The sequence below is a fragment of the Enterobacter sp. MGH 37 genome, from assembly GCF_000534515.1.
GTDB lineage: Bacteria > Pseudomonadota > Gammaproteobacteria > Enterobacterales > Enterobacteriaceae > Enterobacter > Enterobacter kobei.
The window spans coordinates 1,923,004-1,980,674 of record NZ_KI973206.1; the positions used below are offsets into that span (position 1 = coordinate 1,923,004).

Here is a 57,671-nt window from a genome sequence, read left to right on the forward strand (position 1 = left end):
GCTGGCCTATCTTGAGCGTATTCGCCTGGCGATGAAAGCCGGCAACACGCGCCTGGTGACCGCGCTGGCGGGGCAGATGCCCTCCGATTATCAGACGATCTCTACGGCCGTTATCGCGCTGGCAAACGATCCGAACAGCGTCCTGACCTTTGCCCGCAGCACGGGCGCGACCGACTTTACCCGTCAGATGGCGGCAGTGGCTTTTGCCAGCGTGGCGCGCGACGATGTGGAAAACGCCCGGCTGATGATCCCGCAGCTGGTGCAGGCGCAGCAGCTGAATGACGATCAAACCCAGGAGCTGCGTGACATCGTGGCGTGGCGACTGATGGGCACGGATGTGACCGACGAACAGGCACGCTGGCGAGATGATGCCATTATGCGTTCGAACTCCACGTCGCTTGTGGAGCGCCGCGTGCGCATGGCGCTGGGCACCGGCGATCGCCGGGGGCTGAATACCTGGCTCGCACGTTTGCCGATGGACGCCAAAGAGAAAGATGAATGGCGCTACTGGCAGGCCGATCTGCTGATGGAGCGCGGTCGTGATGATGAAGCCAAAGAGATCCTCCACGGCCTGATGCAGCAGCGCGGCTTCTACCCGATGGTAGCCGCGCAGCGCCTGGGCGAAGAGTATACCTTCCGCATTGATAAAGCGCCCGCGAATGCGAACCCGGCGCTGACGCAGGGGCCAGAGATGGCGCGCGTGCGCGAGCTGATGTACTGGAATATGGACAATACCGCGCGCAGCGAGTGGGCGAATCTGGTAACCAGTCGCACCACCGACGAGAAAGCCCAGCTTGCCCGCTATGCGTTTGATAACCACTGGTGGGATCTGAGCGTGCAGGCGACGATCGCCGGTAAGCTTTGGGATCATCTTGAAGAGCGTTTCCCGCTGGCGTACAACGATCTTTTCGAACGCTACACCAGCGGCAAAGATATCCCGCAAAGTTACGCGATGGCGATTGCCCGTCAGGAGAGTGCCTGGAATCCGAAAGTCCGCTCCCCGGTGGGGGCCAGCGGTCTGATGCAAATTATGCCGGGAACGGCGACCCATACGGTGAAGATGTTTAACATTCCCGGGTACAGTAGCCCCTCACAGCTTCTCGATCCGGATACCAACATCAACATCGGTACCAGCTATCTGCAGTATGTTTATCAGCAGTTTGGCAATAACCGCATTTTCTCTTCGGCGGCGTATAACGCGGGGCCGGGGCGCGTGCGTACCTGGCTCGGCAACAGCGCCGGACGCATCGATGCCGTGGCGTTTGTGGAGAGCATTCCGTTCTCAGAAACGCGCGGTTATGTGAAGAACGTGCTGGCGTACGATGCTTACTATCGCTACTTCATGGGGCAGAAAGATACCCTGATGAGCGATGCCGAGTGGCAGAGACGTTACTGATCGGCGTGGGTTGTGTTATGCTGTACTCGCTAATGAGTACAAGAGGCAGCATAACATGACCCAGCATTCCCCGTATTCCTCGGCAATGGCCGAACAGCGTCACCAGGAGTGGCTTCGTTTTGTGGAGCTGCTTCGCCAGTCTTACGATCAGGATTTGCACTTACCTCTTATGCAGCTGATGCTGACCCCAGACGAGCGTGAAGCGCTGGGCACGCGCGTGCGGATCATTGAAGAGCTACTGCGCGGTGAGATGAGCCAGCGTGAGCTGAAAAATGAGCTGGGCGCGGGCATCGCGACGATCACCCGCGGCTCGAACAGCCTGAAGTCTGCGCCGGTCGAGCTGCGCCAGTGGCTGGAAGCGGTGTTGTTGAAAAATACCTAACGATAAATCGCGTTATGGAACGGGCTTAACGCCAAAATCACCGCCTGGTGGTAAACGCCTGAACGCGTGAGCGTGCCCGCAGTAAAGACGCCAATCGCCCCTTCTTTGCGCCCAATCTCATCAATGCCGGTGTACTGTGACATCACCGGCCCGAGCGCTTCGCCTTCGCGCACTTTGTTCAGAATGATCTCTGGCAGCGGCAGGGTGGCAGAACGCGCTTCACCGCGCTGCTCTCGGCTTTCTATCACCACCCAGCTAAAGGTGGCACCTTCGTCGATCCCGGCTTCAATGGCGACCCAGAAGTCCGCCTTTGGGGCCGCGGCTTTGGCATTTGCCACGCGATTTCGTGCGCCAGCACGCGTTTCCTCGCTGCCAAACGGCTGTTCAGGTACGCCACTCTCGACGCCGATGGCTTCGATATGGCAGGATCCTTCGCCGAAAATCTCTTCAAAAGCCTTTAGAATTGCCTGAATTTTGGCAGGATTGGTGGTAGCAGAGACAACATGGTGCATAATTAAGCTCGATTCAAAAAAAAACTCATCGCAGTATAACGGAAAAAAAGCATGTTACAGGTATACCTTGTTCGCCACGGTGAAACGCAGTGGAACGCCGAGCGACGTATTCAAGGCCAGTCAGACAGTCCTCTCACTGAGAAGGGGATCCAGCAAGCGTGGCAGGTGGCAGAGCGTGCCAGGACGCTGGGCATTACCCACGTGATCACCAGCGATTTAGGTCGCACGCAGCAGACAGCGCGCATCATCGCAGATGCCTGCGGCTGTGACGTGATGCTTGAGCCGCGTCTGCGCGAGCTGGATATGGGCGTGCTGGAAAAACGCCATATCGATACGCTGACCGAAACGGAAGAGGGCTGGCGTCGTACGCTGGTCAACGGTACCGAAGATGGCCGCATCCCTGAGGGGGAATCCATGCAGGAACTGAGCGTGCGTATGCATGCCGCACTGGCGGAATGTCTGAAGCTTCCGGCAGGTAGCCGTCCGCTGCTGGTGAGTCACGGTATTGCGCTGGGCTGCCTGGTGAGCACCATTCTGGGATTACCGGCTTATGCTGAACGTCGTCTGCGTCTGCGCAACTGCTCTATTTCCCGAATTGATTATCAGGAAAGTGCGTGGCTGGCGTCGGGTTGGGTCGTGGAGATGGCAGGGGACATTTCGCATCTCGATGCCCCTGCGCTTGATGAACTGCAGCGTTAACGACGTATCGGAATTAAGAATTCCATCCGCAGATTGATTGGGCCTTCTTCCGGTTTCGCATCCTGCGCCGGGTAGTAGCGCTCAATGTCCTGACCTTTACGGCGATTCAGATTCAGCATCGGCATGCAGGTTCCGTAAACGGTCAGGATGAACTCCTGAACGCCCGTTCCCAGTCCTTCATACGAGAACATCACGTATTCGCCGCCTTCCAGCACGACCGGTTTAGACCCCTGAATATAACCATTTGCCATCTCTGGCGTCAGCGCGGTGGTGTAGAACACCTCCTGCTCGTCGTCTTTTTCCTGGCTTGGGTGCGTTTCGTTGAGACCATAGAGGATCGGTGGGATCGCTGGCGCATGACTCAGGAAGTCGCGCCAGAACTGGACACGCATCTGATGACGGAACTCAGAAATCTGCTCAAGAGAACAGGAGTAACTCTGGGTCGTACCGATCAGATGGGTTTCCGGCAGCGCGACAATTTCGTATTTCGGCATGGCGAACTCGCCCAGACGCAGCGGCGGGCGCATACCAAACGAGCTCCAGTCTGGCGAGCGGCGATAGAGCGCTGGCGTCAACGAGAACTGTTTTTTAAACGCACGGGTGAAGGTCTGCTGCGAATCAAAACGATACTGCAAGGCAATATCCAGAATGGGCCGCGCGGTCAGGCGCAATGCCACCGCAGACTTGGACAAACGACGTGCGCGAATATAGGCCCCGATAGCATGACCGGTGACATCCTTGAACATCCTTTGCAGATGCCACTTGGAATAGCCTGCTTTAGCCGCCACATTATCCAGTGACAAAGGCTGGTCGAGATGACCTTCCAGCCAGGTGAGCAGGTCGCGAATAATTCCAGCCTGATCCATATACTATCCTCATCCTTAAAACAGCAGGTGCCTGATAACAGGTTAGCGGATAATAGCATTTTTTGATGTTTTAGCATTCAGTGTTTTTTTTGCGCATTAATGCCTTTTCTCCCCCTTTTTGGGCGAATATATTCTAATCCTGTGATCTTGCTACATTTTTGTCTAAAGTGTTGAATAATCGCTCAATGCAATTTTAAAGAATGGTAACAATATGAAATACAAGACTTTGCTTCTTACCGCTCTGTTGCTGGTTGTTGGCCGTGCGGCGCAAGCGGAACAGATTGGATCTGTCGATACCGTGTTCAAAATGTTTGGCCCGGACCACAAAATTGTGGTGGAGGCGTTTGACGATCCAGATGTGAAAAACGTCACCTGCTACGTCAGCCGTGCGAAGACGGGCGGTATTAAAGGCGGTCTGGGGCTGGCGGAAGATACCTCTGATGCGGCGATCTCCTGCCAGCAGGTGGGGCCGGTTGAGCTGAGCGATAAAATTAAAAACGGTAAAGCGCAGGGTGACGTGGTGTTCCAGAAACGGACGTCGCTGGTGTTCAAAAAGCTGCAGGTAGTGCGTTTCTATGATGCGAAGCGCAATACGCTGGCTTATCTTGCCTATTCCGACAAAGTGGTGGAAGGCTCGCCGAAAAACGCCATCAGCGCCGTGCCGATTATGCCATGGCATTAATTCAGGGATGAACCATGCAACAACCTGTGGTCTGGCTGGTTGAAGACGAAACCAGTATCGCCGATACGCTTATCTACATGCTTCAGCAGGAAGGCTTTGCGGTAAAGGCGTTTGAGCGCGGTTTACCGGTGCTGGAGGAGGCGCGGCGGCAGATCCCGGCGCTCGCCATTCTGGATGTTGGGCTGCCGGACATCAGCGGCTTTGAACTCTGCCGCCAGCTGCTGGCTCAGCATCCGTCACTTCCGGTGCTGTTTCTCACGGCACGCAGTGATGAAGTGGATAAACTCCTCGGGCTGGAAATGGGCGCCGACGACTACGTCGCCAAGCCTTTTTCTCCGCGAGAGGTTTGTGCCCGGGTAAGGACAATTTTACGGCGGATGCAAAAATCCGCCGCGCCAGCAGAAACGATGCGTATCGGGTAATTTGAGCTGAATGAACCTGCCGCCCGAATAAGCTGGTGCGGTGAAGTTTTACCCCTGACCCGCTACGAGTTCTTGCTGCTCAAAACCTTTTTACAGGCCCCCGGGCGGGTATTTTCTCGCCAGCAGCTGATGGACAAGGTATGGGGTGAAGACGGCGACAGCTTCGATCGCACCGTGGATACCCATATCAAAACCCTGCGCGCCAAGCTGCGGGCGGTGAACGATGAACAGTCTCCCATCAGTACCCATCGCGGTATGGGCTACAGTCTGGGCCTTTACTGATGCGCATTGGGATGCGGTTGTTGCTGGGATATTTCCTGATCGTGGGCATCGCCGCGTGGTTTGTGCTCTCGATTTTTGTTCAGGAAGTGAAGCCCGGCGTGCGCAGGGCCACCGAGGGGACGTTGATCGATACCGCGACCTTGCTTGCCGAAATCGGGCGCGACGATCTTCTTTCGGGGAATGCTCAGCAGGGCAAACTGGCGCAGGCCTTTTCACAGCTCCATCAGCGGCCTTTCCGCGCCAACCTCGGCGGCATCTATAAGGTGCGTAACGAGTATCACGTCTATATGACCGATGCGCAGGGCAGAGTGGTGTTTGATTCCGCCGGTCTGGCCGTGGGGCAAGATTACTCGCGCTGGAACGATGTCTGGCTGACGCTTCGCGGTAAATACGGCGCGCGCAGCACTCAGAGCAATCCAGACGATCCTGAGAGTACGGTAATGTATGTTGCCGCGCCGGTTGTGGAGCAGGGTAAGATTATCGGCGTGCTGTCGGTCGGGAAACCGAACAGCGCAATGGCTCCGGTTATCCACCGCAGCGAGCGGCGGATCCTCTGGGCGGGTGGCGCGTTGCTCGGCATTGCCTTGCTGATTGGTCTTCTTGTCGCCTGGTGGATCAATCGTTCTATCAGTACGTTATCGCGCTATGCCGATTCGGTGACCACCGACACGCCTCTCCCGCTACCTAATCCGGGCAGCAGCGAACTGCACAAGCTTGCCCAGGCGCTGGAGAATATGCGCATTCGTCTCGAAGGGAAAAATTACATTGAACGCTATGTCCATGCGCTCACCCACGAGCTGAAAAGCCCGATGGCGGCCATACGCGGCGCGGCGGAAATCCTTGCCGAGCAGCCGCCGCCGCAGGTGGCAGCACGCTTTATTGATAACATTCTGGTACAAAACGCACGCATGCAGTCGCTGGTTGAAAAACTGCTCGCGCAGGCGCGGCTTGAAAATCGGGTCGAGATTACGCCGGAGGTCATCCGGGTCAATTCACTGTTTACGCGGCTTGCTGACGCGCGCTCGGCCCTGCTATCGGCAAAAGCGATTGTGCTGACTATCCAGCCTGTTCCGTTTAATGTTGAAGGCGATCCCGATCTCCTCGAACAGGCGCTCGGCAATTTGCTGGATAACGCCATCGATTTTACGCCTCAGGGCGGAACCATTGAACTGGCGGCCCGGGAAGAGCAGGGGCAGATACAGCTTGTCGTCATCGACAGCGGAAGCGGGATCCCGGATTACGCGCTGGATCGTATTTTTGAACGCTTCTATTCCCTTCCGCGCGAGAACGGGCTTAAGAGCAGTGGGCTCGGGCTGGCCTTTGTGCAGGAGGTGGCGCGTCTGCATCAGGGAGAGATTACATTGCGCAATCGTGATGAGGGCGGCGTGATGGCCACGCTGACACTTCACCGTCCCTTCACATAACTTCAAACTGCCCCCACACAGCCTGGTTACGCTCTCTTCATCACAAAGGAGACGTAATGATGAAATCCCCCCTGTTCTGGAAAATAAGCACCCTGCTGGGGTGCATTCTGTTGCTGTTAGTCCCGTTGTTTATGGTAAGTAACCTCATTGAAGAGCGTGAAAGCTACCGTAATGATGTCGAAAATACGCTTCGCCAGAGCACCAGCGGACCGCAAAAACTGGTCGGCCCGCTGATTGCGATTCCGGTGACAGAGATCTTTTACAAGCTAGAGGATGAGAAGAAGGTCGAGTACAAGAAAAGCTATCTGCATTTTATCCTGCCGGAGTCGCTGCTTGTTGAGGGTAACCAGCGCGTTGAGTCCCGAAATATCGGCATCTATGACGGACAGATCTGGAACACCGATCTCAAAATAAAAGCGCAGTTCAGCACCGAAAAAATGACGCAGCTTAAAGGGGAGACGATGACCCTGGGGCAGCCGTTTATCGTTGTTGGAGTGGGCGATGCACGCGGTATTGGCACGGTGAAAGTCTCCAGTATCAACGGCGAGACGCTGAGCGTAGAGCCGGGTTCGGGCGTATCTGGCGCGCTTTCCGGTGTTCATATCCCGCTGACGGATAAAGCGCTGGAGTCAAAAACGTTTGCCATGGAGATGTCGCTGAATCTGGCGGGGACGGGGAGTTTTGCCGTGGTGCCCGTGGGACGTAACAGCGAAATGGCGCTGAACAGCAACTGGCCGCATCCGGGCTTCATGGGCAACTATCTGCCGGTGAAACACAAAATCGGTGATTCAGGTTTTCAGGCGAACTGGCAGAGCAGCTGGTTTGCGAACAACCTTGAGAGCTGGTTCAACGGGAGTGAATCTCCTGCGTGGGAGTCGATCCCGGCTTTTAGCGTCACGGTAGCCACACCTGCCGATCAGTATCAGCTGACTGACCGGGCAATCAAGTATGCTATTTTGCTGATTGCGCTGACGTTTATGGCCTTCTTTGTCTTCGAAACCTTAACCGGGCTGCGCCTGCACCCAATGCAGTATCTGCTGGTGGGGCTGTCGCTGGTGCTGTTCTATCTGGTGCTGCTGGCGCTGTCAGAACACGTCGGCTTTACGCCTGCCTGGGTTGTTGCAAGCCTGGTGGGTGCTGCGATGAACGGGATGTACCTGCAGGCGGTGCTAAAAAGCTGGAAGCGCAGCGGGTTGTTTGTGCTGGCCTTGCTGGGGCTGGACGTGGTGATGTGGTTCCTGCTGCGCTCGGAGGATAGTGCGCTGCTGCTGGGGTCAGCGGTGCTCGCACTGGCACTGTTCGCCGTGATGTACCTGACCCGGCATTTCGACTGGTATTCGCTTTCACAGCCGAAGCGCCCTGAGCCACCCGCAGAGCCCGATAACGACACGATGCGGATCTGGAAATAAAAAAAACGGCGCGAATGCGCCGTTTTTCTTTATTGCATTGACTGCGGGATTACTCCTGCAGGTCTCCGCAGAAACGGTACCCTTCGCCGTGGATTGTGGCGATGATTTCCGGCGTATCAGGCGTAGATTCGAAATGTTTACGAATACGACGGATGGTCACGTCTACGGTACGGTCGTGTGGCTTCAGCTCACGGCCGGTCATTTTCTTCAGCAGTTCTGCACGGGACTGAATTTTGCCCGGGTTTTCGCAGAAGTGCAGCATCGCGCGGAATTCGCTGCGCGGCAGTTTATACTGCTCACCGTTCGGGCTAATCAGCGAACGGCTATTGATATCAAGTTCCCAGCCGTTGAATTTGTAGCTATCGACGCTACGACGCTCTTCACTGACCGTGCCCAGGTTCATGGTGCGGGACAGCAGGTTGCGTGCACGAATGGTTAACTCGCGTGGGTTGAACGGCTTGGTGATGTAGTCATCCGCACCGATTTCCAGGCCAAGAATTTTATCAACTTCGTTGTCACGGCCTGTCAGGAACATTAACGCGACGTTCGCCTGCTCACGCAGTTCGCGCGCCAGAAGAAGCCCGTTTTTGCCCGGCAGGTTGATATCCATGATTACCAGGTTGATATCATTTTCAGAAAGGATCTGATGCATCTCTGCGCCATCGGTCGCTTCAAAGACATCGTAGCCTTCTGCTTCGAAAATGCTCTTTAACGTGTTGCGTGTTACCAACTCGTCTTCAACGATAAGAATGTGCGGGGTCTGCATGTTTGCTACCTAAATTGCCAACTAAATCGAAACAGGAAGTACAAAAGTCCCTGACCTGCCTGATGCATGTCGCAAATTAACATGATCGGCTTAACGTGACTAAAGTACGTAATTGCGTTCTTGATGCACTTTCCATCAACGTCAACAACATCATTAGCTTGGTCTTGGGTACTTTCCCTTTGGACCCGACAGTGTCAAAAACGGCTGTCATCCTAACCATTTTAACAGCAACATAACAGGCTAAGTGACACCAGACACCCAATAAAACTACGCTTCGTTGACATATATCAAGTTCAATTGTAGCACGTTAACAGTTTGATGAAATCATCGTAGCCGAATGCTAGCCTTTGTCACAATTTTTCAATAAACCAACTAGTTGCGGACATTGATATATAAACGAAGCGAATCCAATCAGAATAGGGTATTCATGATGCCATTATCATTATAAAACATAAGGATAATGGTCTTCTGTTAACATTCTAACTGATTGTTCAGACACAAAATAGTTTAGCGTTTTTAATTTGTTATGAAACGCTATTTCGGTGATTTGTGTTGCAAATTTGTAAATTTGCGCTGCGTAATATGTTGAAGTGCATCACATTTTTACCCGCTAACTGATTAAAAAGAGAGCATAAATGCATCTGTCGATTGTACTGGTCGCCCCAGCCAGAGCAGAAAATATAGGCGCTGCGGCGCGTGCCATGAAGACCATGGGTTTTACCGATTTACGTATTGTGGACAGCACTGCGCACCTGGAGCCTGCTGCCCGCTGGGTGGCGCATGGTTCGGGAGATATTCTCGATAATATAACGACTTACGCTACACTTGCCGACGCACTGCATGACATTTCGTTTACCGTTGCGACCACCGCCCGCAGCCGCGCGAAGTTCCATTACTACGTCACGCCTGCTGAGCTGGTGCCCATGCTGGAAGAGAAAAGCCAGTGGCTTGAGAAAGCGGCGCTGGTGTTTGGCCGCGAAGATTCCGGACTCACTAACGAAGAGCTGGCACTGGCGGACGTTCTGACTGGCGCGCCGATGGTCGCGGATTATCCGTCTCTGAATTTAGGCCAGGCGGTCATGGTCTATTGCTATCAATTAGCATCCTTAATACAAATCTCCCAGCCGCCCGATACAGGAACCGATGAAAACCAGCTGGCTGCACTTCGCGCTCGCGTGGAGAACTTGCTCTTGCGGCTGGATGTGGCGGACGATCAAAAAATGGCTGACTGGCTACACCAGCGTCTCGGACGACTTGAGCAGCGGGACACGGCAATGTTGCACCGTTTGCTGCACGATATTGAAAAAAAATTAGCCGAGTAAAATGCTGCCATAAGTTTTTACTATGGCGAAATTGTCTGTCATGGAGGGTTGCATTTGGGGGAATCGGATGAAAATAAATCGGCAAACAGCGGGGCGTGAGTCTCTGCGGAATTGTGATCAAATTAAAAATTCATTGACTTAAGGTGCCCGATCCTTTAACCCTAAAAGAATACAGCACAGACAGATAATAATGACAGAGTACACAACATCCATGAAACGCATCAGCATCACCACCATTACTACAACCATCATCATTACCACAGGTAACGATGCGGGCTGACGCGTACAGGAAAAACAAAAAAAAGCCCGCACCTGAACAGTGCGGGCTTTTTTTTCGGCTAAAGGAAACGAGGTAGAACCATGCGAGTGTTGAAGTTCGGCGGTACATCAGTGGCAAATGCAGAACGTTTTCTGCGTGTTGCCGATATCCTGGAGAGCAACGCCAGGCAGGGGCAGGTTGCGACCGTGCTCTCTGCCCCGGCAAAAATCACGAACCATCTGGTGGCGATGATTGAAAAAACCATCGGTGGTCAGGATGCACTTCCGAACATCAGCGACGCCGAGCGTATCTTCGCTGAGCTGCTGCAGGGGCTGGCGGAGGCACAGCCCGGCTTCCCGCTCGCACAGCTGAAGTCTTTCGTTGAGCAGGAGTTTGCTCAGATCAAACATGTGCTGCACGGTATCAGCCTGCTGGGCCAGTGTCCGGACAGCATCAACGCGGCGCTGATCTGCCGCGGTGAGAAACTGTCAATCGCCATCATGGCTGGCCTGCTGGAAGCGCGTGGCCACGGCGTGACCGTCATCAATCCGGTTGAAAAACTGCTTGCGGTGGGCCACTACCTCGAATCTACCGTTGATATTGCCGAATCAACCCGCCGTATCGCCGCGAGCAAAATCCCGTCTGACCACATGATCCTGATGGCGGGCTTTACCGCCGGAAATGAGAAGGGTGAGCTGGTGGTGCTGGGCCGTAACGGCTCCGACTACTCTGCCGCCGTGCTGGCTGCCTGTTTACGCGCAGACTGTTGTGAGATCTGGACTGACGTCGACGGCGTGTATACCTGCGACCCGCGCCAGGTACCGGACGCCAGGTTGCTGAAGTCGATGTCTTACCAGGAAGCGATGGAGCTTTCCTACTTCGGCGCCAAAGTGCTTCACCCACGTACCATCTCCCCGATTGCCCAGTTCCAGATCCCTTGCCTGATTAAAAACACCGGTAACCCGCAAGCGCCAGGCACGCTGATTGGTGCCAGCTCCGATGAAGATGGCCTGCCGGTGAAAGGCATCTCCAACCTCAATAACATGGCGATGTTCAGCGTCTCCGGTCCGGGGATGAAGGGCATGGTCGGCATGGCGGCGCGCGTATTTGCCGCAATGTCACGCAATGGTATCTCGGTGGTGCTGATCACGCAGTCCTCTTCCGAGTACAGCATCAGCTTCTGCGTGCCGCAGGCCGACTGCCTGCGCGCGCGCCGTGCGCTGGAAGAAGAGTTTTATCTGGAGCTGAAAGAGGAGTTGCTGGAGCCGCTCTCCATTCAGGAGCGTCTGGCCGTCATCTCCGTCGTGGGCGACGGGATGCGCACCCTGCGCGGTATCTCCGCGAAGTTCTTTGCCGCGCTGGCCCGCGCCAACATCAATATCGTGGCGATTGCCCAGGGCTCGTCTGAGCGTTCTATCTCCGTCGTGGTGGATAACGACGATGCCACCACCGGCGTGCGCGTGGTGCATCAGATGCTGTTCAATACCGATCAGGTCATTGAGCTGTTCCTGATTGGCGTGGGCGGTGTCGGCGGCGCGCTGCTCGAGCAGGTGAAGCGTCAGCAGGCGTGGCTCAAGAAGAAACATATCGATCTGCGCGTCTGCGGTATTGCCAATTCCAGAGCGCTACTGACCAATGTGCATGGTCTGAATCTTGAAAACTGGCAGGCCGGGCTGGAAGAGGCGAAAGAGCCGTTTAATCTGGGTCGCCTTATCCGTCTGGTAAAAGAGTACCATCTGCTTAACCCGGTGATTGTCGACTGTACGTCAAACCAGGCCGTTGCCGACCAGTATGCGGATTTCCTGCGCGAAGGCTTCCACGTGGTGACGCCGAACAAAAAGGCCAACACCTCGTCGATGGATTACTATCACCAGCTGCGTCTGGCGGCGAGCAAGTCGCGCCGTAAGTTCCTGTACGACACCAACGTGGGCGCAGGCCTGCCGGTTATCGAAAATCTGCAAAATCTGCTGAATGCGGGCGACGAACTGCAGCGTTTCTCCGGCATTCTCTCCGGCTCCCTGTCGTTTATCTTTGGCAAGCTGGACGAGGGCATGAGCCTCTCGGAAGCCACCCGCGCCGCGCGCGAGCTGGGCTATACCGAGCCGGATCCACGTGACGATCTCTCCGGCATGGACGTGGCGCGTAAGCTGCTGATCCTCGTGCGCGAAACCGGTCGCGAGCTGGAGCTTTCGGACATTGTGATTGAACCCGTGTTGCCAGCCGAGTTTGACAGCAGCGGTGATGTCAGCACCTTTATGGCGAATTTACCCCAGCTTGACGATGCTTTTGCCGCGCGCGTGGCGAAAGCCCGTGATGAAGGTAAGGTATTGCGCTATGTTGGCAACATTGAAGAAGATGGCGTGTGCCGGGTGAAGATTGCCGAAGTGGATGGCAACGATCCGCTGTACAAAGTCAAAAACGGCGAAAACGCCCTCGCGTTTTACAGCCACTATTATCAGCCATTACCGCTGGTGCTTCGCGGCTATGGCGCAGGGAACGATGTTACAGCGGCGGGTGTGTTTGCCGATCTGTTGCGTACCCTGTCATGGAAGTTAGGAGTTTAACATGGTCAAAGTTTATGCCCCGGCTTCCAGCGCCAATATGAGCGTCGGATTCGATGTGCTGGGTGCGGCGGTCACGCCGGTGGACGGTTCGCTGTTGGGCGATACGGTTACGGTTGAGGCGGCGGCGAGTTTCAGCCTCAATAACGTGGGCCGATTCGCCAGCAAACTGCCGTCCGACCCGCGCGAGAATATCGTCTATCAGTGCTGGGAACGCTTCTGTCAGGAGATCGGCAAAAACGTGCCGGTCGCCATGACGCTGGAAAAAAGTATGCCGATTGGTTCGGGGCTGGGCTCCAGCGCCTGTTCCGTGGTTGCCGCGCTGGTGGCGATGAACGAGCACTGTGGCAAGCCGTTGAATAACAGCCGCCTGCTGGGGTTAATGGGCGAGCTGGAAGGGCGTATCTCCGGCAGTATCCACTACGACAATGTGGCACCGTGCTTCCTTGGCGGTATGCAGCTGATGATTGAAGAAAATGGCATCATCAGCCAGCAGGTGCCAGGGTTTGATGAGTGGCTGTGGGTGCTGGCGTATCCGGGGATTAAGGTCTCTACCGCGGAAGCGCGTGCGATCCTGCCTGCGCAATATCGTCGTCAGGACTGTATTGCTCACGGACGTCATCTGGCGGGCTTTATCCACGCCTGCTATACCCGTCAGCCGCAGCTGGCGGCGAAGCTGATGAAAGATGTCATTGCCGAGCCGTACCGCACGAAGCTGCTGCCTGGCTTTAACGAGGCGCGACAGGCCGCCATGGATATCGGCGCGCAGGCGTGCGGCATCTCCGGCTCCGGCCCGACGCTGTTCGCCCTGTGCGATAAGCCAGACACCGCGCAGCGCGTGGCGGACTGGCTCTCTAAACACTACCTGCAAAATCAGGAAGGCTTTGTTCATATTTGCCGTCTGGACACGGCTGGCGCACGAGTACTGGGATAACGAATGAAACTCTATAACCTTAAAGATCATAACGAGCAGGTCAGCTTCGCGCAGGCAGTGACTCAGGGGCTGGGCAAAAATCAGGGGCTGTTCTTCCCGCATGACCTGCCGGAATTTCAGTTGACCGAGATTGATGAACTGCTGAAGCAGGACTTTGTCACCCGCAGCACCAAAATTCTGTCTGCGTTTATCGGCGACGAAATCCCTCAGGAGCTGCTGGAAGAGCGCGTGCGTGCGGCGTTTGCCTTCCCGGCTCCGGTGCAGCAGGTGGAGCCTGACGTCGGTTGTCTGGAGCTGTTCCACGGCCCGACCCTGGCGTTTAAAGACTTTGGCGGCCGCTTTATGGCGCAGATGCTGACCCACATCAGCGGCGACAAGCCGGTGACCATTCTGACAGCCACCTCTGGCGATACCGGTGCCGCGGTCGCGCATGCGTTCTACGGCCTGAAAAACGTCCGCGTGGTGATCCTCTATCCAAAAGGCAAAATCAGCCCGCTGCAGGAAAAACTGTTCTGTACGCTCGGCGGCAACATTGAGACCGTGGCGATCGACGGTGACTTTGATGCCTGTCAGGCGCTGGTCAAGCAGGCGTTCGATGATGAAGAGCTGAAGGCCGCGCTGGGGCTGAATTCCGCCAACTCCATCAACATCAGCCGTCTGCTGGCGCAGATTTGCTACTACTTCGAAGCGGTAGCGCAGCTGCCGCAGGAAGCGCGCAATCAGCTGGTGGTGTCCGTACCAAGCGGTAACTTCGGTGACCTGACGGCGGGATTGCTGGCGAAATCGCTCGGTCTGCCGGTGAAGCGCTTTATCGCCGCTACCAACGCCAACGACACCGTGCCGCGCTTCCTGAAAGACGGGAAATGGGCACCGAACGCGACGCAGGCGACGCTCTCCAATGCCATGGATGTGTCACAGCCAAACAACTGGCCGCGCGTGGAGGAGCTGTTCCGCCGCAAGGTATGGCGTCTGGTGGACCTGGGCTACGCGGCGGTGACGGATGAGACCACTAAAGCGACCATGCGCGAGCTGAAAGCGGTGGGATATACCTCTGAGCCGCACGCGGCAATTGCGTATCGCGCACTGCGCGACCAGCTCAACCCGGGGGAATATGGTCTGTTCCTCGGTACCGCCCATCCCGCCAAGTTCAAAGAGAGCGTGGAAGCGATCCTGGGCGAAACGCTGCCGCTGCCAAAAGAGCTGGCCGAGCGTGCCGACCTGCCGCTGCTGTCACACGAGCTGCCTGCGGATTTTGCCGCGCTGCGTAAGCTGATGATGACTCGCGCGTAATTGTGTTGCCCGGTGGCGGCTACGCCTTACCGGACCTACGGGGTTTGTAGGCCGGATAAGCGCAGCGCCACCCGGCAAAAGCAGCACCGATCTTTAGGCCGGGAAAGGCGAAGCCGCCACCCGGCTTTTTTGTGAAGAAAATAAGGAGGAATAAAGCAGGAAAAAAGCAGAAATTCCCAATAAATGCGGTCACTTAGCGTTTAGGATTGCAGAGAATAACATCCCCCGCTCCCCTCGCGTACTCTCCTTACATCGGCCCACGTTGGGCAAGAAGAATAAGGAGTCACAGATGTCTACACTGAAACCTGCACTCATCGCGCTTTCACTGGTGCTGGTCGCTCCCATGGCGGCACAGGCATCCGAAATCACCCTCGTACCGGCGGTTAAACTGCAGATTGGCGACCGGGACAACAGCGGGCATTACTGGGACGGCGGCCGCTGGCGCGACCACGACTGGTGGAAGGCGCATTATGACTGGCGTGATAACCACTGGCGCCCGCATGACGAACATCGCGATCGTGACGATCGACACGACCATCATCATGACGATCGCCATCCAGGGCCGGACTGGAAGCACCATTAATGCAACACCCCGCCAGCAGGCGGGGTGTTGTTTTATTGTTCGTGGCGTTTAAAGACCAGTTCGCCTTTCCCCGACGCGTCTTCGTCAAAGAAATAGCCTTCGCTGTTAAAACCGGTCAGCTGCTCCGGCTTGGTCAGGCGGTTCTGAATGATATAGCGGCTCATGAGGCCCCGCGCCTTTTTGGCATAGAAGCTGATGACCTTGAACTTGCCGTTTTTCTCATCCAGGAAGACCGGCTTGATGATCTCCGCATCCAGCTTTTTCGGTTTCACCGACTTGTAGTATTCATCGGATGCCAGGTTAATCACCACGTTATCGCCCTGAGCGCGTAGCGCCGCGTTCAGCTTATCGGTGATGATTTCGCCCCAGAAATGGTACAAGTCTTTGCCTTTGGCGTTTTCCAGACGAATGCCCATCTCCAGACGGTACGGCTGCATCAGATCCAGCGGACGCAGTACGCCATACAGACCCGACAGCATACGCAGATGCTGCTGGGCAAAATCGAAGTCGGCTTCACTGAAGTCTTCCGCCTGCAGACCGGTATAGACATCACCTTTAAATGCCAGAATCGCCTGACGCGCGTTAGCAGGGGTGAAATCCGGATGCCATTCATGGAATCGCGTCGCGTTCAGGTCTGCCAGCTTGTCGCTGATGCCCATCAGCGAGGCGATTTGCGGCGCAGAGAGCTTGCGCGCTTCACGGATCAGCTGCTGTGAATAATCCAGCAGTTCTGGCTGGGTATAGCGCTCAGTGGCGAGCGGGCTCTGGTAGTCGAGCGTTTTTGCAGGTGAAATCAGAATCAGCATATCCAGTCCTTGCAGGAAATTTAGAGCGACTTTAACAAAAAATCGCCCTGAATTGATCGATAGCTGTTATCGCCGGGGCAAATCATCCCAGGTGCCAGGGGCAAGTTGTGACGCAATTTCGGGGTAACGTGACGCATCAAATACCGGGGCAACCCCCAGCTTGCGCTGGCGAAGATAATCTTTGGCAATAAGCGTCACAACGGGGGAGAGCAGCAGGATCGCCGTCAGGTTAGTGATTGCCATTAGCGCCATAATGACATCCGCCAGCTGCCAGATCATAGGCATCGTCAGAAGGGCGCCCGCGAACACCATCAGTATCACCCCCAGGCGAAGCAGGAGGATAGCAGGGCGAGCGTTGAATCTCAGGAAAATGAGGTTGTTTTCAGCGTACAGATAGTTGACCACAATTGAGCTGAAGGAGAACAACATCAGTATGAGCGAGACAAAGCCAGCCCCCCAGCCGCCGGTCAGGTTCACCAGCGCCTGCTGGAGATATTGTATCCCGACGGCATCCGAGGTATGGGGTACCGGGCCGGCCAGCAGGAGGATCATTGCACTGGCGGAACAGATGATCACCGTATCCATAAAGACGCCGATCATCTGCACAATACCCTGCGCAGCCGGGTGTGGCGGCCATGAAGAGGCGGCCGCTGCGACGTTGGGCGTGGAACCCATTCCGGCTTCATTGGAGAACATGCCCCGTTGAAAACCCGCCATCAATGCCTGGCTCAGGGTATAGCCCAGCGCGCCTGATGCGACTTCCCGCCAGCCAAAAGCGCTTTTAAAGATGGACGCAATGACCCCCGGAACCTGTTCGAAATGCAGTGCTGCAACGACCAGACTCGCGGTAACCCAGAGCAGGGCCATAATGGGCACCAGCCACTGCATCAGGCGGGCGACGCCCCTAAGGCCGGCAGAAATGGCGAGCAAAACAAAGAGGGCTAACACGCTGCCCGTGAGCCACTCCGGACAGGAGAAGGTATAGCGCAGAGCATGGGCAACCGAGTTTGACTGGACGGTATTAAAAATGAGGCCGTATGCGAACAGTAAAAAAAGCGAGAACAGCACGCCCATCCAGCGCATCCCTAAGCCACGCGCCATATACCATGACGGGCCGCCACGAAACTGTCCGCTTTTATCCTTCTCTTTGTAGAGTTGCGCCAGCGAACTTTCGGCGAAAGAGGTGGCCATTCCCAGAAGTGCCGTGACCCACATCCAGAACACTGCGCCAGGCCCTCCTGCGCTGATGGCCAGCGCAACGCCTGCCAGATTGCCGCTGCCAAGGCGTGCCGCAAGGCTAGTACACAGCGCCTGAAACGAGGTGAGTCCGCCCGGATGGGGCGTGACGCTGTTTTTCAGACTTCTGCCAAACTTGCGAATATAGCGAAACTGGATAAACCCACTGCGTAGCGTAAACCAGATACCTGCTCCCAGGAGCAGGTAAATCATTATCGAACCCCAGAGGACTTCGTTAATAAAGAAAAAGAAATCAGGCATTAACGTCCCTCTTGTTGATGCCAATGTGAATATGTAAGCGCTACCACTGATTGGGCATGCTGTTGCTTAGCAGCCTGTTAATATTCTTAGTTTATCATACTCTGCCTAAGCGCACTGTCTGCGGTTGCGCTACCCCTCCGTCGTGTTATCATCAGGGCAGACCGGTTACATCCCCCTAACAAGTAAACCTGTCATTTTTCCGCTGCAGGCATGCTGTCGGTAGCGTGAATTATCCAGGGCACGTTAAAAGAGAAACACTATCATGACGGATAAATTGACCTCCCTTCGTCAGTTCACCACTGTCGTAGCTGACACCGGAGATATCGCGGCAATGAAGCTGTACCAGCCGCAGGATGCCACAACTAACCCTTCTCTGATCCTTAACGCCGCACAGATCCCTGAGTATCGCAAACTGATTGACGAGGCCGTGACCTGGGCGAAAGCACAGAGCAATGACCGCGCGCAGCAGGTTGTGGATGCCACTGATAAACTGGCCGTGAACATCGGTCTGGAAATTCTGAAACTGGTCCCGGGCCGTATCTCCACCGAAGTGGATGCACGTCTGTCCTACGACACCGAAGCGTCAATTGCTAAAGCAAAACGTCTGATCAAACTGTACAACGATGCGGGCATCAGCAACGACCGTATCCTGATCAAACTGGCGTCTACCTGGCAGGGCATCCGCGCGGCGGAGCAGCTGGAAAAAGAAGGCATCAACTGTAACCTGACCCTGCTGTTCTCCTTCGCGCAGGCGCGTGCTTGTGCTGAAGCTGGCGTATACCTGATTTCTCCGTTCGTAGGCCGTATTCTGGACTGGTACAAAGCCAACACCGACAAGAAAGAGTACGCGGCGTCTGAAGATCCAGGCGTGGTTTCCGTGACTGAAATCTACGAATACTACAAACAGCATGGTTATGAGACCGTGGTGATGGGCGCAAGCTTCCGTAACGTCGGTGAAATCATCGAACTGGCTGGCTGTGACCGCCTGACCATCGCCCCTGCGCTGCTGAAAGAGCTGGCAGAAAGCGAAGGTACCATCGAGCGTAAACTGTCCTACACCGGTGAAGTGAAAGCACGCCCAGAGCGCATCACTGAATCCGAGTTCCTTTGGCAGCACAACCAGGATCCAATGGCGGTAGACAAACTGGCGGACGGTATCCGTAAGTTTGCTATTGACCAGGAAAAACTGGAAAAAATGATCGGCGACCTGCTGTAATCATTCTGCGTGACCGGGTCCCCGGTCACGCTACTTCTTTCGTACTCTGTCTGAATTTCCCCTCTGCGTGTATCATTCCCTTTAATCAGTACTTTTTGAATGGAATGGATATGAATACCTTACGCATCGGCTTAGTGTCGATTTCCGACCGCGCCTCCAGCGGCGTTTACCAGGATAAAGGCATCCCTGCTCTGGAAGAGTGGCTGGCAAGCGCGTTGACCACCCCGTTTGAGATCCAGACCCGCCTGATCCCGGACGAACAGCCAATCATCGAGCAGACCCTGTGTGAGCTGGTGGATGAAATGAGCTGTCACCTTGTGCTGACGACGGGCGGAACCGGCCCTGCGCGCCGCGATGTTACCCCGGACGCGACGCTGGCGATTGCGGATCGTGAAATGCCAGGCTTCGGTGAACAGATGCGTCAGATCAGTCTACACTTTGTCCCGACGGCCATTTTGTCTCGCCAGGTGGGGGTGATCCGCAAACAGGCGCTGATTCTGAACCTGCCGGGCCAGCCGAAGTCCATCAAAGAGACGCTGGAAGGACTGAAAGCGGAGGATGGCAGCGTCATCGTCCACGGCATCTTTGCAAGTGTACCGTATTGTATACAGCTGCTGGACGGGCCGTACGTCGAGACGGACGAAAAAGTGGTAGCAGCATTTCGTCCTAAAAGCGCCCGCCGCGAGACAATCTCCTGAAATTAATTAAAATGTGACATTAGCGTCAGCCGCAGTGGCGTGTAAATGGATTTACGATATAGTAATTTTTTCTTTACGATTGCTGTAAAAAATAATCCACAATACATGCACAATGGTTCGCTATGTCACATAACACCCGACCTCTGAATCGACAGGATTACAAAACCCTCACGCTCGCCGCTCTGGGCGGCGCGCTGGAGTTTTACGACTTCATCATCTTTGTTTTCTTCGCCGCTGTGGTAGGGGAGTTGTTCTTCCCGGCGGATATCCCGGAATGGCTGCGACAGGTGCAAACCTTCGGCATTTTTGCTGCCGGATATCTGGCACGTCCGCTGGGCGGCATTGTGATGGCGCACTTTGGCGATCTGGTCGGGCGCAAGAAAATGTTTACCCTGAGTATCCTGCTGATGGCCGTGCCGACGCTGGCGATTGGCCTGCTGCCAACCTATGCCTCAATGGGTATTGTTGCCCCGTTATTGCTGCTACTGATGCGTATTCTTCAGGGGGCGGCGATCGGTGGTGAGGTACCGGGGGCGTGGGTGTTTGTTGCGGAACATGTTCCGGCGCGCCGCATTGGTATCGCCTGCGGCACCTTAACCGCGGGGTTAACGGTGGGGATTTTGCTTGGTTCCGTCGTTGCGACCATTGTAAACACCAGCATGACGCAGCAGGCTGTGCACGACTGGGGCTGGCGCTTACCGTTCCTGCTGGGCGGAGCGTTTGGCCTGGTGGCGATGTACCTGCGTCGCTGGTTGCAGGAGACGCCGATTTTCCTTGAGATGCAGCAGCGCAAAGCGCTGGCTCAGGAGTTGCCGGTCAAAGCCGTGGTGGTGCGCCATAAAAAAGCGGTCGTGGTGTCGATGCTGCTCACCTGGCTTCTCTCGGCGGGCATCGTAGTGGTGATTTTGATGTCGCCGGTCTGGCTGCAAAAACAGTACGGGTTCGCCCCGGCAGTGACGTTACAGGCGAACAGTATCGCGACCATTATGCTTTGCTTTGGCTGTCTGGCCGCCGGGCTGGCTGTCGATCGCTTCGGTGCCAGCGTGACCTTTATCGTCGGCAGCCTGTTACTGGCCGTATCAAGCTGGGCGTTTTACCATTTGGCAGGCAGCCACCCTGAACAGCTGTTCCTGCTGTACGGTGTGGTAGGCCTGTGCGTAGGCGTTGTCGGGGCGGTACCGTATGTGATGGTACGCGCGTTTCCGCCTGAGGTGCGCTTCACCGGCATCTCATTTTCTTACAACGTCTCGTATGCCATCTTTGGCGGACTGACGCCGATTGCGGTGACGGTATTAATGGGGGTGTCTCCCCTGGCGCCGGCCTGGTACGTGCTGGCGTTGTCGTTAATGGGGCTGGTATTGGGGATTTGGCTTCGGCAGTCAGGGGAAAATCGTGCCCGCGAGGCGGGCACGACAGACGAATCAGTGTTTTTCACCAATCGGTAGAATAGTGCGGCCGAACTGCTCGTTCAGCACTTCACCCATGGCCAGGTAGATAGCGCTTGCGCCGCATACCAGGCCAATCCAGCCTGCAACGTGTACGATGCCTTCGTTATCCACCAGGTGGCCGATGGCCAGCAGGGCGAACAGTACGGTCAGGCTCAGGAAGACGAACTGCAGCGCGCGGTTCCCCTTCAGCGTGCCGAAGAACATGAACAGGGTGAAGACGCCCCACAGGCCCAGATACACGCCCAGGAAGTGGGCATTCGCTGCGTCTGCCAGACCCATTTTAGGCATCAGCAGGATAGCGACCAGCGTCAGCCAGAACGAGCCGTAAGAGGTGAAGGCGGTTAAGCCGAAGGTGTTGCCTTTCTTATATTCCAGCAGACCCGCGAAGATTTGTGCGATGCCGCCGTAAAAAATGCCCATCGCCAGGATAATGCCATCCATCGGGAACATCCCGATGTTGTGCAGGTTCAGCAGGATAGTGGTCATGCCAAAACCCATCAGGCCCAGCGGAGCCGGATTAGCCAACTTAGTGTTGCCCATAAGTCCTCAAAAAAAATCATCATTAATATGGTGAAATGGTTAAACCCGCGTCATTACTCCCTGACGGGGCGCGGCATCATAATGGGCGCAATCGATGCCGTCTATGATCTCATCAGGGTGAAATTAAAAATTTTTTTACGCTTGCCCCTTGATGGATGCCGTAGCGACCCCATCTTGTAGTCAACCGCAGTGTGTGGACCTGAAAAAAATCAAATCTGGGCAGTTGAAAAAGCACGTTCTGCCCTTATTACAGGTACACAACCACATGTTGACTGAATTTTTAGTGGAGACGTTTAGATGGGTAAAATTATTGGTATCGACCTGGGTACGACCAACTCTTGTGTAGCGATTATGGACGGCACTACTGCACGCGTGCTGGAGAACGCCGAGGGCGATCGCACCACGCCTTCTATCATTGCTTATACCCAGGATGGTGAAACTCTGGTTGGTCAGCCGGCTAAACGTCAGGCAGTGACAAACCCGCAAAATACCCTGTTTGCGATTAAACGCCTGATCGGCCGCCGCTTCCAGGACGAAGAAGTTCAGCGTGACGTTTCTATCATGCCTTACAAAATCATCGCAGCAGATAACGGCGATGCATGGCTTGATGTGAAAGGCACCAAAACTGCACCACCGCAGATCTCTGCTGAAGTGCTGAAAAAAATGAAGAAGACTGCTGAAGATTACCTGGGTGAGCCAGTAACTGAAGCCGTTATCACCGTACCTGCCTACTTTAACGATGCTCAGCGTCAGGCTACCAAAGATGCTGGCCGTATTGCAGGTCTGGAAGTAAAACGTATCATCAACGAACCTACCGCAGCGGCTCTGGCTTACGGTCTGGATAAAGAAGTGGGCAACCGCACTATCGCGGTTTACGACCTGGGTGGTGGTACCTTCGATATCTCTATTATCGAAATCGACGAAGTTGACGGCGAAAAAACCTTCGAAGTTCTGGCAACCAACGGTGATACCCACCTGGGTGGTGAAGACTTCGATACCCGTCTGATCAACTACCTCGTAGACGAGTTCAAGAAAGATCAGGGCATCGACCTGCGTAACGACCCGCTGGCCATGCAGCGCCTGAAAGAAGCCGCTGAGAAAGCGAAGATCGAGCTGTCTTCCGCTCAGCAGACCGACGTTAACCTGCCGTACATTACTGCAGATGCGACCGGTCCTAAACACATGAACATCAAAGTGACCCGTGCAAAACTGGAAAGCCTGGTCGAAGACCTGGTGAACCGTTCTATCGAGCCACTGAAAGTTGCTCTGCAGGATGCTGGCCTGTCCGTGTCTGATATCAATGACGTTATCCTCGTTGGTGGTCAGACCCGTATGCCAATGGTCCAGAAGAAAGTGGCTGAGTTCTTCGGTAAAGAGCCACGTAAAGATGTTAACCCGGACGAAGCCGTTGCTATCGGTGCTGCCGTTCAGGGTGGTGTATTGACCGGTGAAGTGAAAGACGTTCTGCTGCTGGACGTTACCCCGCTGTCTCTGGGTATCGAAACCATGGGCGGCGTAATGACTGCGCTGATCACTAAAAACACCACTATCCCGACCAAGCACAGCCAGGTGTTCTCTACCGCTGAAGACAACCAGTCTGCGGTAACCATCCATGTGCTGCAGGGTGAGCGTAAACGTGCGTCTGATAACAAATCTCTGGGTCAGTTCAACCTGGATGGTATCAACCCGGCACCACGCGGCATGCCGCAGATCGAAGTGACCTTCGATATCGATGCTGACGGTATCCTGCACGTTTCCGCGAAAGACAAAAACAGCGGTAAAGAGCAGAAGATCACCATTAAGGCTTCTTCCGGTCTGAACGAAGAAGAGATCCAGAAAATGGTTCGTGAAGCAGAAGCGAACGCGGAATCTGACCGTAAGTTCGAAGAGCTGGTTCAGACCCGTAACCAGGGTGACCATCTGCTGCACAGCACCCGTAAGCAGGTTGAAGAAGCGGGCGACAAACTGCCAGCGGAAGACAAAACGTCTATCGAAGCTGCACTGACTGCGCTGGAAACGTCTCTGAAAGGCGAAGACAAAGCGGATATCGAAGCGAAGATGCAGGAGCTGGCACAGGCTTCCCAGAAGCTGATGGAAATTGCTCAGCAGCAGCACGCGCAGCAGCAAGCGGGCGCTGACGCTTCCGCGAACAACGCGAAAGACGACGACGTTGTCGACGCTGAGTTCGAAGAAGTTAAAGACAAAAAATAATCGCCCTGATGCAGGGTAATTAATCGGCACGGGCGTAGGAGAACTCTCCACGCCCGTGCTCGCATGTTAAGGGGCTTAAAAAAACCAATGGCAAAGCAAGACTATTACGAGATTTTAGGCGTTCCGAAAACTGCGGAAGAGCGTGAAATCAAAAAGGCGTATAAGCGCCTGGCCATGAAATTCCACCCGGACCGCAACCAGGGGGATAAAGAGGCTGAAGCAAAATTTAAAGAGATCAAAGAAGCCTACGAAGTCCTGACCGATGCACAAAAACGTGCGGCCTATGACCAGTACGGCCACGCAGCCTTTGAACAGGGCGGCATGGGCGGCGGCGGATTCGGTGGCGGCGGCTTTGGCGGCGGTGCTGATTTCAGCGACATCTTCGGCGACGTGTTCGGCGATATCTTTGGCGGCGGTCGTGGTCGTCAGCGCGCAGCGCGCGGCGCAGACCTGCGCTACAACATGGAGCTGACGCTGGAAGAGGCCGTTCGCGGTGTCACCAAAGAGATCCGTATCCCGACGCTGGAAGAGTGTGACGTGTGCCACGGCAGCGGCGCGAAAGCGGGTACCCAGCCGCAGACCTGTCCAACCTGTCACGGTTCCGGTCAGGTGCAGATGCGTCAGGGCTTCTTCGCAGTACAGCAGGCCTGTCCTCACTGTCATGGCCGCGGTACGCTGATTAAAGATCCGTGCACTAAATGCCACGGTCATGGTCGCGTTGAGAAAACCAAGACCCTGTCCGTCAAAATCCCGGCAGGCGTGGATACGGGCGACCGCATCCGTCTGGCAGGTGAAGGTGAAGCCGGTGAGCACGGCGCACCGGCAGGCGATCTGTACGTTCAGGTTCAGGTGAAGCAGCATGCCATCTTCGAGCGTGAAGGTAACAACCTGTACTGTGAAGTGCCGATCAACTTCGCCATGGCGGCGCTCGGTGGTGAAATTGAAGTGCCTACCCTGGATGGTCGCGTCAATCTGAAGATCCCGGGCGAAACCCAGACCGGTAAGCTGTTCCGCATGCGCGGTAAAGGCGTGAAGTCCGTTCGCGGCGGTGCTCAGGGCGACCTGCTGTGCCGTGTGGTTGTAGAAACCCCAGTGGGGCTGAACGACAAGCAGAAACAGCTACTGAAAGAGCTGCAGGAGAGCTTTGGCGGCCCAACGGGCGAGAAAAACAGTCCGCGCTCCAAAAGCTTCTTTGATGGCGTCAAAAAATTCTTCGACGACTTGACCCGCTAATCTGTTAGCCGGTTTTCAACGATATAAAGCCCGGAAGCGATTCCGGGCTTTTTTATTTTGGGGGATAGATCGGTAAAACTGAGTCTACACTCAATATTAATCTGTTTTTGCCGAGCTATTTGGCTTGGTATTATGGTTTTATCGAGGTATTGTTGTAAAAGAGAGAACTTAAATGAAATTACTACACCGTTTCTTTAGCAGTGAGGCGTCCGGTGGTGTGATCCTGATTATTGCCGCGGCAGCCGCAATGGTGCTGGCGAACCTGGGCATGACGCGCGATCTCTATCACGCATTTTTGGAAACACCCGTTGAGCTGAAGGTCGGGGCGCTGGAAATTAACAAGAACATGCTGCTGTGGATCAACGATGCGCTAATGGCGGTGTTCTTCCTGCTGGTGGGACTTGAGGTCAAACGGGAGCTGGTGTTGGGCTCCCTCGCCAGCCGTCAGCGCGCCGCCTTTCCGGTGATCGCCGCTATCGGCGGGATGGTCGTTCCGGCACTGCTGTTCCTTGCGTTTACCTGGCAGGATCCTGTTGCGCGTGACGGGTGGGCTATCCCGGCGGCAACGGATATCGCGTTTGCGCTCGGTGTCTTAGCCTTGCTCGGCAGCCGCGTGCCGATGGCGTTGAAAATCTTCCTGATGGCGCTGGCGATCATTGATGATCTGGGCGCGATCGTGATTATCGCGCTGTTTTATACCAGCGATCTGTCGATTCTGTCGCTGAGCGTGGCGGCAGGCGCAATTGCGGTCCTGGCACTGCTGAACATTTTCAATGTCCGCCGCATCGGCATTTACATCCTCGTGGGGATGGTACTCTGGACAGCGGTATTGAAATCCGGCGTGCATGCCACGCTGGCCGGGGTGATTGTTGGCTTCTTTGTGCCGCTAAAACCGCAGGAGGGTAAATCCCCTGCTAAACAGCTTGAGCATGTCCTTCACCCGTGGGTCGCCTTTATGATCCTGCCACTGTTTGCCTTTGCTAACGCCGGCGTTTCCCTGCAGGGCGTGACGCTGGATGGGCTGACGTCTGTCCTGCCGCTGGGCATTATTGCCGGGCTGTTTATTGGTAAACCGCTGGGGATCAGCCTGTTCTGCTGGCTGGCGCTGAAGATGAAGCTGGCATCGCTGCCGAACGGCACCACCTTTGGTCAGATTATGGCTGTCGGCGTGCTGTGTGGTATTGGATTTACCATGTCGATCTTTATCTCGACGCTGGCGTTTGGCGCAAATGCCCCTGAACTCATCGTCTGGGCGAAGCTCGGCATTCTTATCGGGTCATTACTGGCCGCGGTAATCGGTTATACCTTGTTGAAGGTGAAATTGCCCGGACAGGCTGTCCAGGCATAACGGAAACCGGGAGAAGATGAGCCTTCTCCCGTTACATACTCAGGGAGTGAAGACGCTATGTCTCATTTGAATTACAACCATCTTTACTACTTCTGGCACGTCTACAAGCAGGGCTCGGTGGTGGGGGCGGCTGAGGCGCTCTATCTCACGCCGCAGACCATTACCGGCCAAATCAAGGCGCTGGAAGAGCGCCTGCAGGGCAAGCTGTTCAAGCGTAAAGGCCGCGGGATTGAGCCAAGCGAACTTGGGGAACTGGTCTTTCGCTATGCGGACAAGATGTTCACCCTGAGCCAGGAGATGCTGGATATCGTCAACTATCGCAAAGAGTCTAACCTGCTCTTTGACGTCGGCGTGGCGGATGCGCTGTCCAAACGGCTGGTGAGCGGCGTGCTGGATGCCGCGGTGGTGGAAGATGAACAAATCCATCTGCGCTGCTTTGAATCCACCCACGAGATGCTGCTGGAACAGCTGAGCCAGCATAAGCTGGATATGATTATCTCGGACTGCCCCATCGACTCCACGCAGCAGGAAGGGCTGTTCTCAGTGAAGATTGGCGAATGCGGTGTCAGCTTCTGGTGCATTAATCCACCGCCGGAAAAACCCTTCCCGGCCTGTCTGGAAGAGCGTCGCTTATTAGTGCCGGGAAGGCGGTCAATGCTCGGGCGTAAGCTGTTGAACTGGTTTAACTCGCAAGGGCTGAAGGTGGAGATCCTCGGTGAATTCGACGATGCGGCACTGATGAAAGCCTTTGGCGAAGCGCACAATGCCATCTTCGTTGCGCCAACGCTGTACGTGCTCGATCTCTATTCAGACAACAAGATTACGGAGATTGGCAGAGTGGATAACGTGATGGAGGAGTATCACGCCATATTTGCCGAAAGAATGATTCAGCACCCGGCGGTGCAGCGAATCTGCAACCGTGACTACTCGGCGCTGTTTACGCCACCGGCAATCTGAAGACATAAAAAAACCCGCGTTAAGCGGGTTCTTTAAACAAGCAACAACAAGTAGCGATTAAGCCAGTTTGTTGATCTGCGCGGTCAGGTTTGCTTTATGACGCGCTGCTTTGTTTTTGTGGATCAGACCTTTAGCAGCCTGACGATCCACGATTGGTTGCATTTCGTTAAATGCGTTCTGCGCTGCAGCTTTGTCGCCAGCTTCGATTGCTGCGTATACTTTCTTGATGAAAGTACGCATCATAGAGCGACGGCTTGCGTTGTGCTTACGAGCCTTTTCAGACTGAACGGCACGTTTCTTAGCTGATTTGATATTAGCCAAGTCCAACTCCCAAATATGATCTATGTGGACAATTCAAAGGCCGAGGAATATGCCCTCTTTGCCTTCTTTTGTCAATGGATTTGTGCAAATAAGCGCCGTTAAAAAGCGACGCTACGTTACGTAGTGATGGCGCAGGATTCTACCAGCTTGTCTTGCGTGAATACAGCCTTTCGGCATAAAAATCGCAGTTCACGCGCAGATTTTTTCGCTGTGAAAGGTCAGCCTGATGAAATCATTACGGCTTTCTGTTTTGCGCGAACAATCGCCGGTTAACCTTAACCGCGGTACAAGGTATACTTTGGCGATTTTCACTGTTTTGAGCCAGACATGAAGCTGATACGCGGCATACATAATCTCAGCAGCGCACCACACGGGTGCGTGCTGACTATTGGTAATTTCGACGGCGTGCATCGTGGTCATCAGGCGCTGTTGCAGGGATTGCGTAAAGAAGGGGAGGCCCGTGGCCTGCCCGTGGTGGTGATGATTTTCGAACCGCAACCGCTGGAGCTGTTTGCGGGGGATAAATCGCCCGCCCGTCTCACTCGCCTGCGTGAGAAGCTGCGCTACCTGGCAGAGTCCGGCGTCGACTACGTGCTGTGCGTGCGTTTCGATCGTCGCTTTGCCGCACTGACAGCACAAAATTTCGTCAGCGACCTGCTGGTTAAGCGTCTTGGCGTACAGTTTCTCGCCGTGGGGGATGATTTCCGCTTTGGCGCTGGTCGTCAGGGTGATTTCTTGCTATTACAGAAGGCGGGCCTGGAGTACGGTTTTGACGTCACCAGCGCGATGACCTTCTGTGAAGGCGGCGTGCGCGTCAGCAGCACGGCGGTGCGTCAGGCGCTGGCGAATGATGAACTGGATACGGCAGAAACGCTGCTGGGGCACCCGTTTACTATCTCAGGCCGCGTCGTGCATGGCGACGCCCTGGGGCGCACGATAGGTTTCCCGACGGCGAATATCCCGCTGCGTCGTCAGGTTTCCCCGGTTAAAGGGGTCTATGCGGTGGAAGTGGCAGGACTGGGCGATAAGCCGTTTTACGGCGTTGCCAACATTGGCACGCGTCCCACTGTCGCCGGTGTACGTCAACAGTTAGAAGTGCACCTGCTGGACGTTGTAATGGACCTTTATGGTCGCCATATAGATGTAATACTGCGTAAAAAAATACGCAATGAGCAGCGATTTGCTTCACTGGATGAACTAAAAGCGCAGATTGCGCGTGATGAATTGACGGCCCGCGAGTTTTTTGGGCTATGAACCCGGCTTAAATGCCTACGTGATAAATACGGAACCGAGAATCTGATGAGTGACTATAAATCAACCCTGAATTTGCCGGAAACAGGGTTCCCGATGCGCGGCGATCTCGCCAAGCGCGAACCGGGAATGCTGGCGCGTTGGACCGATGATGACCTGTACGGCATCATTCGTGCAGCCAAAAAAGGCAAAAAAACCTTCATTCTGCATGATGGCCCTCCCTATGCGAATGGCAGCATTCATATTGGTCACTCTGTAAACAAGATTCTGAAAGACATTATCGTGAAGTCCAAAGGCCTCACGGGATATGACTCGCCTTACGTTCCGGGCTGGGACTGCCACGGTCTGCCAATCGAGCTGAAAGTAGAGCAAGAGTTTGGCAAGCCAGGTGAGAAGTTCACCGCCGCTGAGTTCCGTGCAAAATGCCGCGAATACGCTGCCACGCAGGTTGACGGCCAGCGTGCGGACTTTATCCGTCTGGGTGTATTGGGCGACTGGTCGCACCCGTACCTGACTATGGACTTCAAAACTGAAGCCAACATCATCCGTGCGCTGGGCAAAATCATCGGTAACGGCCATCTGCACAAAGGCGCGAAGCCGGTGCACTGGTGCGTGGACTGCCGTTCTGCGCTGGCAGAAGCCGAAGTAGAGTATTACGACAAAACCTCGCCTTCTATCGACGTGGCGTTCGACGCTGTCGATCAGGATGCGGTGAAAGCCAAATTTGGCGTTTCCTCCGTTAACGGCCCGGTCTCGCTGGTGATCTGGACCACCACGCCGTGGACGCTGCCAGCCAACCGTGCAATCTCCCTGTCCGGTGAGTTTGACTACGCGCTGGTGCAGATTGAGGGGCGCGCGGTTATCCTGGCGAAAGATCTGGTGGAGAGCGTGCTGAAACGCGCGAACATCTCCGACTACACCGTGCTGGGCACCGTGAAAGGTGACGCGCTGGAGCTGATGCGCTTCAAGCACCCGTTCCTCGACTTCGATGTCCCGGCAATCCTGGGCGATCACGTCACGCTGGAAGCCGGTACCGGTGCGGTGCATACCGCCGGTGGCCATGGTCCTGACGACTACAACATCAGCCTGAAGTACGGTCTGGAAATCGCTAACCCGGTTGGCCCGGACGGCTCGTACCTGCCTGGTACTTATCCGGCTCTGGACGGTATCAACGTCTTTAAAGCCAACGACATCATCGTGGATATGCTGCGCACCAGCGGCGCGCTGCTGCACGTTGAGAAAATGCAGCACAGCTATCCATGCTGCTGGCGTCACAAGACGCCGATCATCTTCCGTGCAACCCCGCAGTGGTTCGTCAGCATGGATCAGAAAGGCCTGCGTGAGCAGTCTCTGAAAGAGATCAAAGGCGTGCAGTGGATCCCGGACTGGGGCCAGGCGCGTATCGAATCCATGGTCGCTAACCGTCCTGACTGGTGTATCTCTCGTCAGCGTACCTGGGGCGTGCCGATGTCTCTGTTCGTGCATAAAGAGACGCAGGAACTGCACCCGAATACCCTGGAACTGATGGAAGAAGTGGCGAAGCGCGTCGAAGTTGACGGCATTCAGGCGTGGTGGGATCTCGATGCCCGCGACATCCTGGGCGCGGACGCGGACAACTACGAGAAAGTGCCAGATACCCTGGACGTGTGGTTCGACTCTGGTTCGACCCACGCCTCGGTGGTTGACGTGCGTCCAGAGTTTGCCGGTCACGCTGCCGACATGTATCTGGAAGGGTCTGACCAACACCGCGGCTGGTTCATGTCATCCCTGATGATCTCCACCGCCATGAAAGGTAAAGCACCTTATCGCCAGGTACTGACTCACGGCTTCACCGTGGATGGTCAGGGTCGTAAGATGTCTAAATCCATCGGGAACACCGTTTCTCCGCAGGATGTGATGAACAAGCTGGGCGCAGACATCCTGCGTCTGTGGGTGGCTTCTACCGACTACACCGGCGAAATGGCGGTGTCTGACGAGATCCTGAAGCGTGCTGCCGACAGCTATCGTCGTATCCGTAACACCGCGCGCTTCCTGCTGGCGAACCTGAACGGTTTTGATCCAGTGAAGGACATGGTGAAACCGGAAGAGATGGTCGTGCTGGACCGCTGGGCGGTAGGCTGTGCGAAAGCGGCGCAGGACGATATCCTGAAAGCCTATGAGTCTTATGATTTCCACGAAGTGGTGCAGCGCCTGATGCGCTTCTGCTCCATCGAAATGGGCTCGTTCTATCTCGACATCATCAAAGACCGCCAGTACACCGCGAAAGCGGACAGCGTGGCGCGTCGTAGCTGCCAGACCGCCCTGTTCCACATCGCTGAAGCGCTGGTTCGCTGGATGGCGCCGATCATGTCCTTCACCGCAGATGAAATCTGGGGCTACCTGCCAGGCGACCGTGAGAAATATGTCTTCACGGGCGAGTGGTACGAAGGTCTGTTCGATCTCTCCAGCACCGAAGCGATGAACGATGCCTTCTGGGACGAGCTGCTGAAAGTGCGTGGCGAAGTGAACAAGGTTATCGAACAGGCGCGTGCGGACAAGAAAGTCGGCGGCTCTCTGGAAGCGGCAGTCACCCTGTACGCCGAACCTGAGCTGGCGGCAAAACTGACCGCGCTGGGTGATGAATTACGATTTGTCCTGTTGACCTCCGGTGCGAAAGTTGCGGATTATGCCGAGGCCTCTGCTGATGCTCAGCAGAGCGAGCTGCTCAAAGGACTGAAAGTCGCGCTGAGCAAAGCCGACGGTGAGAAATGCCCGCGTTGCTGGCATTACACCACGGATGTCGGCCAGGTGGCGGAACACGCAGACATCTGCGGACGCTGTGTAAGCAACGTCGCCGGTGACGGCGAAAAACGTAAGTTTGCCTGATGAGTAAAACTCTCTGTTCAACAGGACTGCGCTGGCTGTGGCTGGTTGTGGTAGTGCTGATTATCGATCTGGGCAGCAAGTTCCTGATCCTCCAGAACTTTGCTCTGGGGGAAACGGTCCCGCTGTTCCCGTCGCTTAACCTGCACTACGCACGCAACTACGGTGCGGCGTTTAGCTTCCTTGCTGACAGCGGTGGCTGGCAGCGCTGGTTCTTCGCGGGTATCGCTTTAGGTATTTGCGTCATACTGGCAGTGCTGATGTACCGTTCGAAGGCAACGCAAAAGCTGAATAACATCGCCTACGCGCTGATCATTGGCGGCGCACTGGGCAATCTGTTCGATCGCCTGTGGCACGGCTTTGTGGTCGATATGATCGACTTCTACGTCGGCGACTGGCACTTCGCGACCTTTAACCTCGCCGATAGCGCAATTTGCATCGGTGCGGCGTTAATCGTGCTGGAAGGTTTCTTGCCTAAACCGGCCGCGAAAGAGCAGGCGTAAGCATCAATGCCGGGTGGCGCTACGCTTACCCGGCCTACCGAATTTGTGGCCTCCCGTAGGCCCGGTAAGCGTAGCGCCGCCGGGCAACAGGTGACCCAAAACAAGCGAGCAATTTGCATGTCTAAATCCGTACAGAGCAACAGCGCGGTTCTCGTTCACTTCACGCTGAAGCTGGATGATGGCTCCACGGCTGAATCCACCCGCAATAACGGCAAACCGGCCCTGTTCCGTCTTGGCGATACCTCCCTGTCTGAAGGTCTTGAGCAGCAGCTTCTTGGCCTGAAAGAGGGCGAGAAAAAAGCCTTTTCGCTGGAGCCAGATGCTGCGTTTGGTGTGCCAAGCCCGGATCTGATCCAGTATTTCTCGCGTCGCGAATTTATGGACGCGGGTGAGCCGGAAATCGGGGCGATTATGCTCTTTACCGCTATGGACGGCAGCGAAATGCCTGGCGTGATCCGCGAAATCAACGGTGACTCCATTACCGTTGATTTCAACCATCCGCTTGCCGGGCGTACCGTTCATTTTGATGTTGAAGTGCTGGAGATTGACCCAGCACTGGAGGCCTGAAATGCAGATCCTGTTGGCTAACCCGCGCGGCTTCTGCGCCGGTGTAGACCGCGCTATCAGCATTGTTGAAAACGCGCTGGAAATTTACGGCGCGCCGATTTATGTGCGTCACGAAGTGGTGCACAACCGCTACGTGGTCGACAGCCTGCGCGAGCGTGGTGCTATTTTCATCGAGCAGATTAGCGAAGTGCCGGACGGCGCGATCCTGATCTTCTCCGCGCACGGCGTCTCTCAGGCCGTCCGTAACGAAGCGAAAAGCCGCGATCTGACGGTCTTTGATGCCACCTGTCCGCTGGTGACGAAAGTGCATATGGAAGTGGCGCGCGCCAGCCGTCGTGGTGAAGAGTCGATTCTGATTGGCCACGCGGGTCATCCGGAAGTCGAAGGCACGATGGGGCAGTACAGTAACCCGGAAGGGGGCATGTACCTGGTGGAGTCGCCGGAAGATGTCCTGACGCTGAACGTCAAAAACGAAGCCCGTCTGTCGTTTATGACCCAGACGACGCTCTCCGTTGACGATACCTCTGATGTGATTGACGCACTGCGCCAGCGCTTCCCGAAGATCGTCGGGCCGCGTAAAGACGATATCTGCTACGCCACCACCAACCGTCAGGAAGCGGTGCGCGCGCTGGCTGAACAGGCGGATGTGGTGCTGGTGGTCGGCTCGAAAAACTCCTCTAACTCTAACCGTCTGGCCGAACTGGCACAGCGTATGGGTAAAGCGGCATTTCTGATCGACGACGCGACGGATATTCAGGAAGCGTGGGTGAAAAATGCGGCCTGCGTCGGCGTGACCGCAGGCGCTTCCGCGCCGGATATTCTGGTGCAGAACGTCATTGTCCGCCTGCAGGAACTCGGCGGCGGCGAAGCGGTTCCGCTCGAAGGACGCGAAGAGAACATTGTTTTCGAGGTCCCGAAAGAACTGCGTATCGATGCTCGCGAAGTGGAATAACCCCTTATCTGATGAAAGGCTAGCATCTCATGTGCTGGCCTTTTTTTTGCCCCGTACTTTATCGTGACGACAAAATCATGTCTTTTACTGATATTTAAGTCTGTTTCACGTTAAATTCTAATTATCGGTGTTTTCAGTTGGCAGCCTTTGCGAAGGCTGGTTAATCTGAAAACGATTTACATCATTTTAACGTAAGAGAATAACTATGCATGATGCACAGATCCGTGTCGCCATTGCGGGCGCGGGTGGACGTATGGGCCGTCAGCTGATTCAGGCGGCACTTCAGATGGATGGCGTGGCACTGGGCGCGGCGCTGGAGCGTGAAGGGTCATCACTGTTAGGAGCCGATGCAGGTGAACTGGCGGGCGCAGGAAAGACCGGCGTCACCGTACATAGCAGCCTGGAGGCGGTTAAGGATGACTTCGATGTATTTATCGATTTTACCCGCCCGGAAGGGACGCTGACGCATCTGGCGTTTTGCCGTCAGCACGGTAAGGGGATGGTGATCGGCACCACCGGTTTTGACGACGCAGGTAAGCAGGCCATCCAGGATGCATCGAAAGAAATTGCGATTGTCTTCGCGGCAAACTTTAGCGTGGGCGTTAACGTCATGCTGAAGCTACTGGAGAAGGCGGCGAAGGTGATGGGTAACTACACCGACATTGAGATTGTTGAAGCGCACCACCGCTACAAAGTTGATGCGCCATCAGGCACGGCGCTGGCGATGGGCGAAGCGATTGCTCATGCACTTGATAAAGATTTGAAAGACTGCGCGGTCTATACCCGCGAAGGTCATACCGGCGAACGCGTACCGGGCACGATTGGTTTTGCTACCGTCCGTGCGGGTGACATCGTCGGCGAACATACGGCGATGTTCGCCGATATTGGCGAACGCGTCGAAATTACGCATAAAGCTTCCAGCAGAATGACGTTTGCCAATGGTGCAGTGCGTTCCGCTTTGTGGCTGAAAGGCAAGAAAAGCGGCCTTTTTGATATGCGAGATGTGCTTGATCTCAATAATCTGTAAGCATTATTACCCATCGTGATGTGGTTATTGCAGTCGTAATGTATTGATTGCATGGGGCAATATTTTATTGCCCTTTTATTTTACCTAATTCACTGCAACTCTTGCTCTAAAGCTTAAAAACAAGCGCTTTTGTCTCTTATTTTCGTTACTGTAATGTAAATTTTGACCATTTGGTCCACTTTTTGCTGCCTGGCTGAATAGTTTTTCATTAAACCATGCACGCAAGCGTTTTCTACAGTGATTTACCTAATCTTTTTGTCGCTTAAGTGGCTTTACTCTCGCCAGGCTTGCAAAAGGATAAACAAAATATCCGTTTTAAGTTGACTTTTAGCCTCCCAATCTCCAGAATGCCGCCGTTTGCCAAAAATCCGCTGGCAACACATTTGCATTGATTCATGACGTGGTTATGAATTAATATGCAAATAAAGTGAGTGAATATTCTCTGGAGGGTGTTTTGATTAAGTCAGCGCTATTGGTTCTGGAAGACGGAACCCAGTTTATCGGTCGGGCCATAGGGGCAACGGGTTCGGCGGTTGGGGAAGTCGTTTTCAATACTTCAATGACCGGTTATCAAGAAATCCTCACTGATCCTTCCTATTCTCGCCAAATCGTTACTCTTACTTATCCTCATATCGGCAATGTCGGCACCAATACGGCTGACGAAGAATCTTCTCAGGTACATGCGCAAGGCCTGGTCATCCGCGACCTGCCGCTGATTGCCAGCAACTTCCGCAGCACTGAAGATCTCTCGTCTTACCTGAAGCGCCATAACATCGTGGCGATTGCTGATATCGATACCCGTAAGTTAACGCGTCTGCTGCGCGAGAAGGGTGCACAGAACGGCTGCATCATCGCGGGTGATAACCTCGATGCCACGCTGGCGCTGGAAAAAGCGAAAGCCTTCCCGGGTCTGAACGGCATGGACCTGGCGAAAGAAGTGACTACCGCTGAAGCCTATAGCTGGACGCAGGGTAGCTGGACGCTGGAAGGCGACCTGCCGGAAGCGAAAAAAGAGAGCGAGCTGCCGTTCCACGTGGTGGCCTATGATTTCGGCGCCAAGCGCAACATCCTTCGCATGCTGGTTGACCGCGGCTGCCGTCTGACGGTGGTTCCGGCGAAAACCTCTGCCGAAGACGTACTGAAGATGAACCCGGATGGCATCTTCCTTTCTAACGGTCCTGGCGACCCGGCACCGTGCGACTACGCTATCGACGCCATCAAGTCCTTCCTGGAAACCGACATCCCGGTATTCGGCATCTGCCTCGGCCATCAGCTGCTGGCGCTGGCGAGCGGTGCGAACACCATCAAGATGAAGTTCGGCCACCACGGTGGTAACCACCCGGTGAAAGATATTGATAACAACACGGTGATGATCACCGCGCAGAACCACGGTTTTGCCGTCGATGAAGCGTCAATGCCGGCTAACCTGCGCGTGACGCATAAATCACTGTTCGATGGCACCCTGCAAGGGATTCATCGTACCGATAAGCCAGCGTTCAGCTTCCAGGGCCACCCGGAAGCCAGCCCGGGCCCGCACGACGCCGCGCCGCTGTTCGATCACTTCATCGAACTTATCGAGCAATACCGTAAGACCGCTAAATAATCAGGAGCCGAGAAGACCATGCCAAAACGTACAGACATAAAAAGCATCCTGATCCTTGGCGCTGGCCCGATTGTTATCGGCCAGGCCTGTGAATTTGACTACTCCGGTGCGCAGGCATGTAAAGCCCTGCGTGAAGAGGGTTACCGCGTTATCCTGGTCAACTCCAACCCGGCGACCATCATGACCGACCCGGAAATGGCGGATGCAACCTACATCGAGCCGATTCACTGGGAAGTGGTACGCAAAATCATTGAGAAAGAGCGTCCGGATGCTGTGCTGCCAACCATGGGTGGCCAGACGGCGCTAAACTGTGCGCTCGAGCTGGAGCGTCAGGGCGTGCTGGCCGAGTTCGGCGTGACCATGATTGGCGCGACCGCCGATGCAATTGATAAAGCAGAAGACCGTCGTCGCTTCGACGTGGCGATGAAAAAAATCGGCCTCGACACCGCGCGTTCCGGTATCGCGCACAATATGGAAGAGGCGCTGGCCGTTGCGGCTGAAGTGGGCTATCCGTGCATCATCCGTCCATCCTTCACCATGGGGGGGACCGGCGGCGGTATCGCCTACAACCGCGAAGAGTTCGAAGAGATTTGCGAACGCGGTCTGGATCTCTCGCCAACCAAAGAGCTGCTGATTGATGAATCGCTGATTGGCTGGAAAGAGTACGAGATGGAAGTGGTGCGTGATAAAAACGACAACTGCATCATCGTCTGCTCCATCGAAAACTTCGATGCGATGGGTATCCACACCGGCGACTCCATCACCGTTGCGCCAGCCCAGACGCTGACCGACAAAGAGTACCAAATCATGCGTAACGCCTCGATGGCGGTGCTGCGTGAAATCGGTGTGGAAACCGGCGGCTCAAACGTGCAGTTCTCGGTGAACCCGAAAACGGGGCGTCTGATTGTTATCGAAATGAACCCGCGCGTGTCCCGTTCCTCCGCGCTGGCCTCCAAAGCGACCGGCTTCCCGATTGCGAAAGTGGCGGCGAAACTGGCGGTGGGTTACACCCTCGATGAGCTGATGAACGATATCACCGGTGGCCGCACGCCAGCCTCCTTCGAACCGTCCATCGACTACGTTGTGACCAAAATTCCACGCTTCAACTTCGAGAAATTCGCCGGTGCGAACGACCGCCTGACCACCCAGATGAAATCTGTCGGTGAAGTGATGGCGATTGGCCGCACGCAGCAGGAATCCCTGCAGAAAGCGTTGCGCGGCCTGGAAGTGGGTGCAACCGGCTTTGACCCTAAAGTCAGCCTGGACGACCCGGAAGCACTGACCAAAATTCGCCGCGAACTGAAAGATGCGGGTGCAGAGCGTATCTGGTACATCGCCGATGCCTTCCGTGCTGGCCTGTCCGTCGACGGCGTATTCAACCTGACCAACATTGACCGCTGGTTCCTGGTGCAGATTGAAGAGCTGGTGCGTCTGGAAGAGAAAGTGGCAGAGCTGGGCATCAATGGCCTGGACGCAGACTTCCTGCGTATGCTGAAGCGTAAAGGTTTCGCCGATGCGCGTCTGGCCAAGCTGGCGGGCGTACGTGAAGCGGAAATCCGCAAGCTGCGTGACCAGTATGACCTGCACCCGGTTTACAAGCGCGTGGACACCTGTGCGGCGGAGTTCTCCACCGACACCGCGTACATGTACTCCACCTATGAAGACGAGTGTGAAGCGAACCCGTCCGTCGACCGCGACAAGATTATGGTGCTGGGCGGCGGTCCAAACCGTATCGGCCAGGGCATTGAGTTTGACTACTGCTGCGTACACGCCTCGCTGGCGCTGCGCGAAGACGGTTACGAGACCATCATGGTCAACTGTAACCCGGAAACGGTCTCAACCGACTACGACACCTCCGACCGCCTCTACTTCGAGCCGGTTACTCTGGAAGACGTGCTGGAAATCGTGCGCATTGAGAAGCCAAAAGGCGTTATCGTGCAGTACGGTGGCCAGACTCCGCTGAAGCTGGCACGTGCGCTGGAAGCCGCAGGCGTACCGGTTATCGGTACCAGCCCGGATGCCATTGACCGTGCGGAAGACCGCGAGCGTTTCCAGCAGGCGGTTGACCGTCTGAAGCTGAAACAGCCAGCCAACGCCACCGTCACCGCCATTGAGATGGCCGTTGAGAAGGCGAAAGAGATTGGCTATCCGCTGGTGGTGCGTCCTTCTTACGTCCTGGGCGGTCGCGCGATGGAAATCGTGTATGACGAAGCTGACCTGCGTCGTTACTTCCAGACGGCGGTGAGCGTTTCTAACGATGCGCCAGTGCTGCTCGACCGCTTCCTCGACGACGCGGTAGAGGTGGACGTTGACGCCATCTGCGACGGCGAAATGGTACTGATTGGCGGCATCATGGAGCATATCGAGCAGGCGGGCGTGCACTCAGGTGACTCAGCCTGTTCTCTGCCAGCCTACACCCTGAGCCAGGAAATTCAGGATGTGATGCGTCAGCAGGTGCAGAAGCTGGCCTTCGAGCTGCAGGTTCGCGGTCTGATGAACGTCCAGTTCGCGGTGAAAGACAACGAAGTCTACCTGATTGAAGTGAACCCGCGTGCGGCACGTACCGTCCCGTTCGTCTCCAAAGCCACCGGTATTCCGCTGGCGAAAGTGGCGGCGCGCGTGATGGCGGGCCAGACGCTAGCGCAGCAGGGCGTGACCAAAGAGATCATTCCGCCGTACTACTCGGTGAAAGAAGTGGTGCTGCCGTTCAACAAATTCCCGGGCGTTGACCCGCTGTTAGGGCCAGAAATGCGCTCTACCGGGGAAGTGATGGGCGTGGGCCGCACCTTCGCTGAAGCGTTCGCGAAAGCGCAGCTCGGCAGTAGCTCCACCATGAGAAAATCAGGCCGTGCGCTGCTCTCCGTTCGCGAAGGCGATAAAGAGCGTGTGGTTGACCTGGCGGCCAAGCTGCTGAAACAGGGCTTCGAGCTGGATGCAACTCACGGTACGGCGATTGTGCTGGGTGAAGCCGGTATCAACCCGCGCCTGGTGAACAAGGTGCATGAAGGTCGTCCGCACATTCAGGACCGTATCAAGAATGGCGAATACACCTACATCATCAACACCACCGCAGGTCGTCAGGCGATTGAAGACTCCAAGCTGATTCGCCGCAGCGCGCTGCAGTACAAAGTGCACTACGACACTACCCTGAACGGCGGTTTCGCAACAGCTATGGCGCTGAACGCGGATGCCACCGAGAAGGTGATTTCAGTGCAGGAAATGCACGCGCAGATTAACAAGTAAGAAAAATGCCCGGTGCCATTCGGTTGCCGGGCATTCTTCCCCTCTTCAGAACCTTCTGGTTTTCCATCCGCTTTCAGTCAGTTAGCCTAAAATGGTTAGGTCGATAACGAAATTCATCTGAGAGCAGGGGAAAACACCATGCAAAATAAATTACTGATCGCTTCCGTTCTGGCTGCCACTGCACTGTTTACCGTAGCAGGCTGTTCGTCTAACCAGGCAGTCAAAACCACCGATGGCAAAACCATCGTGACTGACGGTAAACCGCAGGTAGATGATGACACCGGACTGGTGTCGTACAAAAACGCCGAAACCGGTCAAACGGAGCAGATTAACCGTGACCAGGTAAAATCCATGGGCGAGCTGGATAACTAAAAAAAAGCCGTGGCAAATGCCACGGCTTTTCGCTTTTGCTGGACGATTACCAGCGGTGGTTCAGCAGGATATGGCCGCCATAGGCAGCATAGCTGTTCTCACCCCATTCGCCGCTGGCGCGCAGCGAAAGCGTCGTGGTTTCGTTCAGGTTGCCGGTGACGCCCAGTTCTAACTGACCACGATCTTCCGGCGTATCGTTGCTCACGGTTTCATCATTAAACGCCAGATCGTTTTGGCCTGCCCCTTTCAGCCAGTTCACCGCAACGTACGGCTGCCAGGCTTTCTCGTCCTTCTGCTCGAAGTAGCTGGACTTAACGCCCAGACGACCAAAGATGCTGTCGTTGTCCAGGATCGTTACGCGTACGCCGTCGCGATCGGTATGATTTTCCTGATCGAGATAGCTGTAGATCACCTGCGCCTGCGGCTCGATCTTCCAGGTACGCGCGTTTTCTGACGGGATAACCCACGCGTGGCCAACTTCGACAGACGCAGCGAAGCCTTCGCTGTCGTAGTCTTCATCATTGCGGTTGCTGGTCACTTTATTGTTGTACCAGCTATAAGCGGCCCAGGTATCAATGTAGCTGCCCAGACGTAATTTCTGATCTTCCTGCCAGGTGGCATACACCCCAACATTGAAACCGTCCACCTTGCCTTGAGCATCACGCACGTTGTGCTTCGCATCCGAATGCGTCTTCGCCTGGCCAGCACCGAACATGCCACCGGCACGCAGGATCCCATTGTCCATTGGCTTGCTCATGAAATCGCTGCCGACTTGCAGAACGGTCGTGGTGGTGTCGTAGCTGACTTTATCGCCGCCCGCGTCGTTCTCGTGATAACGCCCCTTAACGTACATCCAGGTGTTCAGATCGTCTTCATTGCGGAAGGTGATTTGATCGCGATCGTCACGCTTGTGCAGGAACATACCCTGGGCAGCAAGGTAGTTGCCTAAGTAAGCGCCAACTTCAGGGGCCATAACTTCAGGGGCTGAGTTGCCACCGTTATCGCTATTACCGCCGTTATCCGTGTTGCCACCGTTATCGCTATTACCGCCGTTATCCGTGTTGCCATCGGTATCGGTATTACCACCGTTGTCGGTATTGTCGCCGTTATCGGTATTGTCACCGTTATCGGTATTGTCACCGTCGGTGCTTCCGCCGTCATCATTATCGTCTGCCGGCTCATCTGATGGCGTCGCCTTCGATTCCAGATACCAGTTGCCGTCGCCGTGCTGATACAGATTGTATTCATACGCCCCGGCAACAATCGGTGCTGCCAGCGTCAGTTGGGCTTCAGAACTGCCACCGACGCTCACAATTTCCATACCGTTTACCGTTTGAGCGCCCTGACCGCCCATATTACTCACATTGACCTGGGACTGACCGAAGCTGCTGCCCGTAATGGTGAGGTGGTCGGTTGGTGCGTTATCTTCGCCCAGGCTACTGTTCATTACGATCTGGCTACCAGAAGAACCCGTGTAGTCGCCGTTTATGATGAAATTGTTGCCAACACTGTTATTGGCCGCGCCGAGTAACAGCGTGCCACCGTTGGTAACGTTGCCGTTGACCGTATCGATACCTGAAACGCTCAAGGTCGTGTTACCCTGAATCGCATTCCATGCCGCCAGCGTACCGCCGGTCAGGATATCAATGTTGTTATTCACTTCACCTGCCGTGGCAAACGCTGCACCATTTTCAACGGTGACGGTGGCGTTACTGCCTTTCACGCCGAGCGTTGCACCACTGGCGATCAGCGTCGTGCCGCTATGCAGAACAGTATTTCCCGTGTAGCTATTATTGCCGGAGAGCGTCAGGGTATTTGAATCTGCTTTTTCGACATTACCGCTGCCGGTAATGCCGGTGGCGAATGTGGAGGAACTACCCTGATTAAAAATAACGGTGCCGTTGTTGGTCAGGCCACCGCTCAGCGTGGCGGTGTTCTTGCCATCACCAAGCTGGAGAGAGGCATCTTTTGCAACGAGGGTATTACCGGCATTCGCGACGGCGCCTGACAGGACTAAATCACCGCTGTTGACCAGAAGGGAATCGCCGGAACCGATAATATCGATATTGCCTGAAAGCGCCCAGCTTTCGCCGTCCATTTCTAAAGAGGCGAAGCCATCGTCTTTAGATAAGCCAACAAAATTGCTATCTTCATTGCCGGTCCCTGCCAGCGTAATCGTATTTCCTGTTGAGATGCCAGAAACCACGTCACCCGTCAGTGAAGAGCCCGTATTAAGCACCAGCGTATTATTTTTGCTGCTGGCAAAGGTGATTGCTGTGCCACCACTCCCAATAGAGCCGCTGTTGGTAATATCGACTTTCGCAGTATCCGTTACATAGATGCCGTTTTGAGCGCCCTGCACGGTTCCGGTGTTGATAATTTTGGTGTTACCGTCGCTCAGGCGTATGCCATCATTTTCCGTGCCGATAAGGGTGCCTTCATTAGCTATGGCAATCCCGACATGGGCACTGATCGCTGTGTTACCTTTAATCGTCCCGGTGGCACCATTTGTAATATTTAAGGCTGAGGAGTCCTGGCTGACGTAAATACCATTTTCAAAACCGGATATAGTTCCGTTATTAACCAGATCCCCTTGCATGGACTGAATGTTAATCCCTGTAGAACCGGTCGAGGAAATTGTTGCACCTTCCTCATTGTTGACGGTGACGCGTTGTGCGGAGGTATTAATATTCAGGCCGTTACCAGAGGAAGCAGCAATATTTCCCTTATTGGTAATCGTTGTGACGTTGTATCCTGAAACAGAAACTGCATTCTCGCTTCCCGAGGACGACGAGATGGTGATATCTTGGTTAATAGCATATTCGGTATCGGTGGAGAATGTTTGTGGGACAGAAGTGGATTTATCAATCGTTGTAGCGAAGGCCACTACCGGTGTGAATATAAGTAAAGCAGGAAATATATTTCCCAGGGTTTTTGTGGTCTTGTTTAATTTGAATATTTTGTTGCGCATTTACACGTCCATTTGAAAAGAAGTGGCGCTAATTAATGACTTAAAATAGCGCTTCTGGGCTACTTAAAAGAATGATTCAACGATAAAAAGCGTAAAATTATTAATTTTTCAATGTGTTATGTATAGATCATTTTGCTAAAGAATAATTTTATATTTTCTTAATTGATCACTTGCTTATATGCTTTAGCGCTTAATTATTCATTTCAAGTATCATCTGATAACAGTTATTTTTGTTGGTTTGAGGTCTGCTATACCCGCCAGGAAGGAGGGTTGCCAATAGTTGCGTTTTACCTTTACGCGGCCTGTTGACCCTTTCACCGGGCGGGTTAACTGTCTACACTCACTGCTACAAGAAGAGAAGAAGACAGGTCATTTGATGATACTCATAATTTACGCGCACCCTTATCCGCAGCACTCGCATGCGAATAAGCGGATGCTTGAGCAGGTAAGGACGCTTGATAACGTAGAGATACGTTCCCTCTATCAACTTTATCCCGATTTTAATATCGATATCGCTGCTGAACAGGATGCGCTCTCCCGTGCCGATCTGATTATCTGGCAGCATCCAATGCAGTGGTACAGCACGCCTCCGCTCCTGAAACTGTGGATTGATAAAGTCTTCTCCCACGGTTGGGCGTATGGCCACAATGGCAATGCGCTAAAAGGGAAAAGCCTGATGTGGGCGGTGACCACTGGCGGAGGAGAAAGTCACTTTGATATTGGTTCTTTCCCGGGGTTTGACGTGTTGGCCCAGCCGCTACAGGCCACTGCACTCTATTGTGGTTTGAACTGGATCCCACCTTTTGCGATGCACTGCACGTTTGTTTGCGACGATGAAACGCTGCAGGCGCAGGCTCGCCATTACAAACAACGCTTACTTGAGTGGCAGGAGACGCACCATGGATAGCCATACGCTGATACAGGCGCTGATTTATCTCGGCGCGGCGGCGCTGATTGTGCCCGTGGCGGTACGCCTGGGGCTGGGCTCGGTTCTCGGCTACCTGATTGCGGGCTGCGTCATTGGGCCGTGGGGTTTTCGTCTGGTTACGGATGCAGAGGCGATTCTCCATTTCGCTGAAATCGGTGTTGTGCTGATGCTGTTTGTGATTGGTCTGGAGCTCGATCCGCAGCGCCTGTGGAAACTTCGCGCCTCGGTATTTGGCGGCGGGGCATTGCAGATGGTGGCCTGCGGCTTGCTGCTGGGCGGGTTCTGCATCCTGCTGGGAATGGACTGGAAAGTGGCTGAGCTCATCGGCATGACGCTGGCGCTCTCCTCGACGGCTATTGCCATGCAGGCGATGAACGAGCGAAACCTGACGGTCTCCCAGATGGGGCGCAGTGCATTCTCGGTGCTGCTGTTCCAGGATATAGCGGCGATTCCGCTGGTGGCGATGATCCCGTTGCTGGCGGCAAGCGGCTCCTCCACCACGCTGGGCGCGTTCGCGCTGTCGGCACTGAAGGTTGTAGGGGCGCTGGCACTGGTGGTCCTGCTGGGCCGCTACGTGACCCGTCCGCTGCTGCGTTTCGTCGCCCGCTCGGGTCTGCGCGAAGTATTCAGCGCCGTGGCACTGTTCCTGGTCTTTGGTTTTGGTTTGCTGCTGGAAGAAGCCGGGCTGTCGATGGCGATGGGGGCATTCCTTGCGGGCGTTCTGCTGGCAAGCTCTGAATACCGGCACGCGCTGGAAAGCGATATTGAGCCGTTCAAAGGGTTGCTGCTGGGACTGTTTTTCATCGGCGTGGGGATGTCCGTCGACTTTGGCACGCTGGTCACACACCCGCTGCGGATTATCATCCTGCTGGTCAGTTTCCTGGTCATTAAAATGGCAATGCTGTGGCTGATTGCGCGGCCATTAAATGTGCCGGGTAAACAGCGCAGCTGGTTTGCCGTACTGCTGGGGCAGGGGAGTGAATTTGCGTTCGTGGTCTTTGGCGCCGCGCAGATGGCAAACGTGCTGGATCCTGAGTGGGCAAAAGCGCTGACGCTGGCGGTCGCACTCTCGATGGCGGCAACGCCTGTTCTGCTGGTGGTGCTGACTCGCCTCGAAAAATCGGGTAGCGATCAGGAGCGCGAAGCCGATGAAATCGACGAGGAGCAGCCACGCGTGATCATCGCTGGTTTTGGTCGCTACGGACAGATCGTAGGGCGTTTGCTGCTGTCGAGTGGGGTGAAAATGGTCATCCTCGACCACGATCCCGACCATGTCGATACGCTGCGTAAATTTGATATGAAAGTGTTTTACGGTGATGCCACCCGTGTCGATCTGCTGGAATCCGCGGGGGCCGCAAAAGCGGAGGTGTTGATTAACGCCATTGACGATCCGGAGACCAGCATACAGATGGTGGAGCTGGTAAAAGAACATTTCCCGGCGCTGACGATCATTTCCCGCGCGCGCGATGTGGATCATTACATCCGGCTACGTCAGGCAGGCGTTGAGGCACCCGAGCGTGAAACATTCGAAGGTGCGCTGAAATCCGGGCGTATGGCGCTCGAGAATCTGGGGCTCGGGGCGTATGAAGCGCGCGAACGTGCGGATCTGTTCCGCCGCTTTAACACCGGGATGGTGGAAGAGATGGCGGCGATGGCAGGCAGCACGGCCACAGAGCGGGCGGCGGTGTTTAAACGCACCAGTGCGATGCTGACGGAAATCATCAATGAGGACCGTAATCATCTGTCGCTGATCCAGCGTCATGGCTGGCAGGGGACGGAAGAGGGCAAGCATACCGGCGATCCGGCTGACGAGCCCGAGAGTAAACCTTCAGTGTGAAGTGGCGTTGCCAGCAATATTAAAAAATTTCTGTATCTTTACTCTGCCGCCAGTCGACGAAAGATTAAGCTTTCCGTATAGTGGCGGCAATTTTTTGCATCCGGGAAATTTTCAATGATCAGTCTGATTGCAGCGCTGGCGGTAGACCGCGTTATCGGTATGGAAAATGCCATGCCGTGGAACCTGCCTGCCGATCTCGCATGGTTTAAACGTACGACGTTAAACAAGCCGGTAGTGATGGGCCGCCTGACCTGGGAGTCGATTGGTCGTCCATTGCCGGGCCGTAAGAATATCGTTATCAGTAGCCAGCCGGGTACTGACGATCGCGTCGAATGGGTTAAGTCCGTAGATGAAGCGATTGCTGCCTGCGGTGATGCCGAAGAGATCATGGTGATCGGCGGTGGTCGTGTGTATGAGCAGTTCCTGCCTAAAGCGCAGAAGCTGTATCTGACCCACATTGATGCGGAAGTGGAAGGGGATACCCATTTCCCGGATTACGATCCGGACGAGTGGGAATCCGTATTCAGTGAATTCCACGACGCCGATGCGCAGAACTCCCACAGCTACTGCTTCGAGATTCTGGAACGTCGTTAAGTTTTTCCCCCTCACCCTGGGTGAGGGGGATTCATCAGGAGGCGACGGCCTCACTCTCCCCTGAGTCCTGCTGTCGGTTGGATGGCTGCACGAAGTAAGCTTTATCTTCCCAGCGTAAGCAGGTTAACTCGCCTCCCCAGCAGCAGCCGGTATCCAGACCGTAGATACCCTCTGGCATGCCTTTGCCCTCCAGTGCCGCCCAGTGACCAAACGCTATGCTGTATTCGGTTGTAACCGGCCCCGGAATGGCAAACCACGGTTTGAGGGGGGCAGGCGCGCTTTCCGGCGTTTCCTTGGAATACATGTCCAGCTGCCCGTTCGGGAAGCAGAATCGCATGCGGGTGAACGCATTGGTGATAAAGCGCAGGCGGGCCAGACCGCTGAGCTCTTCGCTCCAGTGGTTCGGCATATCGCCGTACATGGCATCCAGGAAGAAGGGATACGAGTCGCTCGCCAGTACCGCTTCTACGTCACGCGCACAGGTTTTTGCCGTCTCAAGATCCCATTGCGGGGTGATCCCGGCATGGGCCATGACCAGTTTTTTATCCTCGTCGACCTGCAACAAGGGCTGACGGCGCAGCCAGTTAATCAGATCGTCCGCGTCTGGCGCTTCCAGCAGCGGAGTGAGGCGATCTTTAGGCTTGTTGCGGCTGATCCCGGCAAACACGGCCAGCAGATGGAGATCGTGATTGCCCAGCACCATGCGCACGCTATCGCCCAGCGATTTGACGAAACGTAAAACCTCAAGCGAGCCCGGGCCGCGCGCGACTAAATCGCCCGTCAGCCAGAGGGTGTCCTGCCCTGGCGTAAAGTCGACCTGTTTTAACAATGCGATCAGTTCATCGTAGCAACCGTGAACGTCGCCAATCAGATATGTAGACATTAGATTAATGAATGAGTGTGGTTACGGCGAGACGGAACACAGGAATAGCAACGCGGAACACATTGCCATCGACGTCGACCATTTCGTAATGGCCTTGCATGGTACCCAGCGGCGTTTCAATCACCGCACCGCTGGTGTACTGGTACTCTTCGCCAGGGGCGATGTGGGGCTGTTCGCCCACGACACCTTCACCCTGAACTTCAATTTCGCGGCCATTGCCGTTGGTGATAAGCCAGTAGCGCCCGCGCAGCTGCACGGGCATCCGCCCCAGATTGCGAATGGTCACGGTGTAAGCAAAGACAAAACGCTCTTCATCGGGTGAGGATTGCGATTCAACATAGACGCTTTGTACATGGACACATACGCGGGGCGAATCAATCATGGCTTAACTCTCCTTCGGCGGCGCATTTTCGCTGATGTAATTAGCCAGCTTGCAGTACTGCTCTACGGAAATGTTCTCCGCACGCATTGCCGGGTCGATCCCCAGCTCGGCTAACACCTCAACGGTAAATGAATTGCTCAGGCTGTTACGGATCGTTTTACGGCGCTGGTTAAAGGCTTCTGTGGTAATGCGGCTGAGGACACGCAGATCTTTAACCGGATAGGGTTTCGTTTTATGTGGCACAAGGCGCACAACCGCTGAATCCACTTTCGGTGGTGGTGTGAACGCTGACGGCGGCACTTCGAGTACCGGGATCACGTTACAGTAATATTGTGCCATCACGCTTAAACGACCATACGCTTTACTGTTCGGCCCTGCAACCAGACGGTTAACCACCTCTTTTTGCAACATGAAGTGCATATCGGCAATGGCATCAGTATAGCTAAACAGGTGGAACATGAGCGGCGTGGAGATGTTGTACGGCAGGTTGCCGAAGACGCGCAGCGGCTGACCCATTTTCTCCGACAGTTCGCCAAAGTTCATGGTCATGGCGTCCTGCTGGTAGATGGTCAGCTTCGGTCCGAGGAACGGGTGCGTTTGCAGGCGTGCGGCAAGATCGCGGTCCAGTTCGATGACGGTCAGCTCGTCGAGGCGTTCGCCTACCGGCTCGGTCAGTGCAGCAAGGCCCGGACCGATTTCGACCATAGCCTGACCTTTTTGCGGATTAATAGCCGAAACAATGCTTTCGATCACGAACTGATCGTTGAGGAAGTTTTGCCCGAAGCGTTTTCGGGCTAAGTGGCCCTGATGGACTCGATTAGTCATTGAGTATTAACAATCATTTTGATGGCGAGATTAAGCGCCGTAATAAAACTGCCGACATCCGCTTTCCCCTGTCCTGCCAGATCCAGCGCAGTACCGTGGTCAACGGACGTTCGAATAAAGGGTAAACCGAGAGTGATATTCACCCCGCGGCCAAAGCCCTGGTATTTTAGCACGGGCAGGCCCTGATCGTGGTACATCGCGAGGACGGCGTCGGCATTATCCAGGTATTTCGGCTGAAAAAGCGTGTCCGCAGGGAGCGGCCCGCTAAGATTCATCCCTTTAGCGCGCATTTCTTCAAGCACCGGAATAATGGTGTCGATCTCTTCGGTGCCCATGTGTCCACCTTCTCCCGCATGCGGATTCAGGCCGCAAACCAGAACGTGTGGCTGTTTGATGCCGAATTTGGTTTGCAGGTCATGATGCAGGATCCCGATGATCTCCCGCAGCAGTGCCGGGGTGATGGCATCAGGAATGGCCTTAACAGGCAGATGGGTGGTCACGAGCGCAACGCGCATTGCCTCCGTCGCCAGCATCATCACTACTTTCGGGCTGTGCGAGCGCTCTTCAAAGAATTCCGTGTGCCCGGTAAAGGGGATACCCGCTTCGTTGATGACGCCCTTGTGCACGGGGCCGGTGATCAGGGCAGCAAATTCACCCTTCAGGCAACCGTCGCAGGCGCGCGCGAGGGTTTCCACGACGTAGTGGCCGTTTTCCGTGCTGAGCTGGCCTGGAATTACCGGTGTACGAAGAGGGACAGAAAGAACCGTGAGCGTACCGGCTTGCTGTGGTGCTGGCTGTCTGCCTTCAACGTAAGGAATAAGCGTTAAAGGCAGACCGAGCAGCTTCGCCCGGTCTTGTAACAGTGTTGCATCTGCGCAGACAACCAGTTCCACCGGCCAGCTTCGCTGGGCGAGCTGGACAACGAGGTCTGGCCCAATCCCGGCGGGTTCGCCGGGGGTGATCACAACACGATGCGGTTTCATTAGTTACTCAGAACTTTCACGTAAGCACTGGCGCGTTGTTCCTGCATCCAGGTTGCCGCTTCTTCAGAGAACTTACGGTTAAACAGCATACGGTAAGCGCGGTCTTTCTGCGCCGCATCCGTTTTATCCACGTTACGGGTGTCCATCAGCTCGATCAGATGCCAGCCAAATGAAGAGTGTACCGGAGCACTGATCTGGCCTTTGTTCAGCTTCATCAGCGCATCGCGGAAGGCAGGATCGTAAATATCTGCTGCAGCCCAGCCCAGATCGCCGCCCTGATTAGCAGAGCCTGGATCCTGAGAGAACTCCTTCGCGGCATTGGCAAACGAGGTTTTACCGCTCTTAATGTCTGCCGCAATCTGCTCCAGCTTCGCACGTGCCTGATCGTCAGTCATGATCGGTGACGGTTTGAGCAGAATATGGCGAGCGTGAACTTCAGTCACGGAAATGTTCTGGCTCTGACCACGCAGATCGTTCACTTTCAGAATGTGGAAGCCCACACCGGAACGGATTGGACCCACGATATCGCCTTTCTTCGCCGTACTCAGCGCTTGGGCAAAGATGGATGGCAGCTCCTGAATACGTCCCCAGCCCATCTGGCCGCCTTTCAGCGCCTGTTGGTCAGCGGAGTATGTGATAGCCAGCTTGCCAAAGTCGCCGCCGTTACGCGCCTGTTCGACAATAGAACGTGCCTGACTTTCTGCTTCCGCAGCCTGATCGGAGGTTGGGTTCTCTGGCAGTGGGATCAGAATGTGGCTCAGGTTCAGCTCTGTGCTCGCATCGTTCTGGTTACCCACCTGTTTTGCCAGCGCGTCCACTTCCTGCGGCAGGATCGTGACGCGACGACGGACTTCATTGTTACGCACTTCCGAAATCAGCATCTCTTTACGGATCTGGTTGCGGTAGGTGGCGTAGCTGATGCCGTCATAGGCCAGACGACTGCGCATCTGATCCAGAGACATGTTGTTTTGCTTTGCGATGTTAGTGATGGCCTGATCGAGTTGCTCGTCAGTCACCTTCACGCCCATTTTCTGACCCATCTGCAGAACGATCTGATCCATGATCAGTCGTTCCAGGATCTGATGGCGCAGCGTGGCGTCATCCGGAAGTTGCTGACCTGCTTCGCCCGAATTGAGCTTCACAGATTTCATCAGACCGTCAACGTCACTTTCGAGCACGACGCCGTTGTTAACAACAGCGGCGACCTTATCAACAACCTGGGGGGCCGCGAAGCTGGTATTCGCAACCATAGCGACACCGAGCAGCAGCGTTTTCCAGTTCTTCATACTTTTTCCATTTCAATTAACCGCAAAGCGGATTACGTTGTAAATCAAATACATTACAAGGAACTACGGTATGGCAGGATGTTCGAACGCAGCATCTGCTGGGTGCCCAGGCCGTAGTTGGAACTCAGGCCGCGCAGTTCGACATTAAAGCCAATCACGTTATCGTATTTGCTCTGATTGTTTTGAGTATCCCAGCCGTTAAGCTTACGTTCGTAGCCGACACGCAGCGCATAACAGCAGGAGTTATATTGCAGACCCACCATCTGGTCAGCAGGTTTATTGGCGTTAGTGTCAAAGTAGTAAGCGCCTACGATTGACCAGCGATCGGCGATAGGCCAGCTTGCTGCGCCACCCACCTGCGAAATCCCATCTTTGTATTGGTCAGCATTGGCGTAGTTCGGCAATGTCGCCTGAATATATTCAGGACTGGCATAACGGTACGTCAACTGCATCATACGGTCTTCATCACGACGGTATTCAATAGCTGCACTGCTCGTCGCGATATTGTCCAGTCGCGTATCGTACTGCAACCCACCGCGCAGACCCCAGCGATCGGTCATGCGCCAGTAGGTATCACCCGCCCACACCAGTGAACCCGTTTTGTTGTCTTTCTCCCAGTTAATGTCGTCATCACCCGTACGAGACTCGGTGAAATAGTAAATTTGACCAACAGAAACGTTAAAACGTTCAACGGCAGATTCATCATAAACGCGCGTTGTGACACCGGTCGTTAACTGGTTAGCGGAAGCAATTCGGTCGAGACCACCGTAGGTACGGTCGCGGAACAGGCCGCTATAGTCCGATTGCAGGAAAGAGGAGTCGTAGTTCTGAATCTTGCTCTGATCGCGATAAGGCACGTAAAGATACTGCATACGCGGTTCAAGCGTCTGAGTATAGCCATCCGCCAGGAGTGCCATATCACGTTCGAAAATCAGTTTACCGTCCATCTTAAACTGGGGAAGCGTACGGTTTACTGATTCTTCAAGATCGGTACCATAGCGATTGTTGTACCAGTCCAGATTTTTCTGCTGATAGTGCGTCGCCATGAGCTTGGCTTCGGTATTCAGACTTGCCCAGTCATTTGACCAGGGCAGGTTGACCGTCGGCTCAATATGAACGCGTGTGGATTCTGGCATATCCGAGTTGGTATTAACGAAATGCACCGCCTGGGCGTAGACGTGGGTGTCGAAAGGACCGACATCGTTTTGGTACCAGTTCACGTCCAGTTGCGGTTCAGCACCGTAGGTACTTGCTGTTTGGGTATTAAAGACCTGGAACTGCTTGGTTGACACCGTGGCGTTAAAGTTTTGAATGGCATAGCCAACGCTGAATTTCTGCGTGGCATAACCATCGGTACTTGAACCGTACTTGGAGTCAAAGTCATTAAAGTAGTAAGGATCGCTGACCTTGGTATAGTCGACGTTAAAACGCCAGACCTGATCCAGTACCCCGGCATGCTGCCAGAAATACATCCAGCGGTGCTTGTCGCCTTCGGTCGGGTGCTCATCCTGGAAGACTTTATCTGACGGCAGATAATCCAGCTCCATCAGACCCGCACCGGCCTGAGTCAGGTAGCGGAACTCGTTCTCCCACATGACGTTGCCGCGCTTATGGATATAGTGCGGCGTGATCGTGGCGTCCATGTTGGGCGCGATGTTCCAGTAATACGGCAGGTAGAACTCAAAGTAGTTCGAAGTGCTGTATTTGGCATTGGGGATCAGGAAACCCGAGCGACGCTTGTCACCCACGGGAAGCTGAAGATAAGGGCTGTAGAATACCGGTACCGGACCCAGCTTAAAGCGGGCGTTCCAGATCTCCGCGACCTGCTCTTCACGGTCGTGGATCACTTCGCTCCCGAGCACGCTCCAGGTGTTTGACCCTGGCAAACAGGAGGTAAAGGAGCCATTTTCCAGGATCGTATAGCGGTTTTCACCGCGCTGTTTCATCAGGTCCGCTTTACCGCGTCCCTGGCGACCCACCATCTGGTAATCACCTTCCCAGACGTTAGTATCTTTCGTATTCAGGTTTGACCAGGCTTTCGGACCTTTCAGGATGACCTGATTGTCGTCATAGTGCACATTACCCAGCGCATCCACCGTTCGTACCGGCTCGGCCGCGCCTTCCGGCTGCTTCTGGTGCAACTGCACTTCATCTGCCTGCAGGCGGCTATTGCCCTGGTTAATATCCACATTGCCCGTAAACGTGGCGTTGTCAGGATAAGTACCCTTAGAACTGTCTGCAGTAATGGTTACCGGCAAGCTATTTGTATCACCCTGCACCAGTGGGCGATTATAACTTGGAACGCCAAGCATACACTGCGAGGCGAGATCGGCCGCCAGCCCCTGTTGACTGTACAGGGCGGTGCCAATCATTGTGGCCAGAAGGGTGGGGATACGTTTTTTCATACGTTGTATTTTATTGTTCCGTCATCAGTGGCTACGGCTTACAAACGCTCAGAGACTATCTTACTCATCAGCGCAGTACCAGCGTTAATCCTGCCCGTTTGCGTGCCAGAGTGTTAGGCTCGCTATCGAATGACGAGTATGATAAAGCAAATTATAGGCGATGTCCTTCAATTGACCGTGGCTTGAACACTGTGATGATGACGTTGCGTCGGCCAGGAATATGACTATCCGGGGAGTATATGCAGTATTGGGGTAAAATAATCGGCGTTGCGTTCGCCATCATCATGGGTGCCGGGTTCTGGGGAATCGTTCTTGGGCTCATTATCGGTCATATGTTTGATAAGGCGCGCAACCGCAAAATGGCCTGGTTTGCGAATCAGCGCGAGCGCCAGTCACTCTTTTTCTCCACCACCTTTGAAGTCATGGGGCATTTAACCAAATCCAAAGGCCGCGTGACCGAAGCCGATATTCAAATCGCCAGCATCTTTATGGACCGCATGAATTTGCATGGTGAATCCCGTGTGGCCGCGCAGAATGCGTTTCGCATTGGGAAATCAGATAACTATCCGCTGCGTGAAAAAATGCGTCAGTTCCGCAGCATCTGCTTCGGACGTTTTGATTTAATTCGGATGTTTCTGGAAATTCAAATCCAGGCGGCGTTTGCTGACGGTTCACTGCACCCTAATGAACGTGATGTTCTGTACGTCATTGCAGAAGAGTTGGGCATCTCCCGAATGCAGTTCGACCAGTTCTTACGCATGATGCAGGGCGGCGCGCAGTTTGGCGGGGGGTATCACCAGCAGTCTTCCGGCGGTGCATGGCAGCAGGCGCAGCGTGGACCGACGCTGGACGATGCGTGCAACGTACTTGGCGTGAAACCCACTGACGATCAAACCACCATCAAACGCGCCTATCGCAAGCTGATGAGCGAGCATCACCCGGACAAACTGGTCGCGAAAGGCTTACCGCCGGAAATGATGGAGATGGCGAAGCAGAAAGCGCAGGAAATTCAGAAGGCTTACGAGCTGATTAAAGAGAAGAAAGGTTTCAAATAAAAAAGGGCCCGACACTGTCGGGCCCTTTTTTCAGAAGTCCACCGGGGCGTTAAACGTCATCGTGTTACCGAAGGCCGGATGGGTAATGGTCAGCGTCTGGGCGTGAAGCTGCAGACGCGGTGCTAACGCCAGCGCTTCCGGCGGCGCGTAAAACCGGTCGCCTAAAATCGGATGACCCAGCGCAAGCATATGCACGCGCAGCTGGTGTGAACGTCCGGTAATCGGCTTAAGGAGTACGCGCGCGGTGTTATCCGGCGCGTACTCCAGCACTTCATACTCGGTCTGCGCGGCCTTGCCGGTTTCATAGCAGACCTTCTGCTTAGGCCGGTTCGGCCAGTCGCAGATCAGCGGCAGATCGACCAACCCTTCTGCCTGTGCAGGATGTCCCCAGACGCGCGCCACGTACTGCTTCTTCGGCTCGCGCTCGCGGAACTGGCGCTTCAGCTCGCGCTCCGCCGCTTTATTGAGCGCCACCACAATCACGCCGCTGGTTGCCATATCCAGACGATGCACAGATTCCGCCTGTGGATGATCGCGCTGAATGCGCGTCATCACGCTGTCTTTGTGCTCATCCAGACGCCCCGGTACGGACAACAGGCCGCTCGGCTTGTTAACTACCATAATGTGTTCATCCTGATACAGGATGACCAGCCAGGGATCCATCGGCGGATTGTAGGGCTCCATTACCATTTTTTTGCTCCGCTTACTGATGCGTGACAACAATCAGACGCAATGCGTCCAGTCGCCAGCCCGCCTGATTCAGGCTTTCCATAATTTGCTGACGGTTGCTTTCAATGGCAGCCAGTTCATCGTCACGGATGTTCGGGTTCACCGCCTTCAGCGCTTCCAGACGGGACAGCTCCGCTGAGAGTTTCTCATCGGCCTCGGTGCGTGCAGCATCGATCAGCGCACGGGCCGCTTTCTCGATCTGGCTTTCGCCCAGCTGCAGAATGGCATGCACGTCCTGCTGTACCGCATTCACCAGCTTGCTGCCCGTATGGCGATTCACCGCGCTCAGCTGACGGTTGAAACTCTCGAATTCAACTTGCCCTGCCAGGTTGGTACCGTTTTTATCCAGCAGCAGACGCACAGGCGTTGGCGGCAGGAAGCGGGTCAGCTGGAGCTGTTTCGGTGCCTGGGCTTCCACAACGTAGATCAGTTCTACCAGCAGCGTACCCACCGGCAGTGCCTTGTTCTTGAGGAGTGAAATCGTGCTGCTACCGGTATCGCCGGAAAGGATCAGATCCAGTCCGTTACGGATCAGCGGGTGTTCCCAGGTGATGAACTGAGCATCTTCGCGGGACAGCGCCACATCACGCTCGAAGGTGATAGTACAACCATCTTCCGGCAGGCCCGGGAAATCCGGCACCAGCATGTGATCGGACGGGGTCAGGACAATCAGGTTCTCGCCCCGATCGTCCTGGTTAATTCCGACGATGTCGAACAGGTTCATGGAGAAGCTGATCAGACTGGTGTCATCATCTTGTTCTTCAATGCTTTCAGCCAGCGCCTGCGCTTTCTCACCGCCGTTGGAGTGAATTTCCAGCAGGCGGTCGCGACCCTGCTCAAGCTGCGCTTTCAGCGCTTCATGCTTCTCGCGGCAGGATTTGATCAGATCGTCAAATCCGTCACTGTTTTCCGGTGCGGCCAGGTAGCCGATCAGATCGCTATGCACCTGATCGTAAATGGTGCGGCCCGTCGGGCAGGTATGCTCAAACGCATCCAGACCTTCGTGGAACCAGCGCACCAGCACGGACTGGGCAGTTTTTTCCAGATACGGCACGTGGATCTGAATATCATGCGCCTGGCCGATACGATCCAGACGACCGATACGCTGTTCCAGCAGATCCGGATTGAACGGCAGATCGAACATCACCAGATTACTGGCAAACTGGAAGTTACGGCCTTCAGAACCGATTTCCGAGCACAGCAGAACCTGTGCGCCACTGTCCTCTTCACCAAACCACGCCGCGGCGCGGTCACGTTCAACGATGGACATCCCTTCGTGGAACACGGCGGCGCGAATACCTTCACGCTCGCGCAGCACCTGCTCCAGCTGCAGCGCGGTAGCCGCTTTGGCGCAGATCACCAGCACCTTCTGGGAGCGGTGGGCGGTCAGGTAGCCCATCAGCCACTCCACGCGCGGGTCGAAGTTCCACCAGGTGCCGGTATCGCCTTCGAATTCCTGGTAGATTTGTTCCGGGTAGAGCATGTCGCGGGCGCGCTCTTCCTGGGTTTTGCGCGCGCCCATAATGCCAGAGACTTTGATCGCCGTCTGATACTGGGTGGGTAGCGGCAGCTTGATGGTATGCAGCTCGCGTTTCGGGAACCCTTTCACGCCGTTACGGGTGTTGCGGAACAGCACGCGGCTGGTGCCGTGGCGGTCCATTAGCATGTCGATGAGCTCTTTACGCGCAGGCTCCGCGTTATCGCTATCGCTATTCGCGGCCTGCAGCAGCGGTTCAATATCCTGCTCGCCAATCAGCTCGCTCAGGGTGTTGAGTTCCTCATTAGAAAGACGATTGCCTGCCAGCAGCATGGCCACGGCATCCGCGACCGGACGGTAGTTATTCTGTTCTTCCACGAACTGCCCGAAATCGTGGAAACGGTTTGGGTCGAGCAGGCGCAGACGTGCGAAGTGGCTTTCCAGACCCAGCTGTTCCGGCGTTGCGGTCAGCAGCAGGACGCCAGGGACGCGCTCCGCAAGCTGTTCGATAGCCATATACTCGCGGCTTGGCGCGTCTTCGCTCCAGACTAAATGGTGCGCTTCGTCAACGACCATAATGTCCCACTCGGCATCGCACAGGTGCTCAAGACGCTGCTTGCTGCGGCGCACGAAGTCCAGGGAGCAAATGACCAGCTGTTCGGTTTCAAACGGGTTGTCGGCGTCGTGCTGCGCTTCGGCATAGCGTTCGTCGTCAAACAGGGAGAAGCGCAGGTTAAAGCGGCGAAGCATCTCGACCAGCCACTGGTGCTGCAGGGTTTCAGGCACCACGATCAGCACGCGCTCGGCGGCACCGGAAAGCAGCTGTTGATGCAGGATCATACCCGCTTCAATGGTTTTACCCAGGCCCACTT

At 55.1% G+C, this 57,671-nt stretch carries 49 protein-coding genes, 2 pseudogenes and 1 other annotated feature (2 of these 52 only partly in view); of the genes and pseudogenes, 35 read left to right on the plus strand and 16 right to left on the minus strand.

The window, feature by feature from the left end:
• Together sltY and trpR are read left to right on the plus strand one after the other, a co-directional pair.
• A protein-coding gene (sltY, locus tag L383_RS02145) for a murein transglycosylase (protein ID WP_023332044.1) crosses the window boundary here: on the plus strand, positions 1-1,396 show its 3' portion. 542 nt of this gene lie to the left of the window's left edge; the window shows 1,396 of its 1,938 coding nt (coding positions 543-1,938); its start codon lies off the left edge, out of view; its stop codon occupies positions 1,394-1,396.
• Positions 1,397-1,451: 55 nt separating this feature from the next.
• Positions 1,452-1,778 carry a trp operon repressor gene (gene trpR / locus L383_RS02140; RefSeq protein WP_014882472.1) on the plus strand — a complete coding sequence of 109 codons (327 nt, stop codon included), beginning with the start codon at positions 1,452-1,454 and terminating at the stop codon, positions 1,776-1,778.
• Here the strand turns inward: trpR and yjjX are convergent.
• The gene (yjjX, locus tag L383_RS02135; protein WP_014882473.1) at positions 1,775-2,290 is read right to left on the minus strand and encodes an inosine/xanthosine triphosphatase; all 516 of its coding nucleotides are present in this window, start codon (positions 2,288-2,290) and stop codon (positions 1,775-1,777) included. The two genes, trpR and yjjX, sit on opposite strands and share 4 nt — an antisense overlap.
• A gap of 51 nt (positions 2,291-2,341) precedes the next feature.
• Here yjjX and gpmB point away from each other — a divergent pair, with 51 nt between their 5' ends.
• A complete protein-coding gene (gene gpmB, locus L383_RS02130; RefSeq protein ID WP_014882474.1) occupies positions 2,342-2,989 on the plus strand; it encodes a 2,3-diphosphoglycerate-dependent phosphoglycerate mutase GpmB in 648 nt (215 codons plus the stop codon).
• Here gpmB and robA read toward each other — a convergent pair.
• Positions 2,986-3,855 (minus strand): MDR efflux pump AcrAB transcriptional activator RobA, encoded by an 870-nt coding sequence (gene robA / locus L383_RS02125; protein ID WP_014882475.1) that lies wholly within the window; start codon positions 3,853-3,855, stop codon positions 2,986-2,988. The genes gpmB and robA overlap by 4 nt on opposite strands.
• Positions 3,856-4,066: 211 nt before the next feature.
• Between robA and creA the strand changes: the two genes are divergently transcribed.
• From creA to creD, 4 genes and pseudogenes are all read left to right on the plus strand, one after another.
• Positions 4,067-4,537 carry a protein CreA gene (gene creA / locus L383_RS02120; RefSeq protein ID WP_023332045.1) on the plus strand — a complete coding sequence of 157 codons (471 nt, stop codon included), beginning with the start codon at positions 4,067-4,069 and terminating at the stop codon, positions 4,535-4,537.
• 14 nt (positions 4,538-4,551) lie between these two features.
• Positions 4,552-5,241, plus strand: a pseudogene (gene creB, locus L383_RS0124355) (two-component system response regulator CreB).
• Positions 5,241-6,665 (plus strand): two-component system sensor histidine kinase CreC, encoded by a 1,425-nt coding sequence (creC, locus tag L383_RS02115; protein WP_023332048.1) that lies wholly within the window; start codon positions 5,241-5,243, stop codon positions 6,663-6,665. Before creB ends, creC begins: the two are co-directional and overlap by 1 nt.
• 56 nt (positions 6,666-6,721) lie before the next feature.
• Positions 6,722-8,074, plus strand: coding sequence for a cell envelope integrity protein CreD (creD, locus tag L383_RS02110; RefSeq protein WP_023332049.1), 1,353 nt, complete (start codon positions 6,722-6,724; stop codon positions 8,072-8,074).
• 49 nt (positions 8,075-8,123) lie between these two features.
• Here the strand turns inward: creD and arcA are convergent, their stop codons facing one another.
• A complete protein-coding gene (arcA, locus tag L383_RS02105) occupies positions 8,124-8,840 on the minus strand; it encodes a two-component system response regulator ArcA (protein WP_003856501.1) in 717 nt (238 codons plus the stop codon).
• Between the two features lie 95 nt (positions 8,841-8,935).
• On the opposite strand from arcA, the gene yjjY reads away from it, so the two are divergent.
• The 7 genes from yjjY to L383_RS02080 all read left to right on the plus strand — a co-directional run bounded on the left by yjjY (position 8,936) and on the right by L383_RS02080 (position 15,789).
• Positions 8,936-9,076: a YjjY family protein gene (yjjY, locus tag L383_RS26005; protein WP_085928893.1), complete on the plus strand. Its 141-nt coding sequence runs from the start codon at positions 8,936-8,938 to the stop codon at positions 9,074-9,076.
• Positions 9,077-9,475: 399 nt separating this feature from the next.
• Complete coding sequence (locus L383_RS02100) at positions 9,476-10,162, plus strand: tRNA/rRNA methyltransferase (RefSeq protein ID WP_023332050.1); 687 nt, start codon at positions 9,476-9,478, stop codon at positions 10,160-10,162.
• Positions 10,163-10,373: 211 nt separating this feature from the next.
• Positions 10,374-10,442, plus strand: coding sequence for a thr operon leader peptide (thrL, locus tag L383_RS25435; protein ID WP_015572623.1), 69 nt, complete (start codon positions 10,374-10,376; stop codon positions 10,440-10,442).
• Positions 10,381-10,498, plus strand: a sequence feature (Thr leader region). Its footprint overlaps the gene before it by 62 nt.
• A 24-nt stretch (positions 10,499-10,522) precedes the next feature.
• On the plus strand, positions 10,523-12,985 hold the full coding sequence (gene thrA / locus L383_RS02095) for a bifunctional aspartate kinase/homoserine dehydrogenase I (RefSeq protein WP_014882481.1): 2,463 nt from the start codon (positions 10,523-10,525) through the stop codon (positions 12,983-12,985).
• A gap of 1 nt (position 12,986) precedes the next feature.
• Positions 12,987-13,916, plus strand: a complete 930-nt coding sequence (gene thrB, locus L383_RS02090) for a homoserine kinase (RefSeq protein WP_014882482.1) — start codon at positions 12,987-12,989, stop codon at positions 13,914-13,916.
• A gap of 3 nt (positions 13,917-13,919) precedes the next feature.
• On the plus strand, positions 13,920-15,206 hold the full coding sequence (gene thrC, locus L383_RS02085) for a threonine synthase (protein ID WP_023332051.1): 1,287 nt from the start codon (positions 13,920-13,922) through the stop codon (positions 15,204-15,206).
• Positions 15,207-15,495: 289 nt separating this feature from the next.
• Positions 15,496-15,789, plus strand: coding sequence for a DUF2502 domain-containing protein (locus L383_RS02080; protein ID WP_014882484.1), 294 nt, complete (start codon positions 15,496-15,498; stop codon positions 15,787-15,789).
• 32 nt (positions 15,790-15,821) lie between these two features.
• Here the strand turns inward: L383_RS02080 and yaaA are convergent, their stop codons facing one another.
• Positions 15,822-16,595: a peroxide stress protein YaaA gene (yaaA, locus tag L383_RS02075; protein ID WP_014882485.1), complete on the minus strand. Its 774-nt coding sequence runs from the start codon at positions 16,593-16,595 to the stop codon at positions 15,822-15,824.
• Positions 16,596-16,661: 66 nt separating this feature from the next.
• Complete coding sequence (locus tag L383_RS02070; RefSeq protein ID WP_023332052.1) at positions 16,662-18,092, minus strand: alanine/glycine:cation symporter family protein; 1,431 nt, start codon at positions 18,090-18,092, stop codon at positions 16,662-16,664.
• 262 nt (positions 18,093-18,354) lie between these two features.
• Between L383_RS02070 and tal the strand changes: the two genes are divergently transcribed.
• The 3 genes from tal (at position 18,355) to L383_RS02055 (ending at position 21,451) form a co-directional block, all read left to right on the plus strand.
• Positions 18,355-19,308, plus strand: a complete 954-nt coding sequence (gene tal / locus L383_RS02065) for a transaldolase (RefSeq protein ID WP_014882487.1) — start codon at positions 18,355-18,357, stop codon at positions 19,306-19,308.
• A gap of 110 nt (positions 19,309-19,418) precedes the next feature.
• Positions 19,419-20,006, plus strand: a complete 588-nt coding sequence (gene mog / locus L383_RS02060) for a molybdopterin adenylyltransferase (RefSeq protein ID WP_023332053.1) — start codon at positions 19,419-19,421, stop codon at positions 20,004-20,006.
• 122 nt (positions 20,007-20,128) lie between these two features.
• Positions 20,129-21,451, plus strand: coding sequence for an MFS transporter (locus L383_RS02055; RefSeq protein WP_023332054.1), 1,323 nt, complete (start codon positions 20,129-20,131; stop codon positions 21,449-21,451).
• Here the strand turns inward: L383_RS02055 and satP are convergent.
• A complete protein-coding gene (satP, locus tag L383_RS02050; RefSeq protein WP_023332055.1) occupies positions 21,428-21,994 on the minus strand; it encodes an acetate uptake transporter in 567 nt (188 codons plus the stop codon). The genes L383_RS02055 and satP overlap by 24 nt on opposite strands.
• Positions 21,995-22,291: 297 nt before the next feature.
• On the opposite strand from satP, the gene dnaK reads away from it, so the two are divergent.
• The 4 genes from dnaK to nhaR all read left to right on the plus strand — a co-directional run bounded on the left by dnaK (position 22,292) and on the right by nhaR (position 27,743).
• On the plus strand, positions 22,292-24,205 hold the full coding sequence (gene dnaK / locus L383_RS02045) for a molecular chaperone DnaK (protein WP_023332056.1): 1,914 nt from the start codon (positions 22,292-22,294) through the stop codon (positions 24,203-24,205).
• Between the two features lie 87 nt (positions 24,206-24,292).
• Positions 24,293-25,438, plus strand: coding sequence for a molecular chaperone DnaJ (gene dnaJ, locus L383_RS02040; RefSeq protein WP_014830600.1), 1,146 nt, complete (start codon positions 24,293-24,295; stop codon positions 25,436-25,438).
• 172 nt (positions 25,439-25,610) lie between these two features.
• The gene (gene nhaA, locus L383_RS02035) at positions 25,611-26,786 is read left to right on the plus strand and encodes a Na+/H+ antiporter NhaA (RefSeq protein WP_023332057.1); all 1,176 of its coding nucleotides are present in this window, start codon (positions 25,611-25,613) and stop codon (positions 26,784-26,786) included.
• A gap of 57 nt (positions 26,787-26,843) precedes the next feature.
• Positions 26,844-27,743, plus strand: a complete 900-nt coding sequence (gene nhaR, locus L383_RS02030) for a transcriptional activator NhaR (RefSeq protein ID WP_014882493.1) — start codon at positions 26,844-26,846, stop codon at positions 27,741-27,743.
• Between the two features lie 57 nt (positions 27,744-27,800).
• Here nhaR and rpsT read toward each other — a convergent pair whose 3' ends face one another.
• Positions 27,801-28,064, minus strand: coding sequence for a 30S ribosomal protein S20 (gene rpsT, locus L383_RS02025; RefSeq protein ID WP_003856458.1), 264 nt, complete (start codon positions 28,062-28,064; stop codon positions 27,801-27,803).
• Positions 28,065-28,216: 152 nt separating this feature from the next.
• Here rpsT and L383_RS26460 point away from each other — a divergent pair.
• The 10 genes and pseudogenes from L383_RS26460 to L383_RS01985 all read left to right on the plus strand — a co-directional run bounded on the left by L383_RS26460 (position 28,217) and on the right by L383_RS01985 (position 40,444).
• Positions 28,217-28,384 (plus strand): annotated as a pseudogene (locus L383_RS26460) (DUF2575 domain-containing protein).
• A gap of 7 nt (positions 28,385-28,391) precedes the next feature.
• Positions 28,392-29,318, plus strand: a complete 927-nt coding sequence (ribF, locus tag L383_RS02020) for a bifunctional riboflavin kinase/FAD synthetase (protein ID WP_014882494.1) — start codon at positions 28,392-28,394, stop codon at positions 29,316-29,318.
• Positions 29,319-29,363: 45 nt separating this feature from the next.
• Complete coding sequence (gene ileS / locus L383_RS02015) at positions 29,364-32,180, plus strand: isoleucine--tRNA ligase (protein ID WP_023332058.1); 2,817 nt, start codon at positions 29,364-29,366, stop codon at positions 32,178-32,180.
• Positions 32,180-32,680 (plus strand): signal peptidase II, encoded by a 501-nt coding sequence (gene lspA, locus L383_RS02010; protein ID WP_008502034.1) that lies wholly within the window; start codon positions 32,180-32,182, stop codon positions 32,678-32,680. Before ileS ends, lspA begins: the two co-directional genes overlap by 1 nt.
• Before the next feature lie 117 nt (positions 32,681-32,797).
• A complete protein-coding gene (gene fkpB, locus L383_RS0124365) occupies positions 32,798-33,247 on the plus strand; it encodes an FKBP-type peptidyl-prolyl cis-trans isomerase (RefSeq protein ID WP_003856450.1) in 450 nt (149 codons plus the stop codon).
• Between the two features lies 1 nt (position 33,248).
• Positions 33,249-34,199 carry a 4-hydroxy-3-methylbut-2-enyl diphosphate reductase gene (gene ispH / locus L383_RS02005; RefSeq protein ID WP_014882496.1) on the plus strand — a complete coding sequence of 317 codons (951 nt, stop codon included), beginning with the start codon at positions 33,249-33,251 and terminating at the stop codon, positions 34,197-34,199.
• Between the two features lie 205 nt (positions 34,200-34,404).
• Positions 34,405-35,226 (plus strand): 4-hydroxy-tetrahydrodipicolinate reductase, encoded by an 822-nt coding sequence (gene dapB / locus L383_RS02000; RefSeq protein WP_023332060.1) that lies wholly within the window; start codon positions 34,405-34,407, stop codon positions 35,224-35,226.
• Positions 35,227-35,680: 454 nt separating this feature from the next.
• Positions 35,681-36,829, plus strand: a complete 1,149-nt coding sequence (gene carA, locus L383_RS01995) for a glutamine-hydrolyzing carbamoyl-phosphate synthase small subunit (RefSeq protein WP_023332061.1) — start codon at positions 35,681-35,683, stop codon at positions 36,827-36,829.
• Positions 36,830-36,847: 18 nt separating this feature from the next.
• Complete coding sequence (gene carB / locus L383_RS01990; RefSeq protein ID WP_014882499.1) at positions 36,848-40,072, plus strand: carbamoyl-phosphate synthase large subunit; 3,225 nt, start codon at positions 36,848-36,850, stop codon at positions 40,070-40,072.
• 138 nt (positions 40,073-40,210) lie between these two features.
• Complete coding sequence (locus L383_RS01985; RefSeq protein ID WP_014882500.1) at positions 40,211-40,444, plus strand: YgdI/YgdR family lipoprotein; 234 nt, start codon at positions 40,211-40,213, stop codon at positions 40,442-40,444.
• A 46-nt stretch (positions 40,445-40,490) separates the two neighbouring features.
• Here L383_RS01985 and L383_RS01980 read toward each other — a convergent pair whose 3' ends face one another.
• Positions 40,491-43,415, minus strand: a complete 2,925-nt coding sequence (locus L383_RS01980; RefSeq protein WP_023332062.1) for an autotransporter family protein — start codon at positions 43,413-43,415, stop codon at positions 40,491-40,493.
• A 376-nt stretch (positions 43,416-43,791) separates the two neighbouring features.
• Here L383_RS01980 and kefF point away from each other — a divergent pair, with 376 nt between their 5' ends.
• The 3 genes from kefF (at position 43,792) to folA (ending at position 46,774) form a co-directional block, all read left to right on the plus strand.
• Positions 43,792-44,322: a glutathione-regulated potassium-efflux system oxidoreductase KefF gene (gene kefF, locus L383_RS01975; protein ID WP_014882502.1), complete on the plus strand. Its 531-nt coding sequence runs from the start codon at positions 43,792-43,794 to the stop codon at positions 44,320-44,322.
• Positions 44,315-46,180 (plus strand): glutathione-regulated potassium-efflux system protein KefC, encoded by a 1,866-nt coding sequence (kefC, locus tag L383_RS01970; RefSeq protein ID WP_023332063.1) that lies wholly within the window; start codon positions 44,315-44,317, stop codon positions 46,178-46,180. The genes kefF and kefC overlap by 8 nt, the downstream gene beginning before the upstream one ends.
• A gap of 114 nt (positions 46,181-46,294) precedes the next feature.
• Entirely contained in the window at positions 46,295-46,774 is a 480-nt protein-coding gene (folA, locus tag L383_RS01965; RefSeq protein WP_006173915.1) for a type 3 dihydrofolate reductase, read from the plus strand.
• A gap of 34 nt (positions 46,775-46,808) precedes the next feature.
• On the opposite strand, the gene apaH is transcribed toward folA, so the two are convergent.
• The 6 genes from apaH to lptD are packed head-to-tail and all read right to left on the minus strand — an operon-like array spanning position 46,809 to position 53,538.
• On the minus strand, positions 46,809-47,657 hold the full coding sequence (gene apaH, locus L383_RS01960; protein WP_014882504.1) for a bis(5'-nucleosyl)-tetraphosphatase (symmetrical) ApaH: 849 nt from the start codon (positions 47,655-47,657) through the stop codon (positions 46,809-46,811).
• Between the two features lie 4 nt (positions 47,658-47,661).
• Positions 47,662-48,039: a Co2+/Mg2+ efflux protein ApaG gene (gene apaG / locus L383_RS01955; protein WP_014882505.1), complete on the minus strand. Its 378-nt coding sequence runs from the start codon at positions 48,037-48,039 to the stop codon at positions 47,662-47,664.
• A 3-nt stretch (positions 48,040-48,042) separates the two neighbouring features.
• A complete protein-coding gene (rsmA, locus tag L383_RS01950; protein WP_008502020.1) occupies positions 48,043-48,864 on the minus strand; it encodes a 16S rRNA (adenine(1518)-N(6)/adenine(1519)-N(6))-dimethyltransferase RsmA in 822 nt (273 codons plus the stop codon).
• Positions 48,861-49,847 (minus strand): 4-hydroxythreonine-4-phosphate dehydrogenase PdxA, encoded by a 987-nt coding sequence (gene pdxA / locus L383_RS01945; RefSeq protein ID WP_023332065.1) that lies wholly within the window; start codon positions 49,845-49,847, stop codon positions 48,861-48,863. The genes rsmA and pdxA overlap by 4 nt, the downstream gene beginning before the upstream one ends.
• Complete coding sequence (surA, locus tag L383_RS01940) at positions 49,847-51,133, minus strand: peptidylprolyl isomerase SurA (protein ID WP_023332066.1); 1,287 nt, start codon at positions 51,131-51,133, stop codon at positions 49,847-49,849. Before surA ends, pdxA begins: the two co-directional genes overlap by 1 nt.
• A gap of 53 nt (positions 51,134-51,186) precedes the next feature.
• Positions 51,187-53,538, minus strand: a complete 2,352-nt coding sequence (gene lptD, locus L383_RS01935) for an LPS assembly protein LptD (RefSeq protein WP_023332067.1) — start codon at positions 53,536-53,538, stop codon at positions 51,187-51,189.
• 239 nt (positions 53,539-53,777) lie between these two features.
• Here lptD and djlA point away from each other — a divergent pair, with 239 nt between their 5' ends.
• Entirely contained in the window at positions 53,778-54,593 is an 816-nt protein-coding gene (gene djlA, locus L383_RS01930) for a co-chaperone DjlA (protein WP_023332068.1), read from the plus strand.
• Positions 54,594-54,623: 30 nt separating this feature from the next.
• Here djlA and rluA read toward each other — a convergent pair whose 3' ends face one another.
• Both rluA and rapA read right to left on the minus strand, forming a co-directional pair.
• Entirely contained in the window at positions 54,624-55,283 is a 660-nt protein-coding gene (rluA, locus tag L383_RS01925) for a bifunctional tRNA pseudouridine(32) synthase/23S rRNA pseudouridine(746) synthase RluA (RefSeq protein ID WP_023332069.1), read from the minus strand.
• Positions 55,284-55,296: 13 nt separating this feature from the next.
• Positions 55,297-57,671: the 3' portion of an RNA polymerase-associated protein RapA gene (gene rapA, locus L383_RS01920; RefSeq protein ID WP_014882511.1), read on the minus strand. Its footprint extends 532 nt past the window's final position; 2,375 of the gene's 2,907 nt are visible here — the last part of the coding sequence; the start codon falls outside the window, past its right edge; it ends in the stop codon at positions 55,297-55,299.

Excerpts from the sequence above, each read along its gene's own strand:
- nhaR (WP_014882493.1), top strand. The coding sequence starts at position 26,844 with ATGTCTCATTTGAATTACAACCATCTTTACTACTTCTGGCACGTCTAC.
- L383_RS02080 (WP_014882484.1), top strand. The coding sequence starts at position 15,496 with ATGTCTACACTGAAACCTGCACTCATCGCGCTTTCACTGGTGCTGGTC.
- satP (WP_023332055.1), bottom strand. The coding sequence starts at position 21,994 with ATGGGCAACACTAAGTTGGCTAATCCGGCTCCGCTGGGCCTGATGGGT.
- djlA (WP_023332068.1), top strand. The coding sequence starts at position 53,778 with ATGCAGTATTGGGGTAAAATAATCGGCGTTGCGTTCGCCATCATCATG.
- ribF (WP_014882494.1), top strand. The coding sequence starts at position 28,392 with ATGAAGCTGATACGCGGCATACATAATCTCAGCAGCGCACCACACGGG.
- kefF (WP_014882502.1), top strand. The coding sequence starts at position 43,792 with ATGATACTCATAATTTACGCGCACCCTTATCCGCAGCACTCGCATGCG.
- yjjX (WP_014882473.1), bottom strand. The coding sequence starts at position 2,290 with ATGCACCATGTTGTCTCTGCTACCACCAATCCTGCCAAAATTCAGGCA.
- gpmB (WP_014882474.1), top strand. The coding sequence starts at position 2,342 with ATGTTACAGGTATACCTTGTTCGCCACGGTGAAACGCAGTGGAACGCC.
- rsmA (WP_008502020.1), bottom strand. The coding sequence starts at position 48,864 with ATGACTAATCGAGTCCATCAGGGCCACTTAGCCCGAAAACGCTTCGGG.
- trpR (WP_014882472.1), top strand. The coding sequence starts at position 1,452 with ATGACCCAGCATTCCCCGTATTCCTCGGCAATGGCCGAACAGCGTCAC.
- nhaA (WP_023332057.1), top strand. The coding sequence starts at position 25,611 with ATGAAATTACTACACCGTTTCTTTAGCAGTGAGGCGTCCGGTGGTGTG.
- thrC (WP_023332051.1), top strand. The coding sequence starts at position 13,920 with ATGAAACTCTATAACCTTAAAGATCATAACGAGCAGGTCAGCTTCGCG.
- L383_RS01980 (WP_023332062.1), bottom strand. The coding sequence starts at position 43,415 with ATGCGCAACAAAATATTCAAATTAAACAAGACCACAAAAACCCTGGGA.
- dnaK (WP_023332056.1), top strand. The coding sequence starts at position 22,292 with ATGGGTAAAATTATTGGTATCGACCTGGGTACGACCAACTCTTGTGTA.
- ispH (WP_014882496.1), top strand. The coding sequence starts at position 33,249 with ATGCAGATCCTGTTGGCTAACCCGCGCGGCTTCTGCGCCGGTGTAGAC.
- fkpB (WP_003856450.1), top strand. The coding sequence starts at position 32,798 with ATGTCTAAATCCGTACAGAGCAACAGCGCGGTTCTCGTTCACTTCACG.
- arcA (WP_003856501.1), bottom strand. The coding sequence starts at position 8,840 with ATGCAGACCCCGCACATTCTTATCGTTGAAGACGAGTTGGTAACACGC.
- yaaA (WP_014882485.1), bottom strand. The coding sequence starts at position 16,595 with ATGCTGATTCTGATTTCACCTGCAAAAACGCTCGACTACCAGAGCCCG.
- robA (WP_014882475.1), bottom strand. The coding sequence starts at position 3,855 with ATGGATCAGGCTGGAATTATTCGCGACCTGCTCACCTGGCTGGAAGGT.
- apaH (WP_014882504.1), bottom strand. The coding sequence starts at position 47,657 with ATGTCTACATATCTGATTGGCGACGTTCACGGTTGCTACGATGAACTG.
- lspA (WP_008502034.1), top strand. The coding sequence starts at position 32,180 with ATGAGTAAAACTCTCTGTTCAACAGGACTGCGCTGGCTGTGGCTGGTT.
- folA (WP_006173915.1), top strand. The coding sequence starts at position 46,295 with ATGATCAGTCTGATTGCAGCGCTGGCGGTAGACCGCGTTATCGGTATG.
- lptD (WP_023332067.1), bottom strand. The coding sequence starts at position 53,538 with ATGAAAAAACGTATCCCCACCCTTCTGGCCACAATGATTGGCACCGCC.
- creD (WP_023332049.1), top strand. The coding sequence starts at position 6,722 with ATGATGAAATCCCCCCTGTTCTGGAAAATAAGCACCCTGCTGGGGTGC.
- L383_RS02055 (WP_023332054.1), top strand. The coding sequence starts at position 20,129 with ATGTCACATAACACCCGACCTCTGAATCGACAGGATTACAAAACCCTC.
- carB (WP_014882499.1), top strand. The coding sequence starts at position 36,848 with ATGCCAAAACGTACAGACATAAAAAGCATCCTGATCCTTGGCGCTGGC.
- dnaJ (WP_014830600.1), top strand. The coding sequence starts at position 24,293 with ATGGCAAAGCAAGACTATTACGAGATTTTAGGCGTTCCGAAAACTGCG.
- L383_RS02100 (WP_023332050.1), top strand. The coding sequence starts at position 9,476 with ATGCATCTGTCGATTGTACTGGTCGCCCCAGCCAGAGCAGAAAATATA.
- ileS (WP_023332058.1), top strand. The coding sequence starts at position 29,364 with ATGAGTGACTATAAATCAACCCTGAATTTGCCGGAAACAGGGTTCCCG.
- thrA (WP_014882481.1), top strand. The coding sequence starts at position 10,523 with ATGCGAGTGTTGAAGTTCGGCGGTACATCAGTGGCAAATGCAGAACGT.
- mog (WP_023332053.1), top strand. The coding sequence starts at position 19,419 with ATGAATACCTTACGCATCGGCTTAGTGTCGATTTCCGACCGCGCCTCC.
- kefC (WP_023332063.1), top strand. The coding sequence starts at position 44,315 with ATGGATAGCCATACGCTGATACAGGCGCTGATTTATCTCGGCGCGGCG.
- L383_RS01985 (WP_014882500.1), top strand. The coding sequence starts at position 40,211 with ATGCAAAATAAATTACTGATCGCTTCCGTTCTGGCTGCCACTGCACTG.
- surA (WP_023332066.1), bottom strand. The coding sequence starts at position 51,133 with ATGAAGAACTGGAAAACGCTGCTGCTCGGTGTCGCTATGGTTGCGAAT.
- creC (WP_023332048.1), top strand. The coding sequence starts at position 5,241 with ATGCGCATTGGGATGCGGTTGTTGCTGGGATATTTCCTGATCGTGGGC.
- tal (WP_014882487.1), top strand. The coding sequence starts at position 18,355 with ATGACGGATAAATTGACCTCCCTTCGTCAGTTCACCACTGTCGTAGCT.
- creA (WP_023332045.1), top strand. The coding sequence starts at position 4,067 with ATGAAATACAAGACTTTGCTTCTTACCGCTCTGTTGCTGGTTGTTGGC.
- L383_RS02070 (WP_023332052.1), bottom strand. The coding sequence starts at position 18,092 with ATGCCTGATTTCTTTTTCTTTATTAACGAAGTCCTCTGGGGTTCGATA.
- pdxA (WP_023332065.1), bottom strand. The coding sequence starts at position 49,847 with ATGAAACCGCATCGTGTTGTGATCACCCCCGGCGAACCCGCCGGGATT.
- dapB (WP_023332060.1), top strand. The coding sequence starts at position 34,405 with ATGCATGATGCACAGATCCGTGTCGCCATTGCGGGCGCGGGTGGACGT.
- rluA (WP_023332069.1), bottom strand. The coding sequence starts at position 55,283 with ATGGTAATGGAGCCCTACAATCCGCCGATGGATCCCTGGCTGGTCATC.
- thrB (WP_014882482.1), top strand. The coding sequence starts at position 12,987 with ATGGTCAAAGTTTATGCCCCGGCTTCCAGCGCCAATATGAGCGTCGGA.
- apaG (WP_014882505.1), bottom strand. The coding sequence starts at position 48,039 with ATGATTGATTCGCCCCGCGTATGTGTCCATGTACAAAGCGTCTATGTT.